This is a genomic window from Desulfonauticus sp. (genome assembly GCF_055126295.1).
On record NZ_JBSRHE010000002.1, the window covers coordinates 56424 to 113724 of the forward strand.

The 57301-nt window shown below is 34.6% G+C and carries 63 protein-coding genes and 1 tRNA gene (2 of these 64 only partly in view); 26 read left to right on the plus strand and 38 right to left on the minus strand.

Going from position 1 to position 57301, the window contains the following annotated elements; all coding sequences use genetic code 11:
* The 7 genes in view from flgN to flgF are tightly spaced (at most 26 nt apart) and all read right to left on the minus strand, a layout consistent with a single transcriptional unit that may run on beyond the window.
* Positions 1-32 carry the beginning of a flagellar export chaperone FlgN gene (gene flgN / locus ACTCIM_RS01410; RefSeq protein WP_472313434.1) on the minus strand. 427 nt of this gene lie to the left of the window's left edge, so the window shows 32 of its 459 coding nt (coding positions 1-32); its start codon is at positions 30-32; the stop codon falls past the left edge of the window.
* Between the two features lie 23 nt (positions 33-55).
* A complete protein-coding gene (locus tag ACTCIM_RS01415; RefSeq protein WP_472313437.1) occupies positions 56-940 on the minus strand; it encodes a peptidoglycan DD-metalloendopeptidase family protein in 885 nt (294 codons plus the stop codon).
* A 1-nt stretch (position 941) separates the two neighbouring features.
* On the minus strand, positions 942-2036 hold the full coding sequence (locus ACTCIM_RS01420; protein ID WP_472313440.1) for a flagellar basal body P-ring protein FlgI: 1095 nt from the start codon (positions 2034-2036) through the stop codon (positions 942-944).
* A 9-nt stretch (positions 2037-2045) separates the two neighbouring features.
* The gene (locus ACTCIM_RS01425) at positions 2046-2774 is read right to left on the minus strand and encodes a flagellar basal body L-ring protein FlgH (protein ID WP_029968948.1); all 729 of its coding nucleotides are present in this window, start codon (positions 2772-2774) and stop codon (positions 2046-2048) included.
* A 12-nt stretch (positions 2775-2786) separates the two neighbouring features.
* Positions 2787-3725: a flagellar basal body P-ring formation chaperone FlgA gene (gene flgA / locus ACTCIM_RS01430; protein WP_464279913.1), complete on the minus strand. Its 939-nt coding sequence runs from the start codon at positions 3723-3725 to the stop codon at positions 2787-2789.
* A complete protein-coding gene (gene flgG, locus ACTCIM_RS01435; protein ID WP_029968953.1) occupies positions 3725-4504 on the minus strand; it encodes a flagellar basal-body rod protein FlgG in 780 nt (259 codons plus the stop codon). The genes flgA and flgG overlap by 1 nt, the downstream gene beginning before the upstream one ends.
* Positions 4505-4530: 26 nt before the next feature.
* Entirely contained in the window at positions 4531-5307 is a 777-nt protein-coding gene (flgF, locus tag ACTCIM_RS01440) for a flagellar basal-body rod protein FlgF (RefSeq protein WP_029968955.1), read from the minus strand.
* A gap of 154 nt (positions 5308-5461) precedes the next feature.
* On the opposite strand from flgF, the gene ACTCIM_RS01445 reads away from it, so the two are divergent.
* From ACTCIM_RS01445 to ACTCIM_RS01515, 15 genes are all read left to right on the plus strand, one after another.
* Positions 5462-5537, plus strand: a tRNA-Gly gene (locus ACTCIM_RS01445).
* A gap of 71 nt (positions 5538-5608) precedes the next feature.
* Positions 5609-6064: a hypothetical protein gene (locus tag ACTCIM_RS01450; protein ID WP_472313443.1), complete on the plus strand. Its 456-nt coding sequence runs from the start codon at positions 5609-5611 to the stop codon at positions 6062-6064.
* Positions 6065-6080: 16 nt separating this feature from the next.
* Complete coding sequence (gene nusA / locus ACTCIM_RS01455) at positions 6081-7316, plus strand: transcription termination factor NusA (RefSeq protein ID WP_464279916.1); 1236 nt, start codon at positions 6081-6083, stop codon at positions 7314-7316.
* Between the two features lie 4 nt (positions 7317-7320).
* Positions 7321-7545, plus strand: coding sequence for a YlxR family protein (locus tag ACTCIM_RS01460; RefSeq protein ID WP_464279917.1), 225 nt, complete (start codon positions 7321-7323; stop codon positions 7543-7545).
* Positions 7538-10324 (plus strand): translation initiation factor IF-2, encoded by a 2787-nt coding sequence (gene infB / locus ACTCIM_RS01465; protein ID WP_472313446.1) that lies wholly within the window; start codon positions 7538-7540, stop codon positions 10322-10324. The genes ACTCIM_RS01460 and infB overlap by 8 nt, the downstream gene beginning before the upstream one ends.
* Before the next feature lies 1 nt (position 10325).
* On the plus strand, positions 10326-10613 hold the full coding sequence (locus ACTCIM_RS01470) for a DUF503 family protein (protein ID WP_029965426.1): 288 nt from the start codon (positions 10326-10328) through the stop codon (positions 10611-10613).
* A 2-nt stretch (positions 10614-10615) separates the two neighbouring features.
* On the plus strand, positions 10616-10933 hold the full coding sequence (rbfA, locus tag ACTCIM_RS01475; protein WP_464279919.1) for a 30S ribosome-binding factor RbfA: 318 nt from the start codon (positions 10616-10618) through the stop codon (positions 10931-10933).
* Positions 10923-11879, plus strand: coding sequence for a DHH family phosphoesterase (locus ACTCIM_RS01480; RefSeq protein WP_464279920.1), 957 nt, complete (start codon positions 10923-10925; stop codon positions 11877-11879). Before rbfA ends, ACTCIM_RS01480 begins: the two co-directional genes overlap by 11 nt.
* Positions 11876-12769, plus strand: coding sequence for a tRNA pseudouridine(55) synthase TruB (truB, locus tag ACTCIM_RS01485; RefSeq protein WP_472313448.1), 894 nt, complete (start codon positions 11876-11878; stop codon positions 12767-12769). The genes ACTCIM_RS01480 and truB overlap by 4 nt, the downstream gene beginning before the upstream one ends.
* Positions 12770-12793: 24 nt before the next feature.
* On the plus strand, positions 12794-13063 hold the full coding sequence (gene rpsO / locus ACTCIM_RS01490) for a 30S ribosomal protein S15 (protein WP_464279921.1): 270 nt from the start codon (positions 12794-12796) through the stop codon (positions 13061-13063).
* Between the two features lie 63 nt (positions 13064-13126).
* Entirely contained in the window at positions 13127-15307 is a 2181-nt protein-coding gene (gene pnp / locus ACTCIM_RS01495; RefSeq protein ID WP_472313451.1) for a polyribonucleotide nucleotidyltransferase, read from the plus strand.
* 13 nt (positions 15308-15320) lie between these two features.
* Complete coding sequence (locus tag ACTCIM_RS01500) at positions 15321-15557, plus strand: FmdB family zinc ribbon protein (RefSeq protein WP_029965434.1); 237 nt, start codon at positions 15321-15323, stop codon at positions 15555-15557.
* Positions 15558-15778: 221 nt separating this feature from the next.
* A complete protein-coding gene (locus ACTCIM_RS01505) occupies positions 15779-16438 on the plus strand; it encodes a DUF2703 domain-containing protein (protein WP_472313454.1) in 660 nt (219 codons plus the stop codon).
* A 276-nt stretch (positions 16439-16714) separates the two neighbouring features.
* A complete protein-coding gene (hcp, locus tag ACTCIM_RS01510; RefSeq protein ID WP_472313457.1) occupies positions 16715-18340 on the plus strand; it encodes a hydroxylamine reductase in 1626 nt (541 codons plus the stop codon).
* Between the two features lie 151 nt (positions 18341-18491).
* A complete protein-coding gene (locus ACTCIM_RS01515; RefSeq protein WP_472313458.1) occupies positions 18492-20204 on the plus strand; it encodes a YgiQ family radical SAM protein in 1713 nt (570 codons plus the stop codon).
* Between the two features lie 22 nt (positions 20205-20226).
* Here the strand turns inward: ACTCIM_RS01515 and ACTCIM_RS01520 are convergent, their stop codons facing one another.
* Genes ACTCIM_RS01520 through ACTCIM_RS01545 form a run of 6 tightly spaced genes read right to left on the minus strand, consistent with a single transcriptional unit; the run spans position 20227 to position 27446 of the window.
* On the minus strand, positions 20227-21099 hold the full coding sequence (locus ACTCIM_RS01520; protein ID WP_464279927.1) for an NAD(P)-dependent oxidoreductase: 873 nt from the start codon (positions 21097-21099) through the stop codon (positions 20227-20229).
* A gap of 19 nt (positions 21100-21118) precedes the next feature.
* Entirely contained in the window at positions 21119-23488 is a 2370-nt protein-coding gene (locus ACTCIM_RS01525; RefSeq protein WP_029970100.1) for a DNA internalization-related competence protein ComEC/Rec2, read from the minus strand.
* Complete coding sequence (locus tag ACTCIM_RS01530) at positions 23485-25605, minus strand: DNA translocase FtsK (protein ID WP_472313460.1); 2121 nt, start codon at positions 25603-25605, stop codon at positions 23485-23487. The genes ACTCIM_RS01525 and ACTCIM_RS01530 overlap by 4 nt, the downstream gene beginning before the upstream one ends.
* A 12-nt stretch (positions 25606-25617) precedes the next feature.
* On the minus strand, positions 25618-26175 hold the full coding sequence (gene efp, locus ACTCIM_RS01535; protein WP_029969977.1) for an elongation factor P: 558 nt from the start codon (positions 26173-26175) through the stop codon (positions 25618-25620).
* A gap of 24 nt (positions 26176-26199) precedes the next feature.
* Positions 26200-26643, minus strand: a complete 444-nt coding sequence (locus ACTCIM_RS01540; RefSeq protein WP_464279930.1) for a type II 3-dehydroquinate dehydratase — start codon at positions 26641-26643, stop codon at positions 26200-26202.
* A 5-nt stretch (positions 26644-26648) separates the two neighbouring features.
* Positions 26649-27446 (minus strand): hypothetical protein, encoded by a 798-nt coding sequence (locus ACTCIM_RS01545; RefSeq protein WP_029969932.1) that lies wholly within the window; start codon positions 27444-27446, stop codon positions 26649-26651.
* A gap of 90 nt (positions 27447-27536) precedes the next feature.
* Here ACTCIM_RS01545 and yihA point away from each other — a divergent pair, with 90 nt between their 5' ends.
* The gene (yihA, locus tag ACTCIM_RS01550; protein WP_029969930.1) at positions 27537-28118 is read left to right on the plus strand and encodes a ribosome biogenesis GTP-binding protein YihA/YsxC; all 582 of its coding nucleotides are present in this window, start codon (positions 27537-27539) and stop codon (positions 28116-28118) included.
* Here yihA and ACTCIM_RS01555 read toward each other — a convergent pair whose 3' ends face one another.
* Genes ACTCIM_RS01555 through ACTCIM_RS01565 form a run of 3 tightly spaced genes read right to left on the minus strand, consistent with a single transcriptional unit; the run spans position 28119 to position 30489 of the window.
* On the minus strand, positions 28119-29189 hold the full coding sequence (locus tag ACTCIM_RS01555) for an LptF/LptG family permease (protein ID WP_472313461.1): 1071 nt from the start codon (positions 29187-29189) through the stop codon (positions 28119-28121).
* Positions 29186-30310, minus strand: coding sequence for an LptF/LptG family permease (locus tag ACTCIM_RS01560; protein WP_029969924.1), 1125 nt, complete (start codon positions 30308-30310; stop codon positions 29186-29188). The genes ACTCIM_RS01555 and ACTCIM_RS01560 overlap by 4 nt, the downstream gene beginning before the upstream one ends.
* Positions 30310-30489, minus strand: coding sequence for a hypothetical protein (locus ACTCIM_RS01565; RefSeq protein WP_029969917.1), 180 nt, complete (start codon positions 30487-30489; stop codon positions 30310-30312). Before ACTCIM_RS01565 ends, ACTCIM_RS01560 begins: the two co-directional genes overlap by 1 nt.
* A 105-nt stretch (positions 30490-30594) precedes the next feature.
* Here ACTCIM_RS01565 and ACTCIM_RS01570 point away from each other — a divergent pair, with 105 nt between their 5' ends.
* From ACTCIM_RS01570 to ACTCIM_RS01605, 8 genes are all read left to right on the plus strand, one after another.
* On the plus strand, positions 30595-31389 hold the full coding sequence (locus ACTCIM_RS01570; protein WP_472313463.1) for an amino acid ABC transporter substrate-binding protein: 795 nt from the start codon (positions 30595-30597) through the stop codon (positions 31387-31389).
* Positions 31383-32405 carry an ABC transporter permease subunit gene (locus ACTCIM_RS01575; protein ID WP_029969913.1) on the plus strand — a complete coding sequence of 341 codons (1023 nt, stop codon included), beginning with the start codon at positions 31383-31385 and terminating at the stop codon, positions 32403-32405. Before ACTCIM_RS01570 ends, ACTCIM_RS01575 begins: the two co-directional genes overlap by 7 nt.
* Positions 32392-33171, plus strand: a complete 780-nt coding sequence (locus ACTCIM_RS01580) for an amino acid ABC transporter ATP-binding protein (RefSeq protein ID WP_464279940.1) — start codon at positions 32392-32394, stop codon at positions 33169-33171. The genes ACTCIM_RS01575 and ACTCIM_RS01580 overlap by 14 nt, the downstream gene beginning before the upstream one ends.
* Positions 33172-33175: 4 nt before the next feature.
* Entirely contained in the window at positions 33176-33979 is an 804-nt protein-coding gene (locus ACTCIM_RS01585; RefSeq protein WP_464279941.1) for an undecaprenyl-diphosphate phosphatase, read from the plus strand.
* Between the two features lie 88 nt (positions 33980-34067).
* Positions 34068-35075 (plus strand): metallophosphoesterase, encoded by a 1008-nt coding sequence (locus tag ACTCIM_RS01590; protein ID WP_472313466.1) that lies wholly within the window; start codon positions 34068-34070, stop codon positions 35073-35075.
* Positions 35068-35934, plus strand: a complete 867-nt coding sequence (locus ACTCIM_RS01595; protein WP_472313468.1) for a DMT family transporter — start codon at positions 35068-35070, stop codon at positions 35932-35934. The genes ACTCIM_RS01590 and ACTCIM_RS01595 overlap by 8 nt, the downstream gene beginning before the upstream one ends.
* 37 nt (positions 35935-35971) lie before the next feature.
* Positions 35972-36514, plus strand: a complete 543-nt coding sequence (gene pyrR / locus ACTCIM_RS01600; protein ID WP_472313470.1) for a bifunctional pyr operon transcriptional regulator/uracil phosphoribosyltransferase PyrR — start codon at positions 35972-35974, stop codon at positions 36512-36514.
* Positions 36508-37203: an MgtC/SapB family protein gene (locus ACTCIM_RS01605; RefSeq protein WP_472313472.1), complete on the plus strand. Its 696-nt coding sequence runs from the start codon at positions 36508-36510 to the stop codon at positions 37201-37203. The genes pyrR and ACTCIM_RS01605 overlap by 7 nt, the downstream gene beginning before the upstream one ends.
* Before the next feature lie 38 nt (positions 37204-37241).
* Here the strand turns inward: ACTCIM_RS01605 and dapA are convergent, their stop codons facing one another.
* The 18 genes from dapA to ACTCIM_RS01695 form a co-directional block, all read right to left on the minus strand.
* Entirely contained in the window at positions 37242-38120 is an 879-nt protein-coding gene (dapA, locus tag ACTCIM_RS01610) for a 4-hydroxy-tetrahydrodipicolinate synthase (RefSeq protein ID WP_029968970.1), read from the minus strand.
* 14 nt (positions 38121-38134) lie between these two features.
* On the minus strand, positions 38135-38962 hold the full coding sequence (dapF, locus tag ACTCIM_RS01615) for a diaminopimelate epimerase (RefSeq protein ID WP_029968968.1): 828 nt from the start codon (positions 38960-38962) through the stop codon (positions 38135-38137).
* Complete coding sequence (locus tag ACTCIM_RS01620; protein WP_420705149.1) at positions 38959-39816, minus strand: UshA-like (seleno)protein family 2; 858 nt, start codon at positions 39814-39816, stop codon at positions 38959-38961. Before ACTCIM_RS01620 ends, dapF begins: the two co-directional genes overlap by 4 nt.
* Position 39817: 1 nt before the next feature.
* A complete protein-coding gene (locus ACTCIM_RS01625; RefSeq protein ID WP_464279947.1) occupies positions 39818-40093 on the minus strand; it encodes an HU family DNA-binding protein in 276 nt (91 codons plus the stop codon).
* Positions 40094-40149: 56 nt separating this feature from the next.
* Entirely contained in the window at positions 40150-40962 is an 813-nt protein-coding gene (locus ACTCIM_RS01630; protein ID WP_464279948.1) for a MinD/ParA family protein, read from the minus strand.
* A 2-nt stretch (positions 40963-40964) separates the two neighbouring features.
* Entirely contained in the window at positions 40965-41777 is an 813-nt protein-coding gene (locus ACTCIM_RS01635; RefSeq protein WP_464279949.1) for a GGDEF domain-containing protein, read from the minus strand.
* A protein-coding gene (prfB, locus tag ACTCIM_RS01640; RefSeq protein WP_472313475.1) for a peptide chain release factor 2 occupies positions 41770-42883 on the minus strand; the annotation gives its coding sequence in 2 pieces (ribosomal slippage) (positions 41770-42807 and positions 42809-42883; 1113 coding nt in all). The genes ACTCIM_RS01635 and prfB overlap by 8 nt, the downstream gene beginning before the upstream one ends.
* Complete coding sequence (lnt, locus tag ACTCIM_RS01645) at positions 42876-44417, minus strand: apolipoprotein N-acyltransferase (protein WP_464279950.1); 1542 nt, start codon at positions 44415-44417, stop codon at positions 42876-42878. Before lnt ends, prfB begins: the two co-directional genes overlap by 8 nt.
* Entirely contained in the window at positions 44377-45198 is an 822-nt protein-coding gene (locus ACTCIM_RS01650; RefSeq protein WP_464279951.1) for a hemolysin family protein, read from the minus strand. The genes lnt and ACTCIM_RS01650 overlap by 41 nt, the downstream gene beginning before the upstream one ends.
* Positions 45199-45215: 17 nt before the next feature.
* Positions 45216-46262: a PilZ domain-containing protein gene (locus ACTCIM_RS01655; RefSeq protein WP_472313478.1), complete on the minus strand. Its 1047-nt coding sequence runs from the start codon at positions 46260-46262 to the stop codon at positions 45216-45218.
* A complete protein-coding gene (locus ACTCIM_RS01660) occupies positions 46249-46890 on the minus strand; it encodes a hypothetical protein (protein WP_472313480.1) in 642 nt (213 codons plus the stop codon). The genes ACTCIM_RS01655 and ACTCIM_RS01660 overlap by 14 nt, the downstream gene beginning before the upstream one ends.
* Positions 46887-47789 carry an MlaD family protein gene (locus ACTCIM_RS01665; RefSeq protein ID WP_472313483.1) on the minus strand — a complete coding sequence of 301 codons (903 nt, stop codon included), beginning with the start codon at positions 47787-47789 and terminating at the stop codon, positions 46887-46889. The genes ACTCIM_RS01660 and ACTCIM_RS01665 overlap by 4 nt, the downstream gene beginning before the upstream one ends.
* 87 nt (positions 47790-47876) lie before the next feature.
* Positions 47877-48377, minus strand: a complete 501-nt coding sequence (locus ACTCIM_RS01670; RefSeq protein WP_472313486.1) for a hypothetical protein — start codon at positions 48375-48377, stop codon at positions 47877-47879.
* Positions 48374-49153, minus strand: a complete 780-nt coding sequence (locus ACTCIM_RS01675) for an MlaE family ABC transporter permease (protein ID WP_472313488.1) — start codon at positions 49151-49153, stop codon at positions 48374-48376. Before ACTCIM_RS01675 ends, ACTCIM_RS01670 begins: the two co-directional genes overlap by 4 nt.
* A complete protein-coding gene (mnmG, locus tag ACTCIM_RS01680; protein WP_472313490.1) occupies positions 49154-51037 on the minus strand; it encodes a tRNA uridine-5-carboxymethylaminomethyl(34) synthesis enzyme MnmG in 1884 nt (627 codons plus the stop codon). It lies immediately after the preceding gene.
* Between the two features lie 6 nt (positions 51038-51043).
* Positions 51044-52243: a M20 family metallo-hydrolase gene (locus ACTCIM_RS01685; RefSeq protein ID WP_029968893.1), complete on the minus strand. Its 1200-nt coding sequence runs from the start codon at positions 52241-52243 to the stop codon at positions 51044-51046.
* Positions 52244-52294: 51 nt separating this feature from the next.
* The gene (locus tag ACTCIM_RS01690; protein WP_029968895.1) at positions 52295-52582 is read right to left on the minus strand and encodes a PxxKW family cysteine-rich protein; all 288 of its coding nucleotides are present in this window, start codon (positions 52580-52582) and stop codon (positions 52295-52297) included.
* A gap of 25 nt (positions 52583-52607) precedes the next feature.
* Entirely contained in the window at positions 52608-52910 is a 303-nt protein-coding gene (locus tag ACTCIM_RS01695) for an IscA/HesB family protein (protein ID WP_464279959.1), read from the minus strand.
* Positions 52911-53079: 169 nt separating this feature from the next.
* On the opposite strand from ACTCIM_RS01695, the gene ACTCIM_RS01700 reads away from it, so the two are divergent.
* Both ACTCIM_RS01700 and ACTCIM_RS01705 read left to right on the plus strand, forming a co-directional pair.
* Complete coding sequence (locus ACTCIM_RS01700) at positions 53080-54498, plus strand: hypothetical protein (RefSeq protein WP_472313493.1); 1419 nt, start codon at positions 53080-53082, stop codon at positions 54496-54498.
* On the plus strand, positions 54489-54824 hold the full coding sequence (locus ACTCIM_RS01705; protein WP_472313496.1) for a hypothetical protein: 336 nt from the start codon (positions 54489-54491) through the stop codon (positions 54822-54824). Before ACTCIM_RS01700 ends, ACTCIM_RS01705 begins: the two co-directional genes overlap by 10 nt.
* Here ACTCIM_RS01705 and hisA read toward each other — a convergent pair.
* The 4 genes in view from hisA to tatC are tightly spaced (each overlapping or abutting the next) and all read right to left on the minus strand, a layout consistent with a single transcriptional unit that may run on beyond the window.
* Positions 54821-55558 (minus strand): 1-(5-phosphoribosyl)-5-[(5-phosphoribosylamino)methylideneamino]imidazole-4-carboxamide isomerase, encoded by a 738-nt coding sequence (gene hisA / locus ACTCIM_RS01710; RefSeq protein WP_472313498.1) that lies wholly within the window; start codon positions 55556-55558, stop codon positions 54821-54823. The genes ACTCIM_RS01705 and hisA overlap by 4 nt on opposite strands.
* Positions 55555-56175, minus strand: a complete 621-nt coding sequence (locus ACTCIM_RS01715; protein ID WP_464279961.1) for a hypothetical protein — start codon at positions 56173-56175, stop codon at positions 55555-55557. The genes hisA and ACTCIM_RS01715 overlap by 4 nt, the downstream gene beginning before the upstream one ends.
* Positions 56172-56756 (minus strand): imidazoleglycerol-phosphate dehydratase HisB, encoded by a 585-nt coding sequence (gene hisB, locus ACTCIM_RS01720; RefSeq protein WP_464279962.1) that lies wholly within the window; start codon positions 56754-56756, stop codon positions 56172-56174. Before hisB ends, ACTCIM_RS01715 begins: the two co-directional genes overlap by 4 nt.
* Positions 56756-57301, minus strand: the 3' portion of a protein-coding gene (gene tatC, locus ACTCIM_RS01725; protein ID WP_472313617.1) for a twin-arginine translocase subunit TatC. Its footprint extends 201 nt past the window's final position; only the last 546 of its 747 coding nucleotides appear in the window; the start codon falls outside the window, past its right edge; it ends in the stop codon at positions 56756-56758. Before tatC ends, hisB begins: the two co-directional genes overlap by 1 nt.

Below are 57301 nucleotides of genomic sequence, written 5' to 3' on the forward strand. Positions count from 1 at the left end.
TTGTTTAATCTTTGCAAAGTCTCTTTTAACATCTTTTTCCTCTTTTTTAATTATCTTAAGCAGTTAAAGAGTTATCTTCCTTGTTTTGCCAGGCCAGAGGATCTAAGGCCAGTTCACCTTTTCTAAGTTCAAAGTGTAGATGAGGACCAGTTGATCTGCCACTACTTCCAGATAAAGCAATTTTTTGGCCAAAACGCACAAACTGACCTTCTTCTACCAACAACTTGGAGTTATGAGCATAAAGAGAAATAAGTCCATTTTTATGCTTGAGGATAACGGTTTTGCCATAACCTGCCTTTTCTCCTGCAAAAATTACCTTTCCTGACCAGCAGGCTTTAACTTCAGTATTTTTTGGCACTGCAATATCTATCCCGCTATGCCAGGCCTTCTGACCGGTAAACGGATCAATTCGCCATCCAAAGGAAGAGCTTATTTCTCCCTTTACAGGCCAAACAAAGTTTTCCCCTAGTCTTTTATCAGGTGCAAGGCTCTGGGGAAAAGCAACAATGCCACCCTTAGGGCTTTGCTTTTGCTCAACTATCTTCCTGGCCAATCTATCCACTTGCTCATCTATATTTTGGGCTTCTTTATCTACTTCTGCAACGGAAGAATTTAAATGCTGTACTCGTTCCTTTAGTTGTTCAAAAATAAGCTCGCTTAAACCTATTCCTCCACTTTTGGCCATAATTTTACTCAACTCTATATCAAAAAGGCTTAAATACATATCCTCTTCTTTGCTATGTAAATAACCTTCTTTAGGTACAGTTTTGCGCATTTGTTCCCAGATTTTTTGCAAAAAAATAGCTTCAAAATCCTGGGCTACTTCTTTTAATTTTTTTAGTTCTCTTTGTTTTTGCTGCTTATGAGCAATATTTACACTCTTTTCTGTAGCCTTTTCTAAGGCTATTTTACCTAATTTAAGAAAATAATCTGTTTTCATTTTAAATTATCTCTAACTTAGCGTGTAAAGCTCCTGCAGCTTTCAGGGTCCTTAATATAGAGATTAAATCTCTAGGTGTAGCACCCATGGCATTTAAGCCTTTTACCAGTTCTTGAATAGTAGCTCCCTTTAAGAGAACAAGATTCTTTTTTTCTTCTTTTACTCCCAGTTGAGTTCTAGGCACTACAGTTGTTTCTCCCTGAGAAAAACTTTCTGGCTGAGAAACCTGGGGCAATTCCTGCACCACTATGTGTAAATTGCCATGGGAAATGGCTACTGGAGAAATGGTTACATGCTCTCCTAACACCACTGTGCCAGTTTTTTCATCCACTACAACCTTAGCTGGAGTATCTGGATTTATTTCTAAATTTTCTAAGGTAGCTAAAAAGGGTATTAAGTTGTTTTTAAACCTTTCAGGAATCTTTACTTTTACAGTGGAAATATTGGGAGCAGAAGCCAAGGGAGCATTAAAACTACTATTTATTCGGTTTAAAATTTGATTGGTGGTAGAAAAATCAAAGGTTGCTAAATTTAAGGTAATCTCTTCTTGCTTGGAAAAATCAAAGGGGATACCTCGTTCCACAATAGCACCACCAGGAATTCTAGCCACAGTGGCAATATTTTTGGCAGCAGTAGCTGCCTCTCCTCCAGCAGAAAAACCTCCCACTGCCAGGGCCCCCTGAGCCAGGGCATAAATCTTGCCATCTATACCTCTTAAAGGAGTTTGCAATAACACCCCACCCAGTAAACTACTGGCATCTCCAATGGAAGAAACTGTTACGTCCAGTTTACTACCAGGTCTGGCAGAAACAGGCATTTGAGCTGTAACCATCACTGCAGCTACGTTTTTTACCTTAAGGGAGTTTCTATCCACTCTTACTCCCATGTTTTCCAGCATATTGACCAGAGATTGAATGGTAAATTGGGTATTACTCTTATCTCCTGTACCAGAAAGTCCCACCACCAGACCATAACCAATAAGCTGGTTGGTGCGCACGCCTGAGACCTGGGCAATATCCTTTATCCTTACTCCCAGCACCCAGGAACTAGAAGAGAAAAGGAAAACAGAGACAAACACCAATATTCTTTGCCACATACTAAACTCCTAAAAAGGCCAGATATTATCCAACAACCTGGTCAACCAACCTGGTTTTTGCTTGTCTGCCAAAATCCCTTCACCATATATTTCGATTTTGGCATCAGCCAGATAATTGGAAGAAATGGAATTATCAGCAGCAATATCTTTTGTTCTGGCCAAACCTCGAACCACAATAATTTGGGTTTCTCCATTCACCCTGATTTCTCTGGCTCCTTCAATCTGCAACAGACCATTGGATAACACTTTAACCACTCTAGCAGCAATACTGGCAGTAATATCTGATTCGCGTTTGGTTTCTCCAGAACCATCAAAGGTAGAAGCTGAACTGGCTTTTACTAAAGGAGTAGAGCCCACTGCTGCTCTTGGGCCCAGATTGGGACCAAATCCCAGAACAGAGCCTACAGGAACTGCTCGCATGTTTTGTTGGCCAAAAAAATTCGTTACTCCCAGGTTTAAAGTAGACTCTTTGTCTGCTTTGGTAGAAGCTTTATTCTTAGCTGAAACAGTTTCCACAATATTGACCACCACAATATCTCCAACCTGTCTGGCCCTGCTATCAGCAAAAAGCAAATTAACTTCCCCTTCTTTAAACAAACTGCCAGGGTTTTCTTCTGGCTGGGCTACCTCTTCCTGGGGCAAGGGAGATAAGGCAGGAACAGGAGCAACCTTTTTTTGACTGGGAGCACAAGCTCCCAAGATAAAACAAAAAACTAAAATAAGAGCTAATCTTTTCATTGTCTCTTCTCCCTAAAATACCCTGATTTCTCCAGAATTAATGACCTTGCCTATTATTTTGCGTTGACTATCCATATTTTTCACCACAATCTTTTCCCCTAAAAAACCATCTTCTAAAGCTATGCCTATTCCTTTTAAAAGCACACTATTACCCTGGTAAACAATAGTTACCTTGTCTCCTTTACTTACAACTGGAATGGGCTCTAACTTATCCAGGGTAAGTACTTCTCCCACTCCTAAACTTACTCGCAGCCGATAATTAAAATTTTTACCATTCCAGATATCTTTAGAAATATAAGCCAAGTTTTTTAATTTATAAGTAATTACAGCAGGATTCAAAGGTTCACCTCGATTCAAAGGAGCACCCAAAACCGGAACACTTTTCCACACATCAACAAAAACACTGCCACTATAACTTCCCCTTTTTTGGTTAAAAGCATCTCTTACTTCTGCTACCACTCCATTTCTACCCACCTTGGGTCGGCCGACAATTTTTATTTTTAAATGCTCTTTTTTATTTAAAAATATAGCTGAAGAAAACATGAAATCCCTGAAATTTACTTTTTCTCCTTTAGCAACAAAGATGGGCAATAACTCTTTCTGAACTAAATGAAAAATATCCTGAGGAGATAGAACCTTATCTGCTTTTTTCAAAACAAGACGAGAAGGATATATAAGCTTACTAGCAAGAGAGCCTATATGGAAAGCAAAAGCTTTATTTACTTCCTCTTTATTAAGATAATAAACCCTATTATCTTTAACTTTAAAAATAATCTTATCCTTTAATTTTAACCATAAGCTATCAAGTTTATTATTTTTATACACCAAATCTTGAAAATAAAACACTCCACTGGGAGTAGCTGCATATTCTTTAACCTTAAAAAATTCCTCTCCCTGACTATAGCTAACTAGACCCAAGCAAAAAACTAAAGTAAAAAAAATCCTTCTCATTATCTCTTCATTTGATTGGCAATCTGGAGCATCTGGTCAGAAGTAGTAATGGCCTTTGAATTTATTTCAAAAGCTCTCTGGCCAACAATCATGTTGACCATTTCTTCTACCAGCTCCACATTGGACATTTCTAAAAAACCCTGGGCAATGGTGCCCACATTATTTTCTCCTGGAGTACCTTCTGTGGCTTCCCCTGAAGCCTCAGTGGGTAAAAACAAATTGCGCCCCATACTTTTTAATCCACTGGGGTTAATAAAGGTATATAGGGGAATATCTGCAGAAGCCAGTTCATTGCCTTCTTTATCCAGGGCAGCAATATGTCCGGTTTCTGTAACCACTATATTTTGAGTCTCTGCAGGCACAGTAAATTCAGGCTGCAATACATAGCCATTGGCTGTAACCACTCTACCTTCACTATCCAGTTTAAAAGCTCCAGCCCGGGTATAAGCTGGCTCACCATTTACCATTACCTGAAAAAAACCATCTCCTTCTATGGCCAAATCCAAGGGATTACCGGTATTTTGATAATCACCTTGAGAAAAGAGCTTGTGCACACTCACAGGTCTGACTCCCATTCCAATCTGCATACCCACAGGAATTCTAGAACCCTGGTTTTCCACTCCAGCAATTTTTAGATTCTGGTACATTAAATCTTCAAACTCTGCTCTACTTTTCTTAAAACCAATGGTGTTTACATTGGCTAAGTTATTGGCAGTAACATCAATATTTAGCTGCTGGGCAATCATTCCTGTGGCTGCTGTCCATAGGGATCTCATCATATTACTTTCTCCTCTTTAATAAAAACTTATCTTGTTGTTCCCACATCTCTTATGGCCTTTTGATCCTCTTCCTGAGAGGTAGTCATGGCCTTTTGTAAAGATTCAAAGGTCCTTAAGGTATCTATCATGCTCACCATTTCCTCTACTACCTGTACATTGGAATCCTCTAAATAACCCTGCTTGACCAAAGCATTTTCCAGAGGGACTTCTTGAGCTTTGTTTCCTTCAATATATAAAAGATTCTCTCCTTCTTTTTTTAAACTTCTTAAATCTGTCACGGTAACTACAGCTAAATTACCTATGATATCTCCATCCACGCTTATTTGTCCCTTTTCATTAATGACAATTTGACCGGTTTCAGGAAGTTCAATAGGTCCACCTTCTCCCAAAACAGGATATCCTTGAGCAGTAACCAGATTGCCACTTACAGGGTCTCTGGCAAAACTACCATTGCGAGTATACCTTATGCCTCCTGGAGTCTGGACTTTAAAAAAACCTTCTCCTTCAATAGCTACATCTAAAGAATTGCCAGTAAGCTTTAAAGCTCCTTGATTAAAGTCCACATAATTTCCAGTAAGACGAGTTTCTGACACGAGATTGGCCTCAGGCCAGGGCACTACTGGCTTTAAGGAAGTATTGGGGTCCACATAATCAGAGGCAAAACGGGTAAAAACATCTGCAAAAGCGGTTTTTTCCCTTTTAAAACCTACTGTGTTTACATTGGCCAAATTATTGGCAATTATATTCAAACGAAATTCCTGGCTTAAGGCTCCAAAAAGGGCAGAATACATTCCCTTCTGCATTTTTTACCTCCTTGTTGGTTCAACTAGCAAATAATAGACCAATACCTTTAAAATTAATCTTAAAAACAAAAATAAAATCCAAAAAATATACAAAAATAGGCTGTTTTTCTCTTGACAAGACCCAGACTATACTGATTATAAATAGTTGCTTCGAGCGGGTGTAACTCAGTTGGTAGAGTGCAAGCTTCCCAAGCTTGGAGTCGCGGGTTCGAATCCCGTCACCCGCTCCACTCCACCCAAAAAAGGTAAAAGATGGAGTGGACCCCTTTTCGGGTCCACTTTTTTTTTAAGGAACAAAAAAATGAATATTGAAGAAAAATTAAAAGAAATCATTCAACAACAATGCCTTATAAACCAGGTTGAATTATGGGGACTAGAGATATCTCTACCCAAAGGAAAAAAAGGTATTATTAGAGTTTATGCAGATAAAAAAGAAGGTATTAACATAGATGAACTGGCTAAACTAAGCAGAGACATTGAAGTTGTCCTGGATATAGAAGAAATGATTCCCAATTCTTATGTTTTGGAAGTATCTTCTCCAGGATTAAATAGAAAATTTTTTAAACCAGAACAACTAACTCAATATCTTGGACAAGAAATAAAAGTTAAATTAAAAACTCCATTAAATAAAAGAAAAGTAATCAAAGGCAACTTAAAGGAAGTAAAAGAAAATATTTTTACAATTGATACAGGTAAAGAAAATATAGAAATAGATTTTTTTGAAACAGAAAAGATAAATCTAGAATATAAGTTCTAGAGATAGGAGTAAAAATATGAGTACTGAATTAAAAAAAGTAATTGAACAAATATCTAAAGACAAAGGTATAGATAAAGATTTACTAATTGATACTTTAGAAGAAGCTGTAAGAGTTTCTGCTTATAAAAAATATGGTGATGATATAGACATAGAAGTTAGTTTTAATGAAGAAACCAATGAAATAGAAGTATACCAATTTAAAGTAGTTGTAGAAGAGGTCAATAATCCTCAGTTAGAGATTTCCTTAGAAGAAGCTAAAATTCATGATGGAAACATTCAAGTTGGCGACGAACTTGGTTTCAAGTTGAAAATAGAAGATCTAGGAAGAATAGCAGCTCAATCCGCAAAACAAATCATCATCCAAAAGATGAGAGATGCCGAGCAAGAAATCATTTATGAAGAATACAAAGACAGAGTTGGAGAGATTATAAATGGTATTATTCAACGCAGAGACAAACAAGGACTAATTATTAATTTAGGTCGTACAGAGGCTTTGCTTCCCAAAAATGAAATGATCCCAACAGAGCGGTACCAGCGCAACGATCGTATTCAGGCATATATCATAGAAGTAAAAAAAGAAGGAAGAGGACCTCAAATCATTGTTTCCCGTTCTCATCCTGATTATGTAAAGGCATTATTCTTCAGGGAAGTACCAGAAGTGGCAGACGGGACAGTAAAAATTATGGCTGTAGCCAGAGACCCGGGCAAGCGAGCAAAAGTAGCAGTTATGACTCAAGACTCAGATGTTGATCCAGTAGGAGCTTGCGTAGGGGTAAAGGGCTCTCGAATTCACAACATAGTTTCTGAACTAAAGGGAGAAAAAATCGATATAGTTATCTGGAGTCCTGACATTGCCACCTATGCAGCCAATGCCCTGGCTCCAGCCAGAATATCTAAAATCTTTGTAGATGAAGAAGAAAAGATTTTGGAAATCATTGTTCCAGACGATCAACTCACACCTGCTATTGGACAAAGAGGACAAAATGTAAAACTTGCTTCCAGGCTCCTGGGATGGAAAATAGATGTCTATACTGAAACTAGATATAGTCAATTAAATGAAGATAAGCGCATCTTAGAACAATTAGCTAGTGTAGCAGAAGTTCCAATGCAAAACTTTTTAGACGCAGGATTTGAAAGTCTAGAGGATGTGTCTAATGCTAGTGAAGAAGAACTCTTACAGGTAGAAGGAGTCTCTGAAGAAAAAATAGCTGATATTAAAGCAGCAATAAATCTTTTGAGTAGTAATAAGTAGAGGAATGAAAAAAGGTCATATTCCCATAAGAACTTGTATTATATGTAAAAAAAAAGCACCTAAGTTTAAACTTATTCGCTATGTAAAAATAAATGATACATTGGTAATAGATGAAAACCAGATAAAGCCGGGTCGCGGATTTTATATTTGTAGTGAAGAATGTAAACAAAAATTAGCAAAATATAAAGGCTGGCCAAAGAAGTGTAAGGGGGTAAAAAATAATGGCTAAAAAACGTGTACGAGAATTGGCTCAAGAATTAGGAGTAACTACTAAAGAAGTAATCCAAGCAGCAAAAGAAATAGATTTGCACATAAAAAGTCATATGACTGGACTGACAGAAGAACAGGTAGAAAGCCTAACCAGGATTATTTCTTCTCAAAAGGAAAGTAAAAAAGAAGTAGAAGAAAGAAAGGCGAAAGACGGTGTAATTATTAGAAGACGTAAACGTACTAGAGTCAAAAAAACAAGCACAGAACCAACAAAAGAAGATAAGGAAAAAGAACAAAAAGAAGAAAAAAAAGATACACCAGAAACCAAGCCAACCCCCAAAGCTAAGATAATATCCACTCCTTCCCCGGAAAAAGTAAGCCAGCCAGAAGCAAAGGAAAAAACAGATAAAGAAATAAAAGCTAAAGAAACAGAAGAAACAAGAGAAAAAGAGCAAATTAAAAAGGAAATAGAAGAGAAAAAAGAATCTCCTAAACAGAAAGAGGAAAAACCTAAAGAATCCAAGCCAGTAAGAAAGCCAAGAAAAAGAAGAAAACCCTCCTTTCAAAAAGAAAAGGTACAGGTAAAAATCATATCTAAGCCAGAAGAAAAGGAGAAAACAGAACCCACCCAAGTAGATAAGACAACTCCGCCTGTAAAAACTCAAGAAGAAACTCAAAGCAAACAGGAAGAAAAATCTGCTCTTGCCCCTCAAAAACAAACGCCTAAAGTACAGTCAGAGCCTCAAGTGCTATCCAAAGCTGAAGAAAAAAAGAAAAAAGGGAAAAAGGCCTTTTGGAAAGAAAAAGAGGAAGAAGAAAAACTTTTTGAAACCAAAAAAAAGAAAAAAGGGAAAAAAGCGCTTAGAGAAAAAAGTACCAAAAGAGTTGTAGATTTTTCCGACTATTACGAAGAAGAAAAAGAAGAAGTCTTGGAGCCAATTATAGAAGAAGCTCCTCAAAAAACTAAGCCTTCCAAGGGTAAGAAGAAAAAAGGAAAAGAAGAGAAAAAAAGCACCACTCCCACTCAACTCTTAAAGAGTACAAAACGCAAAATAAAAATAGAAGAAGGCATTAGAGTCGCAGATTTAGCCCAAAAAATGGGAGTAAAGGCCCAGGAAATTATAAAGCTTCTTTTCTCTTTGGGAATTATGGCTACTATCAACCAGTCTATTGATATAGAAAGTGCTTCTTTAGTAGCTGCTGAATTTGGGTTTGAAGTGGAGAAATCTGGCTTTAGTGAAGAAGAATATCTCCAAACAGCTCAGGAAGATAAACCAGAAGACCTTAAACCCCGTCCACCAGTGGTAACCATTATGGGACATGTAGACCATGGAAAAACCTCTCTGCTTGATGCCATTAGGTCCTCTAATATTACAGCCAAAGAAGCTGGAGGAATTACCCAGCACATTGGAGCCTATTATGTAAAGACTAGCAAAGGAGATGTAGTCTTCCTGGATACTCCAGGTCACGAAGCTTTTACTGCTATGCGGGCCAGAGGAGCTCAGGTAACCGATATTGTCATCCTGGTTGTGGCTGCTGATGATGGAGTTATGGACCAGACCAGAGAAGCTATAAACCACGCTAAAGCAGCTAATGTACCTATTATTGTGGCTATAAACAAAATTGATAAAGAAGGGGCCAATCCAGAAAAGGTCAAAAGAGAACTGGCAGAACATGGCCTTATCCCTGAAGATTGGGGAGGAGATACTATTTTTACTGAAGTCTCAGCCAAAAAGAAAATCGGCCTGGATGATCTTCTGGAAATGCTCTTATTGCAGGCAGAAGTTCTGGAACTAAAAGCCAATCCCAATAAACCTGCTAGAGGTTATATCATTGAAGCCAAGCTGGACAAAGGTAAAGGACCTGTAGGCACCCTACTTATTCAAGAAGGTACTCTAAAACAAGGTGATGCCTTTGTATGTGGGCTTCAGGCTGGTAAAGTTAGGGCTATGCTCAATGACCAGGGTAAAAAGATAAAAGAAGCTGGCCCCTCCATGCCTGTAGAAATTCAAGGTTTCGACGGCCTACCCAATGCAGGAGATGAGTTCATCGTTGTAGAAAATGAAAAGGTAGCCAGAAAAATAGCTGAAAACAGACAGATAAAACAAAGGGAAAAAGAACTGGCTAAAAAGAATAAAATTTCCCTGGAAAACTTCCTCCAGGGCAAGCTAGAAGGGGAAGCCAAAACCCTTAACCTGGTAGTTAAGGCCGATGTACAAGGTTCTCTCGAAGCTGTAAGTGAATCTTTACGCAAATTGTCTACAGAAGAAGTAAAAATAGAAATTATTCACGGTGGAACAGGAGCTATCACTGAAAGTGACGTAATGCTTGCTGCTGCTTCTTCAGCCATTATTATTGGTTTCAATGTTAGACCTACAGCTAAAGTAAAACAAGTTGCTGAAAGAGAAAATGTAGAGATTCGTTTCTATGATGTTATCTATCACTTAACTAATGAAATAAAAGACGCAATGTCTGGTATGCTTGCTCCTGTTGTAAAAGAAGAATACCTCGGGCAAGCAGAAGTATTACAGACTTTTAACGTTCCAAAAGTTGGTAGAGTTGCTGGATGTATGGTTATAGACGGAAAACTTATGCGTAATGCAAAAATAAGACTACTTAGAGAAGGAGTTGTAATCTATACAGGTAAGCTTAGCTCTTTAAAACGTTTTAAAGATGATGTAAAAGAAGTTCAAAAAGGGTATGAATGTGGAGTTGGGTTGGAAAACTACAATGATATTAAAGTTGGAGACATAATAGAAGCTTTTGAAGAAGTTGAAGAAAAAGCAACTCTAGGTTAAAATGATTGTAGGTATTTTAAAGGTAACCTTTAGACTCCATGGGATATTTTCTCTAAAAGAAAAAAGAAAAATATCCTCTAGTTTAAAACAAAAATTAAGGAACAAATATAACATAGCCATTGCAGAAGTAGAAAATCAAGACAGCACTGATTTCTTGACCATAGGTGTCTCTACTCTATCCAATGAGATGAGACAAACTGAAAGCATATTGTCTAAAGTAAAAGACTCTATCGAAGCTATGACTTCAGAAGAAATAGTAGAAATAAATACAGACTTTTTTGGATATTAAATATGGAAAAAAAATCTTATAAAAAAGAAAAATTAGCAGAAGCTATAAAAGAGAATTTATCTCTTATCTTACTAGAAGAATCCAATAATGAACTTTTTTTAGCTCTAACTATTACAGGAGTAAAATTAAGTAAAGACCTAAGAAAAGCAATTATTTTATATACTCATTTAGAAGGGAATAAAGAAAATATTCTGGTATCACTGAATAAAGCCAAGGGATTTTTTAGAACCAACCTGGCTAAAAGACTAAAGACAAAATATATTCCAGAACTTATATTTGAATGGGATAGTTTTATGGAGCAGATGATTTATGAAGGATAAAATTAAAGAAGTTCTGCTCAAAGAAGATAATTTTTTAATCACTGCCCATCTCAATCCAGACGGAGATGCAATTGGGTCCATGTGTGCCGTGGGTTTTTTACTACAAAAATTAAATAAAAATTTTGTATTTTACAATCAATCTCCTTTTCCTCAAAAGTTTAGCTGGTTATCTCTGCCCTCTCCCTGGTCTCAGGAATTACCCTCCAATAAACCCAACTGGTTAATTATTTTAGACAGCGGAGATAGTTTACGCATAGGAGAAGACCTTCAACCCTGGTTAAAAGATATTCCCAGCATAAACATAGACCATCACTTAAGCAATCCTCTTTTTGGAACTTTAAATTGGGTCAATCCTCAAGCTTCTTCTGTAGGGGAAATGATAGCTGAACTCTGTGCGGACTTGAATATAAAACTTGAAGACAAGCTAGCAGAAGCTCTTTATTTAGCCATCTTAAGTGATACTGGTTCTTTTTCTTATGGCAACACTACTTCCAGGGCTCACTACTGGGCAGGAGAAATGATTGCCAACGGTCTGGATGTAGGTAAAATAAATGCTCTCTTGAATCAAAATCTAACTTTAAATAAATTAAAATTAATGGCCAGGGTACTGGGCTCCACTGAGTTAAAGGAAAAAGGACAAATTGCTCTAATTAAAATAACTCAAAAAATGTTTACTGAAACCAGCACCTCTATAGAAGATTGTGAAGGATTTATTAACTATATTCGTAACTTACAAGGAGTAAAAATAGCTGCAAGTTTAAGAGAAGAAAAAGACCAGACCATAAAATTTAGCCTTCGCTCCTATGGAGATATAAATGTCCAAAAAATTGCCCAGGAATTAAAAGGTGGGGGGCATAAGAATGCAGCTGGTGGCACTCTGCCTGGGCCTTTAGAAAAGGCAGAAGAAATTTTATTAACTACTATAAAAAAGAATTTAACTATATGAAAAACATAGACGGTTTGCTGTTATTAAATAAACCCAGAGGAATAACTTCTACTGCGTGTTTGAATAAACTAAAAAGAAAGTTTAAGTTAAAAAAAATAGGTCATGGTGGGACATTAGATCCTCTGGCTACTGGACTTTTGCTGGTATTTCTGGGTAAAGCTACTAAGCTTTCTCCCTTTTTGATGCAAAGGGAAAAGGTGTACAGGGGAGTTTTAGAACTGGGTAAAACAAGTGCCAGTTATGATGCAGATTCAGAAGTAATAGAAAAAAAAGACTGGTCTTATCTAAGCGCAGAAGAAGTAAAAAAAGAAGTACTTAACTGGCTCAACCTTGAAGAACAAGAAGTGCCACCCATTTCTGCTGCCAAACACAAAGGAAAACCTCTTTACTTTCGCGTAAGAAAAGGCGAAGATATCCCTGTAAAGAGGAAAAAAATAAAGATCTTTGAAGTAAAGGTATTAAAAACAGAGTTGCCCTTTGTCCACTTTTGGGTTCGGTGTAGTGCAGGCACCTATATCCGTTCCCTGGCCCACAGCCTGGGGAAACGATTGGGGTGCGGAGCTATACTTACAGAGCTTACCAGGGAAGAATGCACGCCCTTTAAATTGGAGCAAGCTTACTCCCTGGAGCAAGTCTTAGAAGAGGGACTGGAAGGAAAAGTGCTGAGCTTTAAAGAAGCCTTAGCCAACTGGCCTCATCTTACAGTTAATCCCTATTTAGAGGAAAAAATAAAAAACGGGGCCATACTAAGCCCTCTAGAACTTCCTCTTCAACCCAAAGAGGGCCTGAAGGTTCTCATCTCTAATCAAAAAGAAGAGCCTCTGGCTCTCCTGGAGTGTCAGGACGAGTTAAACCCAAGGTGGAAAATTTTAAGGGGACTCTGGAGCTAAAAAATAAAAAGGAGGTATATTGCTGTGGTAATGACACCAGAAGAAAAGGCAAAAATCATTGAAGAATTCAAAAGGCATGATGGAGACACAGGTTCTCCAGAGGTTCAAATTGCTCTCTTAACTGCCAGAATCAAGCACCTAACAGAGCATTTTAAAGTCCACAAAAAAGATGTTCATTCTCGTATGGGCTTATTAAAACTGGTAGGAAGAAGAAGAGGTCTTTTAAATTATCTCAAGAAAAAAGACATTGAACGCTACAGAGCAATTTTAGAAAAATTAAACTTAAGAAAATAGTTTAAAAGGGGCTTCAAAAGCCCCTTTTAATTCTCAATTTACAAAAGAGAGGAACGAGTATTTATGTTACAAGTTAAGACAAGTGCACCTTACGGGGAGCAAGAAATAACCTTAGAATATGGCCGATTGGCTTTACAAGCCAACGGAGCAATCTGGGCTCAATGGGGAGAAACTGTAGTTTTAGTTACTGCTACAGCCCAACCCATTGAAATACAACCAGACTTTATGCCTCTTACGGTCAACTATCAAGAAATGTCCTATGCTGCAGGAAGAATCCCTGGTGGCTATTTTCGAAGAGAAATAGGACGTCCCAGTGAAAGAGAGACTTTAGTCTCCAGATTAATAGATCGTCCCATAAGACCACTTTTCCCCAAAGGACTAAATCACGAAGTACAGGTCATTGCCACTGTACTCTCTGCTGATGCCATCCACGACCCTGATATTCTGGCCATGACTGGAGCTTCTGCAGCTCTTACCATTTCTAATATTCCCTTTTTAGGTCCCATTGCAGGAGTAAGAGTGGGATATATAGAGGGTAATTTTATCTTAAATCCCACTACCGAACAAATCACCCAAAGTGAGTTAAACCTGGTTTTAGCCTGCACTCAAGAAGGCGTGGTAATGGTAGAAGGTGGGGCCAGGTTTGTTCCTGAAGACTTGTTAGCTGAAGCCATAGCCTGGGGACAGGAACAGGCTAAGCCTATTATCGAAGCTCAAGAAGAACTCAGACAAAAATGTGGACAGGAAAAATTAGTTTTTACTCTCCCAGAAATCCCTGAAGATCTTAAAGCTGAAGTTCGTAATTTAATTTATGAAGATTTAAAACACGCCTTGAGTATTGGAGAAAAATTAAAGAGAAAAACAGCTAAAAAAGAAGTACACCAAAAGGTTCAAGAACAATTAGCTGAAAAATATAAAGAAAATCCTGAATTCTCTTCTCAGCTAAAAGAAATATTAGAAGAGCTAGAAAAAGAAATAGTCCGCCAAAAAATAGTTCAACAAAATATTCGCATAGACGGACGAGACTTAACAACAGTAAGACCTATTGAGATTGAGGTGGGTCTTTTGCCCAGAACTCACGGATCTGCTATTTTTGCCCGGGGAGAAACCAAAGTCTTAAGTATTGCCACTCTGGGAAGTTCTTCTGACGAACAAAGAGTGGAAACCCTGGCTGGAGATAGCAGCAAGCGCTTCATGCTCCACTACAATTTTCCACCCTACTGTGTGGGAGAAGTAAAACCTTTGCGTGGACCTTCTAGAAGAGAAATAGGCCACGGGGCATTAGCAGAAAGGGCTCTAGAACCTGTTTTGCCTTCAGAAGAAGAGTTTCCCTTTACTTTGCGTATTGTTTCAGAAGTAATGGAAAGCAATGGTTCCTCTTCCATGGCCACTGTTTGCGGTGGTTCTTTGGCTCTCATGGATGCTGGAGTACCCATAAAGGAGCACGTGGCTGGCATTGCCATGGGCCTCATAAAAGAGAGTGATAATTATTATGTTCTAACTGATATTTTAGGAGACGAAGACCATCTGGGTGATATGGATTTTAAAGTAGCTGGTACCAAAGACGGTATTACAGCCATTCAAATGGATATAAAAATAACTGGTATCCCCAGTGAAGTCATGAAAAAAGCTCTTTTTCAAGCTAGAGAAGCTAGATTACACATCCTGGAAAAGATGAACCAGGTGCTTTCTGCTCCCAGAACCGAAGTGTCTCCTTATGCACCCAAGGTAACCACTTTAGAAGTAGCTCCAGATAGAATTAGAGATATCATCGGTCCCATGGGTAAAACCATAAAGGCTATTACTGCCAGTACTGGTTCTACTGTGGATATAGAAGAAAGTGGCAAAATCACTATCTTTGCTCCCAATAAGGAAGCTCTGGACAAAACTGTAGAAATGATTCTCTACTTCAATCAGAAACCAGAATTGGGTAAAAACTACTCTGGATTAGTCAAAAAGATTTTAGATTTTGGCGCAGTAGTGGAGATTTTACCTGGTGTTGATGGACTTTTACACATCTCTCAGCTAGCTGAACATAAGGTGAACAAGGTTGAAGATATTGTTAAAGTAGGAGATACGGTAAAGGTAAAAGTTGTAGAAATAGATGACCATGGCAAGATAAGATTAAGTAAAGTTGCTGTGCTTAGGGAAGAAAACGGGGAAGAAATAGATTTAAAAGACTATTCCCAGCCTAAGCCCAGATCAAGAAATAACTCCCGTCATCCGCACCAGCGGAGGAGATAAGAGGAGGAAGAAAATGCCCATTTTTGAATTCCAATGTGTAAAATGTGGACACATCCAGGAGTTTTTACTCAAAAATCAAAACGATACAGTGGAATTAAAATGTGAAAAATGTGGAGGCGAAGAACTAACCAGAGTACTTAGTCAAGTCTCCTACTCTGTAACCACTTCTTCTGGCCAAAAGGCCTCGATGACCAGCAAGAATTGCGGTGGCAACAGTTGTACAACCATGAGCTTCCCTGGCCCAAGTTAATCTTGGGCCTTTTTCTATTAATCTTCTAGAGTTATATTTAGTTAAAAATTTAAAGATAGCTTGTTTTAAACAAACTATACTTTACATATAATAATCATATAGTGCTATTCAGTTTGTAGAATCTTTAGCTAGTGCTATTTTCCTAAAACATATTTAATAACCTTTTTTACTATTCTCGATCTAGGAGGATAAAGTTAATAAAAATCTATAGGGAAGATCAAATGAGCAAGCCCCAAAAGGAGCAAAATGCCAGCAAAGTTCAAAAAGACTTTACTGAGACTAAGTCAGGACAAACAAGTTGTTGTTGCCAGACTTCATCCTGTGCTGAAGCTTCTAAAGACATATCCCTATCCACGCCTGCTAAGCTGGGAGTTAAGGCCAGAGAAAGTCTGGGCAACAAAAAGACCTTGAACATAGAACTTCTGGCTATTGACTTAAATACCTGTCAGCGCTGCGCCCCAACCAGCGCAAACTTAAAAACAGCTGTGCGTCTTCTCACTCCTGTGGCAGAAGCACTCGGAATTCAGCTAAACCTCCAGGAGATTGTGGTACAAACTCCAGAACAAGCCAAAAAACTGGCTTTACTTTCTTCTCCCACCATAAGGATAAATGGTCAGGATATTGCCCAGGATATTCGAGAATCTGAATGCGAATCATGCGCAGAGCTGACCCAAAACAAAATTCCAATTAACTGTCGTGAGTGGCATTATCAAGGACGAGTTTATTTTGCCGCTCCCCTGCCCCTGTTACTGGAAGCAATCATGAAGGCCATGCTAAACATAGACAAACCACCAATGGTTCCTTTGCCCCTTGCAAAATTACCAGAAAATCTCCAAAAGTATTTTAAAAATAAAAAACAATCCTCCTCAAAGTGCTGTTAAGCCCTCATCCTTTCTTGCCAATCTACCCAAAAGCTCAAGATAATTTGCTCTCTTTTACGAACTCCTTATAAAATACAACCAGCAGTCCTTCCAGCTTAAATCCCTCTCTTGCCCTTAAGAAAGAGGCAAAATAAAGCAACTATCCTTTTATTTAGAAAATTAATCATTCTCACACCCTGAAAAATTCAAAAAATAACCTTTTTTTGACTTAAATCAAAGAAATAGATTATGAATAACACTAAACCTAGACTCAACAAAAACAACAAGGAGGAAACTATGTTTTGTTATCAATGTGAACAGACTGCCCAGGGTAAAGGTTGTACCAAGATTGGCGTATGTGGAAAACAACCTGATACCGCAGCTCTGCAAGACCTTTTAATATACGCTCTTAAAGGCTTAAGTGAAGTCAGTCTCAAGGCTAAAGAACTGGGGATAGACACCAGCAAAAACGACAAATTCCTATTTGAAGCCATTTTTGCCACTCTCACCAATGTAAACTTTGACTCTCAGGATATTTCCAGGTTTATTCAGGAAACAGTAAGATTAAGAGAAGAATTAAAAAAGGAAATCCTGGCCAGGGAAAAGGTAGAATTTTCTGAATTAGCCAATTTCCAACCTGCTACCAGCTTGGAAGAACTGGTAAAACAAGGAGAAGAGCATTCTCTTTTAGCTGAAAAAGATCCCAATGAAGACATTGAATCCCTGAAACAAACCCTTACCTATGGCCTTAAGGGCGTAGCAGCTTATGCAGATCATGCCTATTTACTGGGGCAAAAAGACCCAAGTATTGCTGACTTTTGTTACCAGGCCCTGTTAGCCACAACCACTAAAGATAAAACCCTGGAAGAATGGGTAAATCTGGTCCTGGAATGTGGTAAAGTAAACTTAAAGGCCATGGAATTCCTAGATGCTGGCAATACTTCCACCTTTGGACATCCAGTGCCTACAAAGGTGCCTCTGGGGCACAAAAAAGGCAAAGCCATTTTGGTCTCTGGGCATGACCTTTTGGACCTCAAACTTTTGTTAGAACAGACCAAGGATAAAGGGATTTACATCTATACTCACGGTGAGATGCTGCCTGCCCATGGCTATCCTGAACTCAAAAAATACCCCCACTTTTATGGCCACTACGGAACTGCCTGGCAAAATCAACAAAAGGAATTTGCGGCTTTTCCCGGGGCTATCTTAATGACCACCAATTGTATTCAAAAACCCCAAAAGACCTATCAGGAAAACATTTTTACCACTGGAGTAGTAGGCTGGCCAGGAGTGGAACATATTGGAGAAGATAAGGACTTTACTCCAGTAATCGAAAAAGCCCTTGCTTTGCCAGGGTTTGCTGAAGATGAAGAAAAAGGTGAAGTTATGGTAGGCTTTGCCCGAAATAGTGTCTTATCTGTTGCAGACAAGGTTATTGAAGGGATAAAAGCTGGTAAAATCAGACACTTCTTCCTGGTAGCTGGGTGTGATGGAGCCAAGCCCGGCAGAAACTACTACACCGAATTCGTGGAAAAAGTGCCTCAGGATTGTATTGTTCTTACCTTAGCCTGTGGTAAGTTCCGTTTCTTTGACAAACAACTGGGAGATATTGACGGCATTCCCAGACTTTTGGATATTGGCCAATGTAATGATGCCTACTCTGCTCTCCAGATTGCTCTGGCTCTGGCCAAAGCCTTTAACTGTGATGTCAATGACTTACCTCTTTCCTTAGTGCTTTCCTGGTATGAACAAAAGGCCGTGGCTATTTTACTTACCTTACTGGCTTTGGGTATTAAAAACATCAAAATAGGTCCTAGTTTGCCTGCTTTTATTACTCCTAACGTCTTAAACTTCCTGGTAGAAAACTATAATATCAAACCCATCTCCACTCCAGACGAAGATCTAAAAGAAATCTTAGGCTAAGACCCTTAAAGGGGAGCTTTAGCTCCCCTTTTTTAATTCTCTAAAAAAAGCCTATCTCTTCTCACAATAAAAAAACAAAGAATCTTTTTAAAAACTTTACAACCGTTCTTAACCCTCTTATTGACTACCTAAACAAAATAGCAAACCAGTTATGTTTATTCCTATTAGCAAAGAAGAACTCAAAAAGTTAAACTGGCCCCAGCCAGATATAATCCTGGTTACAGGAGATGCTTATATTGACTCCTCCTTTATTGGAGTAGCCCTTTTGGGTAAATTTCTTATCAAACACGGTTATAAAGTAGCCCTTATTCCTCAACCAGACTGGAAGTCAGGTAAAGACATCACCAGATTAGGAGAACCCAGGTTGTTCTGGGGGGTTACTGCCGGGTCAGTAGACTCCATGGTAGCCAATTATACTGCCATTGGTAAAAAACGCAAAACTGATGACTATACACCTGGTGGTATAAACAATAAAAGGCCAGATAGGGCTTCTATAGTTTATACCAATCTCATCCGTCGATACTTTAAAAATACCAAGCCTATTGTCCTGGGAGGAATAGAAGCCAGTTTACGCCGCATTGCCCATTATGATTTTTGGTCAGATTCCCTGAGACGCTCTATTTTATTTGACGCCAAGGCTGATTATTTACTCTATGGCATGGCTGAATACTCCTTACTGGAACTAACAAGGGCCCTGGAACAAAAGCAGGAAGTTACCTCTATTCGAGGACTTTGTTATATTGCCAAAGAAAAACCAGCCTCTGGAATTGAACTGCCCAGTTATGAGGAAGTAAAAGCAGACAAAGAAAAATTTACTCAAATGTTTTTGACCTTTTATCAAAACCAGGACCCAGTTAAAGGACAAAGGCTAATTCAAAAACACCAGGACCGGTACTTAGTGCACAACCCTCCTTACCCTGCCCTCACCCAGGAACAGATGGATGAGATTTATAGCCTTTCCTTTGAAAACAAGGCCCATCCCCTACATCAAAAACAAGGAAAAATTAAAGCCCTGGAGACCATCCAGTTCTCCATAACCACCCACCGTGGCTGTTATGGTGAGTGTCATTTTTGTGCTATTTCCATGCACCAGGGAAAAATAATTCAAAGTAGAAGTGAAAAATCCATTTTAGCAGAAGTAAAATCCCTTATTAAGCATCCAGATTTTAAAGGTATTATCCAAGACCTGGGTGGACCCACTGCCAATATGTATGGATTTGAATGTAACAAAAAACTAAAAAAAGGCAGTTGCTCGAACAAGCGTTGCCTTTTTCCCCAACCGTGCCCCAACTTACCTCTAGACCACACTCCTCAAATCAATCTTCTTAGAAAAGTTCGAAAAATCCCTGGAGTAAAAAAAGTCTTTGTTAATAGTGGACTGCGCTATGACCTTATTTTAGCAGATAAAAGGGCTGGTGAAACTTATCTTCAAGACCTGGTAAGCTGGCACGTCTCTGGCCAGCTAAAAATAGCACCTGAACACGTGGCAAAAGAAGTATTAGAAATCATGGGCAAGCCTGATAATCAAAACCTGTTAGAATTTAAGCGCAAATTTGATGAATTAAGTAAAAAAAAGGGAAAAAAGCAATTTTTGACCTATTATTTCATTGCTGCCCATCCTGGCTGTACAGAAAAACATATGTATTTATTAAAAAAATTTGCCCTAGACCAATTAAAAATCAATCCCAGACAGATTCAAATATTTACTCCAACCCCTTCTACCTTTTCTACCCTTATGTATTTTACAGAAAAAAATCCCTTTACTGGCCAGAAAATAAAGGTAGCCAAAACCTTCAAAGACAAGCAAAAACAAAAAGATATTGTTCTAAAAAGGACCAAAAAAAGGGAGACCCAAAAAATATAAATTGGGACTCCCTTTTTTTTAGTTAGCTTATCATTTTTTGCAATACCTTATACACAGCAGCAAAGTCTTCATCACCCCAACCATTTTCTTCACCTATCCTGAAAAACTGCAAGGCTGTAGTTGCTTCTGGGATAACCGCTCCTGTTTCCTGGGCAGTTTGAAAAACAAAACGCAAGTCTTTACTCATGTGTTTTAAAGGAAATTGTGGAGTAAAATTTTCTTCTAAAAATAAATCCTTTTTCAGTTGAAACAAAAGACAATTCAAGGCTCCAGAATAGAGTACTTCCAGCATGGTTTCTTTGCTTAAACCACCTTTCTGGCCAAAGTGAATCATTTCTGCCATTCCAGCCATCATCACACCCAAAAGCAGATTAATGGCCATTTTCATCATAGAACCCTGTCCCACAGGACCGCAGTAAACCACCTTTTTACCCATTGCCAGCAACACATCTTCTACACCTTTTACTTCTTCTTCTTTTCCTCCAGCCAGAATAACCAGCTGTCCATCTTCAGCAGGCTTTTTTGAACCAGAAACAGGAGCATCAATAAATTTAACGCCTGTAGGTTCCAATTTTTGGGCTAATTCTTTGGTATAAGTGGGAGAAACAGAGCTCATGTTAATCAAGTATTTCTGGTCAGTTAAAGCAGAAAACAATCCCTCTTTGCCAAAGATAACCTGATCAATGGCTTCTGGGCCAGTTAACATGGTTATGATAACTTCACTCTCCTGCGCTACTTCCAGAGGAGTCTTTACTGCTTTTGCCCCTGCTTGAGTTAAGCCTATGGTTTTGGCAAAAGTTCTGTTATATACAGTTAGCTCAAAGCCTTTTTTTAAAATATTTAAAGACATGGGAATACCCATAATACCCAGGCCAATAAAACCAACTTTTTTCATTTGTCCCTCCTTATTATACTCAATTTTTTACCCAAAAACCTTTATTTTTACTAACTATCTTTTCCTGAGTAGTTAGGTAAAATTTTTCTTTATCCTTCCAGTAAATATCTATCTCTCCTAACAGGGCTGTATTTAACAAAGGGATATTCCTTTGTTGAAAATAATTTACTACTTTACCAGAAGGTAACCTATAAGGATTTAAAAATCCAGAGCTTACAATTACTAACTGGGGATTAACTTGAGTATAAAATTTCTCATTAAAACTATTTTTACTGCCGTGATGAGGTAAAATCAAAACCTGAGCTCTAAGATCTAAGTTAGAAGACACCAGATCATTTAAGCCTGCTTTTTCTATGTCTCCACAGATAAGCACTCTCTTTACACCTCTATCTACCAGCCTTAATACCAGAGAGTCATTATTAGAATTATTGCCCTTAATTTTAGGATGTAACACTTCCAGATAACTATCCTTACTTAAATTAATCCTATCTCCTCTCTTTACTATTCCTACTTTATCCCTATTTTTACTTAATATCTTCTCTAAAATCAACCTATCTCTTAAACCCAGAGGAAAGTCTCCATTAAAATAAAATCTTTTAAATTTAAATCTATCTAAAATATAATAAAGACCTCTTAAATGATCTATGTCTGGATGAGTTAAAAAAATCATATCTAAACCAGGATATTTTTTATAGGTTAAAATTTTACTTAAAACCAGTTTACCCAAATCATAATCAAAATTAAAACTTCCACCTCCATCAATAAGAATTCTATTTTTATCTATATTCAAAAAAAGAGATTGTCCTTGCCCTATATCTAGAACAGAAACCATATTGCCTTTATCTTCATAAATAATTTGAATAAAAAATAAAACCAAAGAAAAAATTAAAAAATAAATTACCTTTTTATTTTTAAGAATAACAAAAAGAAATAGCAGATAAAAGCTTAATATAATCCATCCGTCTGGCCTAGGAACAAGTACAGTTATAGTTGTAAGTATTCTTTCTAAAGAAGACAAAATAGAAAATAAAAAATCTAAAGATGTAGACATAATTTTTAGAAAAAATAAAGCTATACTTTGATATTTCAAAAACAAAAGAAATAGTAATCCAGAAGGCAAGGTTATAAAAGATAAAATGGGGATCCAAATAATGTTTATAAAAGATAAAGTATAAACTTGATTAAAATAATATACTTGTAAAGGTAGTAAAATAAGGTTTATTATTAGAGTTGAGAAAAAAATAAATAAGATAGAACTAAAAAATTTGTTCTTCACTTTCAAGCTCTTTAAAAGATATACTGAGAAATAGACTCCTAAAACTGCTAAAAAAGAAAATTGAAAAGATATATCAAAAACACTTGCAGGTAAAAAAAGAACCAACAAAAAAAGAGCTATAAAAAAACCATCTATAAACAATCTCTCTTTATTCAACAAGTAAAGTATTCCCCAGCTTAAAAACATAATTTCTGAACGTAATAGGGATAAAGGAGCTCTAGTTAACAACAGATAAAAAAGAGATAGAAAAAAAGAAATAAAGATAGACATCTTTTTACGGGGTACAATCAGAGCACCATAGGGGAATATAAAATATAAGCCATAAACCAGGAAAAAACCTAAAGCAAAAACAATGCTTAAATGTAAACCTGAAAGCGCCAAAGTATGGCCAAGGCCTGTTTCTCTAAAAAAGTTTAAAAATTTATAGGTAAAAAGAGATTTATCATTTAAAAGTAAGGCCAAGATTACAGCTTTTGTTTCTTCTCTAGCGCTTATTTCATTCAAATAACTAAGAACATTGGCTTTTAAAAAATATATTTTCTGATATAAATACCTTTTAAACTTATAAATCAAATTACTTTTTTTATAATCTAAAATTCTTAAGCTCTTAGCGTAAGAACGATAAAAAATATTTTTACTAGTCCAAAAAAAGGAATAACCAAAAACCCCTTTATCTTTTAAGCCTGCAACAGGTTTTACCTTTAATTTTTCTTCTATTTTATCTCCAGGCAAAATATCTTTATCTTTTCCTTTATTATCTTCTAAAGTAATCATCAATTTATTTTTTATTTTTATATTATTAAAATAAACCTCATCTAAAAGTATTCTCTTTTTATTTTCTGGTAAAAACTCTATACTACTAACTATTCCTTTAACTTCAATCTTTTTTTTAAAAAAATCTAAAGCAAAGGGATAATAACTAACTGGAATAGTAAGATAAAAATAAGCTATCCCCAAACAATAAAAAAAGGCATAAAAGTATTTTTTAGGTTCAAAGAAAAAGAAAAGAAATAAAAAGATAAAAAGACTATAGACAGGAAATCTGGGAAAAATAAAACCACTTAGAAAAAAGAGAAATGTTTTTTGCCAGGTAAAAAGCTTTAGCTGGGTCAATGCTTTTTAATTAAAACTTCTCGAGGTTTACTTCCTTCTGGAGGACCAATAATGCCATCTCTTTCCATTTGCTCTATAAATAAAGCAGCTTTATTAAAACCAATGCGAAAACGCCTTTGAATTAAGGAGATGGAAACCTTACCTGTTTCTATGGCAAATTCTACAGCTTCTTGATATTTGGGATCATTTACAATATCTTCATTTACTTCACTTTGAGTTTTTTCTTCTTTTTCTTCTTTCCATTGTTTAAAATCAAGCTCAAAGGAGCCAGGATAAGACTCTTTCCAAAACTCCACGACTTGAGCAATTTCTTCTTCACTGACAAAAGCACCATGGACCCTTTTCAAGCTTCCTCCACTAGCCTTAAACAACATATCTCCTTTACCCAAAAGATATTCTGCTCCATTGGCATCCAAAATAGTCCTGGAGTCATGTTTGGAACTCACCTGAAAGGCTATTCTAGCTGGAAAATTGGCTTTAATAATACCTGTAACCACATCCACTGAAGGTCTCTGGGTAGCTAAAATCAAATGTATCCCAGCAGCCCTTGCCAGTTGGGCCAATCTAACAATACTGGTTTCCACTTCTTTAGCCCCAGTAAGCATCAAATCAGCCATTTCATCAATAATTATAACCAAGTAAAAAAGGGATTCCCACTCTTCTTGATTATCTTCACTTTTCTTTAAATTACTTATTTTTTGATTATAGGCCTCAATATTGCGCACTCCCAACTGGGCCATAAGCTCATACCGTCTTTCCATTTCTGCTACTGCCCACTCTAAGGCTACCTTGGCCATACCAGGCTCTGTGACCACAGGATGGACCAGATGGGGAAGGTCATTGTAGACTGAAAGTTCTATTCTTTTGGGATCAATTAATAAAAGGCGCAAAGAAGAAGGAGTATGAGCAAAAAGTAAACTTAAAAGAAAGCTATTTAAACATACACTTTTACCCGCACCAGTAGCTCCTGCCACTAATAAATGAGGCATTTTGGCCAGGTCTACCACTACAGCATTTCCCTGAATATCTTTACCCAGGGCCAGAGGGAGAGTATGCTTTTTATTTTGAAAACCAGGAGTATCCAAAACTTCCTTTAAAAAAACCATTTCCCTTTCTGGATTAGGAATTTCTATGCCCACAGTATCCTTACCTGGAAGAGGAGCAATAATGCGCACGCGAGAAGATTTTAAACTTAAAGCCAAATCATCACTCAAGTTGGCGATCTTACTAATCTTGATGCCAGGAGCTGGTTTAAATTCCACCATACTCACCACTGGGCCTGGCACTACCCTTTCTACCTTTCCTTCTATAGAAAAATTAGCTAAACAATCTGTGACTTTTAAGCCTATTTCTTCTAATATTTCTTTACTTACTTTAACCTTATTCTTCACAACTTCATTTAGTATATCTAAAGGAGGAAACTTAGCATCACCAGAATGAACATAATTAATATTATTTTTGCTATCTTTTTTAACACCGGACTCTTTAACTTCTTTTTTTCCTTCTTTTACAGGACTAATATCTTTATCTACGTTCTTTTTTTTGTTATTTCTCTTTATATTTTTAGATATCCTTTCTTTTCTCTTTATAAAGTTATATTTTAGTTTATAAATCAAACTATACCATGATATATTAAATACTATTTGTATACTACAAATTGTTAGTATAGACAAAATTACTATACTACCCCAGAATTTAAAATATTTTATACATAAAAGATATAAATTATTTCCTAAAAAACCACCACCACTTATACTATGAAAAGAAACAAAAGAAAAATAAGGAAAAGAAATCCAGATATGCAAAAGGATTAAAAGTAGAAAGAAAAAAGTCCATCTATACCAGGGAAAAGTAATACTTTTAATAATTAAAAAAGAAACAAAAAACCCACTTAAAGCCCACAAAAAAGCGCCCAAACCAAAAAGATCAAAAAAAAGGCCAGCCAGGTAAGCTCCTACCAGGCCAGCCTTATTAATTACTTTTCCACTAGCGATACCAGAAGAATTAAAAGATGGATCCAAGGGCGAATAAGTTAGCAAGCTAAGCAAATAAAAAAAAAGAAAACCCCACAAAAACAATAGCAATATTTCTTTTTTTAACTTGCCCTCCCCAGTCAAAAAAATACTCCTTTATTCTCGGCCGATATATTCTTTAGTTCTGGTGTCAATTTTGATTTTATCTCCTTCGTTAATAAACAGAGGCACCTGAACTACCAGGCCAGTTTCCAAAGTAGCTGGCTTGGTAGCGCCAGAAACAGTATCTCCTTTTACTCCTGGCTCTGTTTCCACCACTTCCAAAACTACAGAAGCAGGTAAATCCAAGTCAATAGGCTGATTTCTATATACCAAAACCTTTACTTCTTCACCTTCTTTTAAAAACTGCCCCTTATCAGCAAAGGACTCTGCAGCCACATTTATCTGTTCGTAAGTGGTCATATCCATAAACACATAACTATCGCCTTCTTTGTAAAGATACTGATAGGACCTGGTTTCCAAATCTGGACGATCAAATTTTTCTCCAGCGCGAAAGGTCTCATCTACAATACTACCTGTAAGTAAATTTTTTAATTTGGTCCGGACAAAAGCACCACCTTTACCTGGTTTCACATGCAAGAAATCCAATACTTCATAGGGAACTCCCTCAATTTCTATTTTTAATCCCCGTCTAAAATCAGTTGTAGAAAGCATTTTACCTCCTTCAGCAATTATTTTTTAACTCTCAACTTGAGAAAGATAGTGATAAAGAGCTTTTACGCCTAAAACATAACTATAGATTCCAAATCCAGAAATAACTCCAAGAGCTTTGGCCGATAAATAACTTTTATGTCTAAACTCTTCTCTGGCATAGACATTACTCAAATGTACTTCCACATAAGGTATTTTTATCCAGGATAGACAATCAGCTATGGCTATACTCGTATGCGTATACGCTCCTGCATTAATAACAATGCCAGAGACCTTTTTCTCCCATGCTTCTTCTAAATAATTAATCAATTCACCCTCTGAATTGGACTGCTTAAGGGTTAAATTCAACCGAGGACTAACCTCCTGAGCAACCAAAGAGGGAAGAGCATCCAGTCCCTTTTCTCCATAAATATGGGGCTCTCTTTGACCTATATACTTTAAGTTAGGTCCATTTAAAATAAGAATATCCATAAAAACTACTTGGCTTCAGCAGGTACTTTTAATTCTTCCAGATAACGAGGCTCCACCACCACTTCTGGCTTTAAACTATTTTCCGAAGCTGCAAGAGGCTGGCTTATAGCCTTAACTTCTACCTTTGGCAAGAAGATGATATCATCCACCTCTACCTCTTCTTTAACCTCATAAATTTCCCCTTGCGCTAACAAACCATACCCCTTGGTAAACTTATCTTCGGTCAAGGCCTGAGTAATTTTTCCCATGCCAGTAAGACGAATAATCCCCTCTTCTTTAGAAAATTTACCAATGGCAAAATACCTATTTTCCACTTCACCAGGATTATAATCTTCAAAAACAGCAATATAACAAAAATCATGTGTGCCAATGGCATAAGTGTTTTGTTTTAAACTAATTACCTTACCAGCCACAGCATAGCTCGGAGTTAAAGTTAGAGTAACTTCAAATTCTTGTTCCAAATCCTTGGTATAAGGATTTTGTTTGGGATTGATTTCTCCTTTATTGACCAAGAACTGAGCGCTTTTTATCCCTCGAGCACTAGGTCTAACAATCATACTCATTTTTAATATTTCCCTATTAATTTGCTGCATGGCTTCCTTTAAAGCAGCATTCCAAAAGGCACTTTTGCCCTTCTCCTTATACTCATCAGAAGAAAGCTTGACTTTCACCTTAATTGTTTTAACCTCAGTAGTTAGCTGGTTTTGAGGATTAAAAATCAAAACTGGCTTAACTACTTGTTTTTTTTGAGCACAAGCAACCAAAAACAAAGCAGCCATAATTATTAACCATTTTTGCTTCATAAAAAACTCCTTTTGGGATTTAAATCTAAACCTTAAAACTGTTAAATGTTTTTATACACATTTTAAAAAAAAATTTCTAGAGATTTTATGATGAAAAGAACATTAAAATTAGAAAAAACTATTTACACCTTAGAACAGCTTACAATACCACCTATTTCGCAGGTAGCCATAGCAGGAAGATCCAATGTAGGCAAGTCATCTTTATTAAATTGCCTGGCAGGACAAAAAAAATTAGCTAAAATCAGCTCTTCTCCTGGTAAAACTAGAAGTCTCAATTTTTATCTGGTTGAACCAGACAACTTTTATTTAGTTGACCTTCCTGGATACGGTTATGCCAAGTGCTCCAAGCAAGAAAGAGAAAAATGGGCGCAACTAATCAATTCTTATTTGAGCAATAACGCCTATTTAAAGGCAATGGCCGTGCTTCTTGATTCCCGGCTTAAACCTCAAAGTTTAGACCTAGAGCTTATTTCTTTCCTGGAAAACAACCAGATACCTCTAATACCGGTACTTACCAAGGTAGATAAATGCAAACAAAAAGAAATTAGTGCAAGCCTGAAGAATTGGCAAGTCCTGTTAAATAAGTCTGCCCAAGATATAATCCTGTTTTCCAGTAAGACGGGAAAAGGTAAAAACAAACTCTGGCAGGCTATAGTTAACAAAGCCAAGTAGCTATTCTTTGAGTATTTTAAATAAATAGGGTAAAATTAAAAACATAAAAATTATATTGGCTAACCATCCACCCAAAAAAGGAAAAAGAATACCCTTTTTAGCTAAAGTACTTCCAATAACAAACAGAGCATAATAAGAAAATATAAGTCCCAGTCCCAACAAGAGAGATTTATATACATTTTTTAAATAGTAGACGATTATTACTCCCAATATACTTAAAATAATAATAGAAAAAGAATAAGCATACTTACCATACCAGGTAGCAAGTAATTCTTCCACACTAATACCATTTTTCCTAAATACCTCTATAATCTTTGTAAGCTGAGTAAAAGAAAGGGCCTCTTGAGGTAAGTCCGAACTAAGTGTAGCTAAGGATTTAAAGTCTATTTGAGCCTTTAAATTTACTTGCTTCACCTGTTCTTTAGAAAAGGAATGGGGAGCAAATATCCAGGCCTTATCAATTATTATCCTTTCTTTATTATAGACAAAGCTATCTCCAGTAATGTATCTTAATATCTTATTACTGGAAAAATCAACCTCATACACTTTTATAGAGGTTCCTTTATTAGTAGATAAGTTAAACCTTTCAAAATGGATAACCTTATCTTTATCTATAAGCCATTTATTATAAATATCATTTTTAATAAGTTCCTTATTTCTCACATATTTTTTCCACATTTCAGCTGATTTAAACATACCATAACTACCAGCTTCTTGAATAACTGCAAAGTGTAAAAAAGAAATAAATACAGAAATAGACAACATAAAAAAAATTAATCTTCTAAAATAAATACCACCAGACAATATCGCTATAATCTCATTTCTACTATATAAAATAGAAAATAATATAATTATAGAAATAAAAAATATACCTGGCATTATTTGAGATAAAATCATAGGTATTTTAAAAATAAAATAGAGTAAAATAGTTGTTAAAGAAACTTTAGAAGATATAAACTCGTCTACTCTATCTAAAAAGTCAAACAACAAATATACCAATATCCCAGATAAAGATATATTTAAAAAAATAAACCCAAGTTCTCTTAGTAAATATTTAGATAGTGTTCTCATCTTTTTAACAACTTATTTTTAATAACTCCATAAAGAGTTACTTCTTTACTAAGCAAATAAAAGTTAATTCCACCGAGAACTAAAAAAATCAAGTTAGGCATCCACATAGAAATATAAGGAGACATTTTTCCTGTTTCTCCAAGGGAATAAAATAGAGAATAAAGAGAATAATAAATTAAAAAGGAAAGTAAACAAATAATTATTCCATATTGTTGTTTCATACCAGAAAGACTTAAAGAAAGAGGAAGCACAAAAAAGGACAAAATCAAACAGGAAAACGGTAAAGCCAATCTCCTACTAAGCTCCATTTTGGCAATTCTACTTAATTCTGAATCAGAATTAATAACTTCTTTTAACTCACTTAAATACATCTCTTTAGGCTTCTTATCTTCTAATTTAAACCCACCCAAAATATTTTTTAGATCCAGAATTACATCGTATCTTTTATAGTTGAGGATATTACTATTCTTATTGGAAAAGATATAAATATTTCCATCTAACAATTCAAAAACCATACGATTATTATCTTTATCATAATAAATATATCCTTTATCAGCCACAATCACTCTATTTTGCTCTTTTCTATTTTCTTCAATAAAGATTCCTTGCATAATTTTTGTTTTTAAATCTACACTTTTTGGATAAATAACTATACCAGGGAAAGATGAAGAAAATATGCCTGGCCTCAGTGAGAATTCTGTCTTTGACTGTATAATTTCTATACACTTTTCTCTAAAATTGTCTATACCTTTAGGCAATAAAACTATTGCCATGTATAAAGATATAAAAAAGCAGATTACAGAAAATAAAAAAGGAAAGTAAGTAAAATTTGTATAGTTCAAAGAGCAAGAACGTAAAGCAATCATCTCTCTATCTGAAGTCATCCTTAAAAAAACTAAAAATATACTTAGCATGCAGGATATGGGGATAAGAATAATTAAAAAGGAAGGAGATAAATAAAAAAATGCCAGGGCAATATCTTTTATCTGTACATTTTGTCCTAAAAATAGCTCTTTAAAATGAAGTAACCTTCCTATTAAAATAAAAATGAGAAAAGAAAAAAGACAAATAAAAAAAACAACAAAAATTTCTCTGGCCAGATAACGATTTAAAATACGCATTATTTATTATTCTTTTCTTCCTTAAAAAATCTCAAGACAAATTCCATTTCTTGGGGACTCAAATTAAAACGCATCCCCACCTCTTCTAAAAGTTTAGTTAAATCTTTTTTCTCCTGTAGTTCACCATCAATCCATCTTATGGCTTGCTCTACCCTCTTTTGATCCATGATAGTACTCATTTTTTACTCCTATTTGTTCTTGCAAGTTTTTTGAGCTTAGAATAAAGATAGGCCTTTACTAAGGTTAATACCGTTAAAATTCAACCCAAAAAAGGAGGTTAGTAAGTGAAACGTTTAATGGCAAGTATTTTATTTCTGATGGCTTTTTTTTCAATTATCTCCACTTGTTTTGCCGAAGATAACTCTTGGGAGCGAGTAAAAAGCAAAGGAGAACTGGTAATAGGATTGGATGATGCTTTTCCTCCCATGGGTTTTCGTCAGGCTGATGGTACACTCACTGGTTTTGATATTGAAGCAGCAGAAGAAGTAGGAAAAAGATTGGGAATAAAAATCAAGTGGCAACCCACTGCCTGGGACGGAGTTATTCACTCTCTTTATGCCAAAAAATTCGATTGTATCTGGAATGGCATGACTATCACCAAGGAAAGGGCTCAAAAAGTTAACTTTACCAAGCCCTACATCATGGACGGGCAGGTAGTGGTTGTACGCTTAAATGAAAAAAATATAAAAAGTTTCAATGACCTCAAAGGAAAAGTTATTGGAGTTCAAAAGGGTTCTTCTGCCTTAGAGGCAGTTAAAAAACTTCCTGTTCAACCCAAAGAAGTGCGTGAATATGACAATAACCCCAAGGCCTTTTTAGATTTAGATGCAGGACGCCTGGACGCTATGGTAGTGGATAATGTTTCTGGACGCTATTATATTTCTGTAAGACCTGGTAAATATAGAATTTTACCTGGGTTTATCACTAAAGAACCCTTTGGGGTTGCATTTAGAAAGGAAGATAAAAAACTCCTGGAAGTAATTCAAAAGGAAATTGATAAAATGGTTGCTGATGGTACCATGGCTAAAATTTCCAAAAAATGGTTTGGCGAAGACATCACTAATCCAGCAAAATGGTAAACAACATTAGTTTTTCAATTTTAAAAAAGACCAGAAGGATTTTCCTTCTGGTCTTAGTGTTTTTAAGCCTGGTTAGCTCTCTTAGAGCAGAAACCAATTATCTAAAATTAGGAGAGCAAGAACTAAGCTTGGGAAATCTAGAGCAAGCCAAACAGTACTTTCTCCAGGTAAAACCTCCCCTTACAGATGAAGACTTAGATTTTCTAAGGGCCAGACTTATTTTAGCCAAACTCTATTTTAATGAACACGAATTTACATTAGCCAAAAAACAATGTGAACAAATCCTTAGGTACTATCCTCAAAACCTGGAAGCACAAAATTTACTAAAAGCCATAAAAAATGAAGAAAAAAGCTTTTTTCAACGCTTTTTAGATAACAGCAAAAAGTATCTTCCTGCCTTGTTAAAAGGCACTGTTATGACGCTTACTCTGGTTCTTTTTACCATGTTGGTCTCTCCTTTGGGGGGGCTGGTTATTGCTCTAGGTAGAATAAGCCGTTTCTTACCCCTTTCTCTTTTTTGCTGGTTTATTATCTGGATGTTCAGGGGTACTCCTTTACTCTTACAACTCTTTTTTATTTACTACGGCCTGCCTGCCCTAGGTATTACCTTAAAACCTCTAACTGCAGCTTTTTGGGGCTTAGGCCTAAATTATTCTGCCTATCTAGCAGAAATTATTAGAGCAGGTATTCAAAGTATAGATGCAGGCCAGATGGAAGCAGCAAAAGCCCTGGGGATGACCTATGGACAGGCCATGCGGAGAATAATTATTCCTCAAACCTATAAACGCATCATGCCACCTATTGGTAATGAATTTATAGCTCTTATTAAAGATACAGCTTTGGTTTCCACCATTGCCATGGTAGAACTAATGCGTTCAGCAGATCAGCTTTTTAATACTTACTTTGATGTCACTGTATTAATCTTGGCAGGAATCATTTATCTCTTATTAACAACTGTATTTACCCTTACTTTTGAAAAAATAGAGCGCAAAGTTGGAGCTTATGAACAAAGATAATCAGGTATTAGTAGAGTTAAAAAACATAACCAAACGTTTTGGAGAAGTTGTTGCTATAGATAAAGTTAATCTAAAGGTCCATAAAGGAGAAAAGGTAGCAATTATTGGACCTTCTGGCTCTGGGAAATCAACTCTACTGAGAACCATAAATTTTTTAGAAAAAATAGATGAAGGTCAAATTTTCTTTGAAGGTAAAGAAGTAGGCTATGTTTTTAAAAGAAATAAAAGAGTTTTAGATAAGCCTAAAAAAATATGTGCCCTACGCTCTGAGATAGGCATGGTTTTTCAACATTTTCACCTCTTCCCTCATTTGACAGTTATAGAAAATGTTATGGAAGGACCTAGAACAGTTTTGAAAAAAAACAAACAGGAAGCAAAAAGCATTGCTTTGGATATGCTTAAAAAAGTGGGTCTTCTAGATAAAAAAAATGTCTATCCAGCCTGTCTTTCAGGTGGTCAAAAGCAAAGAGTAGCCATAGCCAGGGCCCTGGCTATGAAACCCAAATTAATGCTTTTTGACGAACCTACTTCTGCCCTGGATCCAGAACTGGTAGGAGAAGTCTTTGAAGCCATAAAAAAACTAGCCCAAGAAGGCATGACCATGATTATAGTCACCCACCAGATGGGGTTTGCCAGAGAAATGGCAGATAGAGTTATTTTTATGGAACATGGTCGTTTTTTACTGGAAGCCAAGTCCAAAGAGTTTTTTTCCTCTTCTTTAGAAAATCCTCGAATAAAAAGTTTTTTACAAAAAATACTGGATTAAAAAGATGAATCCTTATTTGCAAGCTACTATTTTAGGTATAGTTGAAGGTTTAACCGAGTTTCTACCCATTTCATCCACTGGGCACTTGATTTTAAGTGGGCATTTACTTCAATTTACAGGAGAAAAGGCCAATACCTTTGATATAGTTATCCAGCTTGGAGCTATTTTAGCTGTGGTAGTTTTATATAAGGACTTTTTTTTAAATCTTTTTTTTGACTTCACTCCCAACAAAAAAGAGTTTAAAGGCATTAGAGGAATATATCTTCTCTTTTTAACTACTCTTCCAGCCAGTATTTTAGGGTTATTAACCCACTCTTATATAAAGAAGTACCTTTTTACTCCCTTTACTGTCTCTTTATCTCTTTTAGTTGGAGCCATTTTTATTCTCGTGGTAGAAAACAAAAAACAAAACAATACTACCTATTTTAAACTAGATCAAATTAACCCTAAATTAGCTCTGGGCATTGGTCTATTTCAATGTCTGGCCCTTTGGCCAGGTTTTTCTCGTTCAGCTGCTACCATTATTGGCGGAATGCTCCTGGGCTTAGAACGTAAGTTAGCAGCTAAATACTCTTTTCTGGCAGCAGTGCCCATTATGTTTGCAGCTACAGGCTATGACCTTTTAAAAAATTTTCAACTTTTCAATCCTCAAGACCTAACAATTCTTGGCCTGGGTTTTATCATCTCTTTTTTCTCTGCCCTTGTAGCTATTAAAACCTTTATTTACCTTTTAGGCAAAATAACCCTAAAGCCTTTTGCTATTTATAGAATTATTTTAGCCTTAATAGTTTTATTTTACTATATTTAATATGTTAAAATTTATAATTATTTTTACTTTAATTTACTCCGCTTTAAATTTAACACCATTTTTAATATTATCTCGTAACTTAACTTTTTTGAAAAAAAAGATATCTACATTTATTATAACCCTGCTAATATCCTTACCTTTTATCACCAAGATAATAGAAAATAAATTAACCCCCCAGCTTAAACATCTTTTTTGGCTACTTTCTTATCTCTGGCTGGGATTTATATTTTATTTATTTTTGTCTTCGATAATCTTACTCTTCACAATTTATGTTTTAAAAAACAAGAAAATAAAAAAATATCTAAGCTATACAGTTATATTTTTTAGTCTCTCTATTACTTTTTTAGGATATCTAAACGCTCAAAAGGTAGTATATACTAAATACGACTTTACTTCCAATAAATTAAGAAAAAATTATAAACTTGTCTTTATCTCTGATGTTCATTTAGGGATTATTCCTTCTTATAATATACTTGAATTTATAAATAAAAACATAAATAAAATTAATCCAGACTTAGTAATTTTAGGTGGAGACATATTTAATGATCACCTAAGTATAGCTGAAAAAAAATTGGCTGCATTTACCTCCAATTGTAAAGCTCCAATTATAGCAATAATGGGAAATCATGAACACTATGTTGGTTTTGAAAAAAGCATGGAAATTCTCAAAAAATATAAGGTAAAAGTTCTTCTTAATAGCAATTATAAGTTAGAGGATATTAATTTGTTAGGTGTAGATGATCCTGCAGGGCACAGTGCAGGAGCAAAAATGGATTTTTTTAGGAATCTAAAAAAAATCCTTCCTCTGGTTAATCCTCAAAAATACAATATTCTACTTACTCATAGACCATGGTATTTTAAAGAATTTAGCGCTAAACATAAACTGGATCTTCAGTTGGCAGGACATACCCATAAAGGACAAATTTATCCTTTTTACCATCTGGTAAAACTGGTATATCCTTATATCTATGGCCATTACCAACAAAACGCCTCTAATTTGATTGTAAGCAGTGGTTTAGGGACCTGGGGCCCACCCTTAAAAATTTTTTCACCTGCAGAAGTGGTTATCATCAACCTAACTCCTGGCAATGCTTAGTACCTATTTAAAATTAATTTTAACCACCCTTTTTTGGGGAGGCACCTTTATTGCGGGCAGATATTTAGGCCAAAACCTAGACCCCTATTTATCTGCTTTTTTTAGATTTTTTTTAGCTACTACCTTTTTATTTTTAATTTTACCTAAAAGAAAACCCCATTTCTCACTTTCCACCTGGCTAGAAGTATTTTTTTTGGGTCTAACAGGCATATTTTTGTATAATATATTCTTTTTTAACGGTTTAAAATACATTGAAGCAGGAAGAGCTGCCCTTATTATTGGCCTAACTCCAGCTTTAATTACCATTTTTTCTTATTTTTTCTTTAAAGAAAAAGTCTTCCTTAAAAATATCTTAGGGATAGTTATCACTTTCATAGGGGAAATTTTAGTTTTAAGCAAAGGAGAGATAAAAGACCTGCTTTATTTTAAAATAGGTACAGGAGAAATATTGATTTTGCTCTGTGTCTTAAGTTGGACAGCTTACTCCTTGATTGGTAAAAACACTCTAAAAAAACATGAGCCACTTATCTTAACCAGTTATGCTTCTTTGATAGGGACAATTTTACTTTTTCCCTTTGCCTGGCAAAAACAGTTGCTCCAAAATATAAAATTTCTTACTTTAAAACAAGGTTTTAGCCTACTTTACCTGGCTGTTTTGGGCACTGGGTTGGGTTTTGTCTGGTATTATCAGGGAATAAAGAAAATAGGTGTTTTTAGAGCCGGCATATTTATCAACTTGGTCCCGGTATTTTCCCTTCTTTTAGCCTATATTTTCTTAAATGAAACTCTATCTTCCAGTACTTATCTAGGAGCAATTCTGGTGATAACAGGCATCTTTTTGACTAACTTAAAAAGATAAAATATATTAAATAAAAATTTAATCTAGGGGAAAAATTATGTCCACACCCAAAATCATCTTAACAGACAAAGAAATAACCAAAATAATAGAACGTTTGGCTTATGAAGTTTTGGAAAAAGTGGAAAATATTCATAATATAGTCATTATTGGCATCCAGAGAAGAGGAGTAGACATTGCCAGGAGAATAAAAGAAATTTTACAGGAAAAGACAAAAATTTCTATTCCCTTAGGCTCCTTGGATATAAATCTTTATAGAGATGACTGGACTCGCTTAGAAGCAGCGCCCTTTGTTAATGCCAGTAACATTCCAGTAAGTTTGGAACAACGGGAAGTAATCTTAGTCGATGATGTACTTTTTACTGGTAGAACAGTAAGATCTGCTTTAGAAGCTTTGCTGGATTTTGGCAGGCCAAACAAAATAAAATTACTAGTACTTATTGATCGAGGACATCGAGAGCTGCCTATTCATGCTGATTTTGTAGGAAAAACCATTAATACCTCTTTGAAAGAAACTGTATCTGTATTAACTAAAGAACAAGATGGTAAAGACTTAGTAATTTTAGAGGAAAAACAATGTTAAACACCTATAATTGGGTTATAGAATTATTGCTCTCCTTTATCTATGGAGGTTTAATTGGATTTGAAAGAGAGTACAGAGGAGAGCAAGCAGGCTTTAGAACTAATATTTTAGTCTGTATTGGTTCTTGTTTATTAATGAATCTGTCTTTAGAACTACCTACTATTTTTTCTCATTTAAATGTCAATTCTGTAATTCGTATGGATCCAGGTAGAATTGCTTCTTATACCATAGCTAGTATGGGTTTCTTAGGTGGTGGAGCAATTATTAAAGGAAAAAATATCATTAAAGGCCTAACCACTGCTGCAGGGTTGTGGCTGGTAACTGCCATTGGCCTAAGCATAGGAGCAGGTTTTTACTTACCAGCAACCATAACTACCCTTTTAAGTCTCTTTGTCTTATATTTTTTAAGACAAATTAGAAAAACTATTCCCAAAAGATATTCTGCCTTATTAAAAATTCAATGTAATTGCCGTTACGAAAGCTTTGAGCTTATCAAGGAAATATTAGAAAATTACCCTTTTGAAGTAGAATTTATCAACTATTCTTATTTAAAAGATAAAAATATAATGAATTATAAAATATTTATCTCATCCCATAAAAAAATAAAACCCAAAAATCTAATAGACGAACTCTTAAGCATTCCTTCTTTAACTTATATCTCCTGGACTGAAGGGGTAACTGTACGCTAATAAAGGCCTTCTTTAATAGAAGGCCTTATATTCTGGCCTTAAATCAACCCTTTTGCTTTTAATATCTGAGTAAGCTTTTCTTTATTTGGAGTTTGCATTTCCACTAGAGGTAAACGTAATTCTAAATTAATTCGTCCCATCAAACTCAAGGCTGTTTTTACTGGTATGGGATTGGTTTCCATAAACATGGCTCTAGCAATAGATAAAAGATTAATCTGAATCTCTTTTGCTTTTTCTAAGTTACCCTTAAAAAACTCAGTACAAAGTTCATGAGTCAGTTTGGGCACAATATTGGAAATAACAGAAATAACTCCTCTTCCACCAACAGAAAGTAAAGGTAATATGGTAAAATCATCTCCTGACAAAAGAATAAAATCCTTTCCACAAAGCTCGTAAATCTCAGCTACCTGTCTCAAATTACCACTGGCTTCTTTAATCCCAATTACTGCATCGACTTCTGTATATAATCTTTTAGCTAACTCTGGAGTCACATTTAATCCAGTTCTAGAAGGTACATTATAAACTATTATCGGAATAGACACTTCCCTAGCAATGGTTTTATAGTGAGCAACTAAACCATCAGGAGTTGGCTTGTTGTAATAAGGTGTGATAAGTAATACGGCATCAGCGCCTGCACTTTTGGCAAATTGAGTAAGTTCAATAGCCTCTTTAGTGGAGTTTGATCCAGCTCCAGCAATAACAGGTACTCTACCTTTCACTTGCTCTACACAAATTTTAATAACTCGTTTATGCTCTTCATGGCTAAGGGTAGCAGATTCTCCTGTAGTACCGCAGGGAACTACTCCATCTATACCTTCTTCTATTTGCCATTCAATATGTTTCCTATAAGCCTCTTCATCTATTTGACCATTTTTAAAGGGAGTAACCAGTGCAGTAATTGCTCCTTGAATATTCATTATTTCCTCCTTATTTAGCTAGTCAAAATTTGCTTATTTAAATACCCTTTATAAACCAAAACTGCCTTTCCCTGTAAAAATAAATTTTCCCCTTCTATAGAAATGATCAACTTTTCCTGACCACTGGTAGTTAATTCCACTGTAGAATCCACCAAACCCAGGTTAAAAGCCACATAAGCTGTAGCTGCTGCTCCAGTCCCACAGGCATAAGTTTCAGCTTCCACGCCCCTTTCATAAGTTCTAAGTAAAATCTTTTTTCTATCCACTACCTGGGCAAAGTTTACATTAGTACCTGCAGGTTGGAAATGAGAATGAAAACGAATTGTACGTCCCAAATTAGCTACTTCGGTAGTTTGCACATCTTCTCTAAAAACTACACAGTGCGGCACTCCAGTATTTACAAAATGAACTTCCAAATTTTTATTTTCTAAATCTAAGAGAATATTTAATTGTAAATCCTTAGGCGGAGTCAACTGGACCTTAACTTCATCTTCACCAATTACCTGGGCTTTAATTAAACCTGCGTCAGTTAAAAATATATGTTCTTTGGGAGCTAAACCTAACTTTACTGCCAGCCAGGCTGCACACCTAGAACCATTGCCGCACATCTCTGCTCTGGAGCCATCAGCATTAAAAAAGTGCCATTTATAACTGGCCCCAGAGTCCTCTTCTGGTTCTAAAAAAATAAGACCGTCCGCTCCTATCCCAAACCCTCGAGCACAAAGTTTTTTAGCCCATGCTTCCATCTCCTGCTCTGCCACTTTTACCTGGCGCAAATCAAATAAAACAAAATCATTGCCACTTCCGTGCATCTTATAAAAGACAAGATTTTCTTCTATCATCTAAACTCCTTTTCAATAAAATTGCTTACTTCAGGATCAGGATAAATTTTATTTCCTAGCCAGTGAGTTTTCCAAAAAAAATTCTCCTTGTAAAGCCACTTATTTTGTTGTTTATATTTTTTGTAATCAGTAATATCAATTTGGAATACAGCCTTACCCTTTGAATAAGGACGAACCCACAGGGTGCGCCCTTGGTTTACTACTTTACCTTCTATAGCTCGTCCTGGCCCACTACCCAAAAAAACAGGGATATTAGGTTTATAATATTGTAAATAATAATCTTCCCAATATTCACCCCAAGAAGAAATAGCTATTAGTGGCAAAAAAGGATATTTATTTACAATTTTCTTTACAACCTGTTCTACTTGTTCAGAGAAGTAAGCTAAATCTTTTTTACCTTCAATAAAAGGTAAAACTAAGATTACCAATTTATTATCTAAAAGATAAAAATCTATCTCATTATCCACAGTTTTCCAAAAAGAAGGTATGCTTATTCCTTTAGCTAAAAACAGCTGTTTTTCTTTTTTACTTAATACTCCAAAGTTATACTGAAACTTAGAATAAATATTTACAAGGTGATTAAGATTGCTGTTAGAAGAATCTAGAGGATCTATAAATTCAAAAGGACCAAACAAAAAAAGGCTATTTTCTTTTGCAATTTGCTTGAAAAAGGTTTTTCTCCTGGCCAGACCGCCAAAACTTCTTCCTCCTCAGGAAGGACAGGGTTTTATTTCTCCATAACTATTGGCCGTATAATAAATAGTTAGAGAAGAAGAAAAAAGATTTTTCTCTCCTCCCAAAAATAAAATTAAAAAAAATAGGAAAAAAACCCCCTTTTTAAAGCAGGTAAGCATCTTAGCTATTTAAATAGTCTTTTAAGTCCTTTCCTACTTTAAAAAAGGGAAGTTTTTTAGGTTTTACTTCTACTTTTTCTCCTGTCTTGGGGTTTCTTCCTACATAACCTTCGTACTCCTTAATTTTAAAACTACCAAACCCCCTAATTTCTACTCTCCGTCCTTCTTTAAGGGCTTCTTTCATAGAGTTAAAAAAAATATTAACGATATCACTGGCTTCTTCAGGAGACAGATCTTTTTCCTCTGCCAGCTTTTGAATAAGATCACTTTTATTCATCCACTCTCTCCTTTTTGAAAATTATTACCCTTTCTAACCTAAAAGTGAAAATAAAATCAAGTCTCTTTTCTTTTATTTAGACCTTCTACCAGGCTTAAACCTCTTTTTATGGAATTGCTACTTTCTATTAGACGCAGGAGTTTTTTCCCTATCTTTAAAATATCTAAAGCAGCCTGGCTATCAGGGTAAAGCTTTTGAAAAGGTTTTTGCTCTCTAATAGCTTTACTTACCTTTTCATCATAATGAATACACCCAAGATAAAATAAAGACACACCCAAAAAATTTTCACAAGCAGTATTTAAACGCTGAAAAGATAGTTTAGCCTCTTGCTCAGAATTGACCGAATTTACCACGATGAAAAAATTTTTAAGTCCATAATTATTTTTCAAGATTTTAATGACAGCATAACTATCCGTAAGGGAAGTGGGCTCAGGCGTAATCACTATTATACGTAAAGGAGTAGAAGAAGCAAAAGCCAAAGTACTAGCACCTATTCCTGCTCCCAAATCTAAGAGAATAAAATCATAGGTACTAAGTAAGGGTTGCAATTTTTCTTCTACCATAAACTGAATATCTTCTTCCAGATCCAAAATATCCAAAACACCAGAGGTAGAAGCAATGATATCCAACCTTTCTTCTACAGGAATTAAAATTTCTTCTGGTTTAGAATCTCCCAGCAGTACATCCTGAATATTTTTTCTTGGCTCTAATCCCAAAAGAATATTTAAGTTAGCCAATCCCAGGTCACAATCCAAAATCACTACCTTTTGCTCCAAACTTTGCAAAACATAGCCTAAATTTAAGGCAATATTGGTTTTACCTACGCCACCTTTTCCACTTAATATTGAAATCCCTATATTTTTACTCATAACTAGCTCTTATATAGAAAATTTTTTTCTTCTTCCCCAACTAAAGTAGAAGACAACTCTTGTTTTTTAATCCAAACAGAAATGTAAAATCTATCTTTACCTTCTCTTTTTGACTTATATAAATTATTATCTGCAATTTTAAATAATTCTTCTTTAGTGACTTTACCTCTTCCTAAATAAACTGCTCCTCCACAGGACAAGGTTATATTTATATATCTATCATTTACACATATTTTTTTAGCTCTAATATTATCTAAAACTCTTTTAGCTATAATACTTGTTTGCTTATATCCACTTCCTTTTAAAATAATAGCAAATTCTTCCCCACCAATTCTACAAGCATAATCATTTGACCTTATACTTTCCTTTAAAGCTAAAGCCACTTCTTTTAACGCTATATCTCCTACATCATGCCCATAATTATCATTAATTAATTTAAATTTATCAATATCAAATAAAAGTAAAGATAAAGGAAGTGAAAATTTTATTGCATCATCCAATTCTCTACTCAAAGTTTTCTCAAAAAACAAACGATTATAAAGAGTAGTAAGATAATCAGTATCTCTAGATTTAGATAAAGATTGTATTAATTCAAAAATACTTAGAGATAAACTATATTTATTTTTTGTTAACTTCAAGTACTTCCAATTATATTTATTAAAATTGGAATTTTTTAACAGGCTATCTACTTCCTCTATTTTATCCAATAAAGTATAAACTAGATACTTATCTGAGTTTAAATTATCTTCTCTTATTATTCTCTTCTCCAGAGAATAAATTTCTTGATATAATTTATCTAAATATTCTTTATGCATTTATATTAAAATGAATTAAATATTCTTTTATAAAATTATCTAAGTTACCATCTAAAACATCTTCAACATTTGTATGTTCATATCCTGTCCTATGGTCTTTTACCAGTTTATAAGGATGTAAAGTATAGGTTCTAATTTGATTCCCGAAAGATATTTGGCCCTTAGAATTATACTCTACTTGTTTTTTTTCTCTTTTCTTATCCAGCTCCAACTGTAAAAGCTTTGCCTTTAATATTTTTAAAGCAATTTCTTTATTTTTAAATTGAGACCTTTCATTCTGACATTGAACTACAATACCTGTAGGTTTGTGTACAACTCTAATTGCTGAACTGGTTTTATTCACATGTTGTCCTCCAGGCCCACCAGCCCTGAAAGCTTCTATTTCTAAATCCTCTTCTCTAAGGTCTATCTCTATCTCCTCACTTTCTTGCGGATAAACATCTACAGAAGCAAAAGAAGTATGCCTCCTTCCAGAAGAGTCAAAAGGAGAAATTCTGATTAAGCGATGCGTACCTTTTTCTCCCTTTAAAAAACCATAACTATAAAGACCTTTAATTAGTAAGGTAACACTTTTGATTCCAGCTTCATCACTGCCTAAATAATCTAAGTACTCCACTTGAAAGGAATGTCTTTCTGCCCACCGAAGATACATTCTAAGGAGCATACCTGCCCAATCCTGGGCGTCTATTCCTCCTGCTCCTGGATGAATTTCTAAAATGGCAGAAGACTTATCTTCCTCTTCTGCCAAGAGCAATTCCATTTCTAATAGGTCTAATTCTGCTTTTAGCGAATTTAACTGCTCTTCAATTTCCTTAAAGTTTTCTTCTGAAACCCCTTCTTCTTCAAATAACTCTATCCAGACTAAAACATCTTCTTTTTTATTCTGAATATCCCTGCACTTATGAACCAAATTCTCCAAACTTCTCTTTTGCTTTAAAATAGGAGTAAGCGTTTCGTGCTCCTCCCAAATAGAAGGAGAGCTTAGTTTTTTTTCTATAGATGCAAGTTCTTCCTCTTTTTTTTCTAACTCAAAGACGCCTCCATAAATTATTTAATCTAGCAATAATATCAGCAGATTTTGTTTTTATTTCATTTAAATCAAGCATTAAACCTTCTCCTCCCAAAAAATAAACAAAAGAAAACAATTAAAATAACAAAAGGTAAATTATAAAAGTAGTAAAAATATTTATTAAAAAAAGTCTTTTCTTTTATAAAAGGGACTTTTTCTGAAATAGCTCCACTGGTAAAAAGCCCAATCTTTTTAGTTATTTTTCCTTTTGGAGAAATAAAAGCACTTATGCCACTATTAGTACACCTAACTACAGCCCTGTTTTGTTCAACAGCTCTTAAAACACTTAAATAAAGATGTTGATAAGGTCCAGAAGTATTACCAAACCAGGCATCATTAGAAATATTAACAATAACTTCAGCTCCCTTTCCAATCCTTTCTTCTACAAGAGAAGAAAAAATAATCTCATAACAAATTAAAATACCCACTTGGGAATTTTGAAAAACAAGAGGAGCTGTTCTTTCTCCTGGTGCAAAGTCTCCCACACCGTCATAAAAAAAACTAAACCAGGATGATAAAAAAGTAAAGGGCAAGTACTCTCCAAAGGGTACAAGCTTTTGTTTTTCATAATAATCCAAAATAGTTCCCTTAGGGGATAAAAGATAAGCTCTGTTATATAAATAGTATTTTTTTAGATCTACAAATCTATACCCTGGAGCACCTACAACTAAAAACACATTTTCTTGTTTAACAAAACTCTTTACCCTGGATGATAACTCATTTACTTCTTGCAAATAAAAGGGTAAAGCTGTTTCTGGCCAGACAATTAAATCAATTTTTCTTAAATCATCATCTCTTGACAGCTTAACATATTTATCAATTGTTTCTAATTGATATTTTTTATCCCATTTTTTATCTTGTTCTATATTTCCTTGGACCATTTTTATATATTTTGTGTTTTTAAAATTATTTGGCAAATTAAACAAGTAAAAATTTACAAAAATAAAAGCTAAAAAACATAAACAAGCTATAAATTTATGATATATTTTATCACTTAAAGACAAAATAGATAAAAATATAATTAAAAAAGATATGCCTTTACTTCCTGTATATTTTATTATTTGAATAAAAAAAGGATAAGGAGAAAAGCATAAAGCTAATTCTGGCCAAGAAAACCCAGAAAATAAAAACTCCCTTATTATTTCTAAAGACATCCAGAATAAGGGAGCTATTAGACTTAAAAACAAAATATTTATTTCTTTAAAAAAAAATTTTAAGAATAAAAAGTAAAAGAAAGGATATAAGGCTAAGTATAAACCAAGAAAAAAAGGAAAAATTAAAGAAATTAAAAAAGGGATATTACCATAAACATAACAAGGATAATATATCCAGTATAATAAAGTAGAATAAGCAAAAGCTAAAGATAAGTATATTTCTTTATTACATATTTTTTTTTTTAAGGCGTAATAATTTAAAAACAAAAAAAATAAAATTATAAAAGGAGGAAAGTTAAAATAATTATTAGGATAGGCAAAGTAAAACAGGATAGAAAAAAGGACTGTCAATTTAAAAAGCAATAGCCAGTCCAATTTATTTTTCGGGTAAAAAATAAAGTTTAACCCAGTGAACATGTTTTAAATCTGCTTCTTCAATAATCATTTTAAAATTTTCTTCCACCACCTCTTCTCCCTTTTGGGGAACCCTACCTAATTTTTCACATAAATACCCACTTAATGTATCTACTTGTTCAGAAACTAACTTTATCCCCAACTCTTCCTCAATCTCTTCCAAATACACTCTTCCTGAGAGAAGATAACCACCATCCTCCAGGGTGACAATCTCTTTTGGACGAGGACGATCATACTCATCTTCTATTTCACCTACAATTTCTTCTAAAATGTCTTCCATAGTAACTAAACCAGAAGTACCTCCATATTCATCCAAAACAATTGCCATATGAATTTTTTTGGATTTAAGCTCCAATAATAATTCTCTTACTTTCTTAGTTTCAGGGACAAAGTAAGGTTTACGCATTATAGATTGTAATTTTTTATCCTCATCATCTAAATAATAACATTTTAATAAGTCTTTAGCGTGAATTATACCTATAATTTGATCTTTATTATCTTTAAAGACAGGAATCCTAGAATGTCCTTTTTCTATTATTAATTTAACAACATCATCTATATCACTTTCAACATCTGCGCAAACCATATCAGTTCTAGGAACCATAATTTCATCTACTTGAATCTCTGCAAGTTTTAACACATTCAAGAGCATCTGATATTCATCATTCTTTAAAATACCATTTTCTCTTGCTTCACTTAAAAGTTCTTGCAGAGAAGAATTATCTTTAGATGAGAAAAAATTTTTTATCCAATCCCAAAATTTAATCTCACCAGAGTCTTCCAATTTATCCTCCTATCCAGTTAAATTAATCCCTTTTCCCTATAAATCTCTAAATAAGTTTTAAAAAGCCAATTACCTAAATCTTCACTGCCTCGATTAATATCCAAATCTTTCCAGTTTAAAATATTCTTTTGCTGCTCTTTATCCCAAATTAAATTGCCCACTGCCACAAATTGTAACCCCCAATAATAGTATTCTTCCTTTCCTTCTGGATAATAGTTTTTCAGTCTACAAATAAAATAAAAAAAATCGTTCTTTAACTCCTTAGGATAATTTATTTTTAAATAAAAAAAGAGATATTCATTTTCTCGCTTAAAATCAACAGTATTATGTATCAGATCCTTTCTAATACCAAGTTTAACTCCACCACTAGAAATATCTTTCAATAAAAGCCCTTTCTCCTTTTCATTATAAATCCCAATAGGCTTAGACCAGGTAAGCGGATCTTTAGAAAATCCAGAGTACCTATCTAACTTAGCTGTCCAAATTTTGATTTCTTTGATATATTTAGAAGGTAAAGATATTCGTAAAAATTTTCTTTTCTGTCCTAAATCTAATTTAAAGGGGAACTTAACTTTAAGAATATACACTCCTCTATCTAAATAAAAATCTTCTACTTGAGTTGAAAAGTTATAATATATAGAAGAAAGCTTATCTTTTCCTATTTTAAAAAAACACTTTATTTTTCTTTTAAACCAAATATTACTTATTTTTAAATAACTAGGTAACTCTAAGTATAAATAATCATTATCAAAGTCAATTAATGTACAATAAAAAGTTGACTTTGTTTTTCCAACTCGAACATCAAAACGGCTCCGTTGTAAAAGAGCCATATTAAATACATCCTTTAAAATATCTTTATCAAAAACAGAGCCATAGTCATTTTCTCTCTTCTTTAGAAAATAATTAACAGTAAAATGAACTAAAATTAAGATAGGTATTATGAATAGAAAAAATAAAAAAAAGTAGTAAATATATTGGATTAGTTCTTCACTAACACCCGTAGCTGCAAAAGACTTTCTGAGCTGACTTAAGATAAAATTATTGGATAAACTATAAATTGTCATCAAACTCACAATGCTCTAGCGCGCTGGTAAGCACTTTAATATGTAAATCAGCTTCAGGAGTATCAAGTATGTGCTTGGCTAACTTCCAATCTTCGATCAAAAACAATACCCAACCGTATTGCTTATCCACAGCAAAAGCCAGGTTGAGAAAATTTTTCTTCACCTTCTTATTCTCTGCAACAGTAATAGCCTTTCTCGCATAAACAGAACGATAAAGAGGATTTTTTTCTTTTTTTAGTAAATTGAGTAAAGAACTAGTATCTTTCTGATGCAACAATTTAGAATATAAAGCATCCTTTTCAGACTTATTTTGAATAAAAGGATTAAACTCTACGGCTTTAGTATACAAGTAATTAATTTCTTTTCCCAAATATTTTTCTAACTTGTATAAATTAAAATAATTATTTCCAATCTCATCCAGTTTATCAAATCTAGCAAAAATATTATTAGATTTATAAAAGTAATATTTAGCTTTACACTTTTCTCCTTTTAAAAAATGTTTAATAAACTTAGCTTGGTAGTCATAACCCAGATCAATTCCCGGTTTAATCAGATAAGGGTCTTTTTTGCTCCCCAAGGAACAGGAAAGTAAAAAAATACTTAAAGTAAAAATAATAAATTTTCTCATGGATTTGGTACTTCCAAAGTTTTTGAAGATTTTTCAGGTTCTTTAAAAGGCCATTTGTCTTTAAGATTTTCTAAAAGATCATTACCCACCTTTAAAGTATATTCCGCTTCCATCTTTAATAAATATACATCCTGGGTAGCTTTTTTTAACTCCTTGCTTACATCTTGAATATTTTTTAGAATTGGATCTATATCTTTCTTCATGGACCTGAGATCATTGACAAATCCCTTAACATCCTTGGTAATATTTAAAAATTCTTTTTCTATAGGTTCTAAATCTTCAATACGAGAAGTAGCATTAGTTATAAATCTGGTTAAATTTAGAGTGAGCTCATCGGTATGAGTAAGTAATTTATCAATTTTTTCTACAGGTTTTTTATCTTCTGTTAAATAGTATAATAAACCTCTATTTTGTAACATCTTATCTGTAAGTTGTTCTAGATTAGTAATAGTTCTTTGCATGCTCCCTTTTTTATCTAAAAATTGATCTGTTATTTTTCTAATATTAGCTACAATCACTTTTAAATCTTCTACTACAGGTTGAGCTTCTATTAAAAGTTCCTTAAGCCCAGCAACTTTTGTTAATTTTACTACCGACCCGGGAGGAACAATAGGACTATTTTCACTTCCAGGAATAATCTTTAAATAAGGATTACCTATTAATCCTTCTTGATCTAAAATAATTTTTGTATCCTCTCTAAACCACTTCTTGTAGCGATCTAAAACCTTAATTTTTATTTTAACATAATCGATATTGTCCAGAAACAATTTATCTACTTCTCCAATTTTAAATCCAGATAATTTAATAGGCATCCCTCTTTCTATACTATCTCCTGACTTACTGATAACATAATAAGTAACTCTTTTAGAAAAAATATCTTTTTTAATGCCAAAATACACCAGAAAAGCAACCAAAAATATCAAAAACAAAAATAAAAAGAAACCAACTTTATATTCGTATTCCTTCATCTTTTTGTCGAAAAACATCTACAACTCTACCTGTTCAAAGTTAAATTTATAAAACTTTGGAGCCTCTTTTGCTGTAACCAAAATCCATAAAAATCTACTTATGTTAAGTTTTTTTAAAAATTTTATCACCAGTTCTATCTCTGATACTTGGGGATATTGAAAAAAAACAACCTCAGATTCCGTACAAAGAGCCCTTAAAAACATGGCTCGAAAAATTTCTTCTGAACCAAGTTTTTCCTTCCTTAACCACATTATTTTTTCCAGATCAAGCTCTTTAAGCCAAGGATAAAATTTTTCACAACACTGCCTTAAAGAAAGATTTCTCTTATACATCAAAGGCAAAAAAATATTTTCAACTATTTCCAGATTAGAAAGCAAAGGAAATTTAGCACTAACAACCCCAACACTACCACCACTTAAGGAAAAAAAGTTACTAACTATATCCTCTTTTTTCTCATCCTGTAACACTATTAAAGTATTTTTTTTATTCTTTAATAATCTATATAATTCATTAATCATAGCAAATTAAATAAAATATCTATAATAATAATTCCTAATAAAATAGACATCATACCATCTATTAAATTTATTGGTACTTCAGTAATTGAAGACTTTACAGTAATACCTTTTTGTATAGAAACTAAAGACAATAAAAAACTCAATAAAATCGATTTAGAAAAAACAATAACAAAGTCTTTTAAGCTGAGATAATCTATTATTAAATTTATATAATTTTCATAATTTATACCATATAAAAAGCCTAACATTAAATATCCACCAATTAAACTGACAAATATGAAAAAAAAATTCAAAAAAGGAAAGCTAATCAAAAAAGCTAAGACTCGTGGCAAATAAATATACTCCTTTATAGGTATACCCAAAATAGCTAAAGAATCCAGTTCTCCATTAAGTTTCATTAAAGAAATCTCAGATATTACAGCTGTTGAAGACCTTATTAAGATAATCAAGGACACAACAATAGGAGCAAGTTCATAAAAAACAGAAATTACTATAAATTCACCTATCCTATCATAGCTATTTAAATTTATAAGTATTTTTAAAATATAATTTACAACTATCCCCCCGAGAATAAGAGCAGAAACAAACATCGGGAAAATACTCTGCACAGCAGTAAAGTAAATTTGTCTGATAAAAACTCTAAAAATAGCTTTATTAAAAATTTTAAAATTAAAAATAGAAGTAAATATAGAAAATAGAATGTTTAAGGCGTGAAAATAGGTAAAAAATTTATTTAAGAATACTCTACCTAAAAAAAGAATAAATCTGTTAAACATTTATTTTGATATCTTTTTTAAATAAATTTCCAAACATTGTAAAGCTGCTGGAGTCACCCCCGAGATCCGACTTGCTTGCCCTAAATTTATAGGTCTAATTTTATCTAATTTTTCCATTACTTCTCTAGAAAGTCCTGGAACCTGGGTATAGTCTAGACCTTCTGGCAATTTTATCTTTTCTAAATTTTTAAAAGAACGCACCAATTCCTCTTGTCTTTGCAGGTAGCCTTCGTATTTAACTAAAATTTCCACTTCCTTGCGAATATCTTTAGCAAAATCCATAATTTTTGGCCAGAAAATTTTTAAATCTTCTATCTCTATCTGAGGTTGCCTTAAAATGTGTGCCAGGCTTACCTTTTTTTTGGGTAAAGAAGCACCAATCTCTTCTAACTGTAAACAAGTGGTCTTATCCGGTCTTATTTCTATAGCAAACAATCCATCCTTTAATTCTTCTAACTTACTTATTTTATCTGTGTATAGTTGCCACTGTTCATCTCCCACCAATCCCAGCTTACGGCCAACAGGAGTTAAGCGCTGGTCTGCATTATCTTCTCTTAAAAGAAGTCTATGTTCAGCCCTGGAAGTAAACATTCGATAAGGCTCCTCAGTACCTTTGGTAACTAAATCATCTATTAAAACAGCCATATAGGCCTGACTGCGCTCTAAAACAAAAGGTTCTAATTTTTCTAACTTACAAAAGACATTTAAGGCAGCCCAAAGTCCTTGAGCGGCAGCTTCTTCATAGCCAGAAGTTCCATTAATCTGACCCGCACAAAAAAGTCCTCTAACCTTTTTGCTTTCTAAAGTGGGCTTTAACTGAGTGGGATAGACAAAATCATATTCTATCCCATAACCAGGTCTCACAATTACAGCCCGTTCCAGTCCAGGAATGGTCTTTAACATCTCCTTTTGGATATCCAAAGGCAGGCTAGTGGAAATACCATTGGGATAAACTTCAGGACTATCCAAACCTTCAGGCTCTACAAAGATTTGATGCCTTTCTTTATCTGGAAACCTGGCAACCTTATCCTCTATAGAGGGACAATAACGAGCCCCTACACCTTTAATTATTCCCTGAAAAAGGGGAGAGCGCTCAAACCCTTTTTTTATAACTGCATGAGTGTTTAAGTTGGTATAGGTAATGTAGCAAGGAAGCTGGGGTAAATAAGGCCCCTTAGAAAAACAGCTAAAAGGCCTGATATCCTTATCCCCCTCCTGAACCTCCATTTGTTCAAAATCAATACTATCTTTTAATAATCTGGGAACAGTTCCTGTTTTTAATCGTCCCAGTTCAATTCCCAACCTTTTCAGAGATAAGGAAAGACCTTTACTGGCAGGATCGCCAAAACGCCCACCTGAATAATTTTTAAGTCCAACATGAATAAGACCCTGTAAAAAGGTTCCTGTGGTAAGAAGGACATTTCTAGCCAAAATAGTTTCTTCCAGTAAAGTGCGAACTCCTCTTACTTCATCTCCTTCAACCAAAATCTCTTCCACTACCCCTTCTCTTACCCAGAGATTTTTTTGGGAAAAGATATCCCTTTGTACCACATTTAAATATACTTTACGATCAATTTGGGTTCTAGTGGAGCGAACAGCAGGTCCTTTCCTGGTATTTAAAGTACGAAACTGAATGGCAGCCTTATCTGCCCATATTCCCATCATGCCGCCCAGGGCATCAATTTCTCTTACCATATGCCCCTTGGCCAAACCACCAATGGCAGGATTACAGGAAAGATGACCTATACGGTCAATATTTAAAGTCAACAAAAGGGTCTTAAGCCCAAGTTTACTGGCAGCCATAGCTGCTTCACATCCAGCATGACCTCCACCTACTACTATAAGGTCAAAAACTTCTGGAAAGGGTTCTTTGTAAGGAGACATATTTTATTACTTAAAAAGCATCTTAAACATTACTCTAGCATCATTTAGGGTATTAGTTATGGAAGAACGCTCATTGGGTTGATGGGCAAAACCAAGCAAAGTAGACCAAACAGCTGCCTCAAAGCCCTTTCTTCGCAAAAAGGCAGCTACAGTCCCTCCCCCAACTCCAATACACTTAGCTTTTTTCTTTAACACAGAAAAAATAGCCTTTTTTAAACAAGTTACAACTTCACTCTCTTCAGGAGTAATGGGAGCAGCTTGCTCTTGCATCACTATTTCATACTTAATATTGACCTTTCTCTTTTTTTCCACCTCTTGACCAATTTTTCTTATTTCTTCTAACACATCGTCTAGCTTATATTCAGGTAATACCCTGGAATCTAAATAAAAAATATCCTTACCAGGAATCGTATTTATATTTTCCACGTTAGCTTCTTTTTTGGTGGGGCTAAAAGTAGAGCAATCAGGATCAAACAAAGGATTCTTTAGAGGAAAAATACTTTTTAGCTCTTCTAAGCGCAAAATAAAATCTGCACTGGCTACCAAGGAGTTGATACCCTTATCTGGAACAGAAGCATGGCACTGTTTACCTTCCACAATAATTTTCAACCAAAACATGCTCTTTTCAGCAATTTCAATACTATCTCCTTCTGGAGTACCGTGATCAGGAACTAAGAATAAATCATCCGGCTGAAAAATATCCTGATTTAACAGGTATTGTAAACCATATTTACTACCTGTTTCTTCATCAGCAACAAATAAAAGGCCGAGAGAATAATCAGGAGTTATATCTAGTTCTCTCAATCGTTTTAAAACCAAAAGAGAAGAAACAATCCCCTGATGATTGTCTTCTACTCCTCTTCCATAAATATAGTCCCCATCTACAACAATCTCATAGGGATTACTCTTCCACAAAGATAAATCTCCTGGAGGAACCACATCCAGGTGAGAAAGAATCCAGAGGGTTTTAGAACTTTTTCCAGCATACCTGGCTACAACATTGGGACGCTTTCCACTTGCCACCCTTGTATCAGTAGCCCAATAAATTTGGGGATTAAGACCTAGCTTTTTTAAATAATCAACTAAAAAATAAGCCTTTTCTTCTTCTCCCTGACCACCATTTTCTGGACCCAAAGCAGTTCTTTGCACCAATTCCTGTTGAAGATAAATTACTTCATTTCTGTATTCTAAGATACCTTTATCCATATAGCTTTCCTGTAAAAAACAAAAGGCCCTCTAGAGGGCCTTTTTATTTTTTTATCTTCCCCTAGCAGCTCGCTTCGAAGCCTTTAAGGGGTTAACTTTTACTTGCCCGCTATTATCTACTACAGCCTTTACATGAGTAGCAAAATTACAAGCCTTATGGGCCCATTTAACAGCAGGTTCAGGATAACTCAGACAATACTTATTTCCGTCAAATTCCTTGATTCTTTCACAACCTTCGCATTGCTCTACAACAGGATAACATTGTCCACCTTTATAGGAACACCCTTTATCTGTCATAAAAGCACATTCAAAACCTGGTCTAACAGTAGTGCATTTCATATAAATTCCACCTCCTCAAAAATTATTAACAGGAAGTGCAAGAACTGCAACCTCCAGAAGAATTCATAGGTAAAGCGGATTTAACCACAAAACCCATTTCATTCATATCAACAGTAATTGGAGCTGCGCTATTAAATAAACTCTCTTCCACTAAAAAGGTAAAACCTTCTACCTCAAACACCCTATCATTTTCTCTTTGCTCATCCAGAGCAAGTGCCAATCTTGGCCCACCTCAGCCAGCAGCCATATAAACTCTGATAGGAGCCTTTTCTTGCTCTGCAAAATAACGCTCCAACTGAACCTTTGCCTTTTCAGTCAAATTAAACATATAAAAAACCTCCGAAAAAATTGAAGTCTTATTAACTAAGGTTTGTTTTAGTTTTTGTCAATTTTTAGCTTTAGACAAAATTGAGTTTAACTCTTTACTACTAAAATAAATTGAAATTATATGAAAACAATTACTTGAAATAAAGAAAAAAATTATTAAGGAAAGAGGCATGCAAGCAAAAAAGGTATTTTTCTCCCTTATTCTCTTCTTACTCTTCTTAAATTTTTGCTCTTTCCCTGTGGAGAGTAAAAAACTGCCCAGACTTTTCTTTACCAAAAAAATGGTCATTTCTCAAAAACACTTAATTAAATATAAGGTTAAAAAGGGAGAGTGGTTATATAAAATTTTAAGAGAACAAGGTATACCAGAAAGAAAAATACCACATGTAGTAAAAATTATTAAAAAAATAAATCCTCACATAAAAGACCTTTCAAACCTAAAAGAAAATGACATTTTGCTAATACCTAAAATATATGTAAAATCTAAAAATTATTCATATTTAAAAAAGTATAAGTATAAAAAGTCTTTTTATATTGTAAAAAAAGGAGATAATGTTGTAAATATTTTACGAGACAAAGTTGGTATTCCTAATAATTTGATATTTAACGAATACCTAACAATATTTAAGACTATCAACCCCAATATAGACCCAGACAAATTGGAAGTAGGAGATAAAATAAATCTACCCATACCTCTAAACTTAGCTAAAACATTAAAAACAAAAAGTGCAATTCCGGTCTCTCTTCAACCTCCCAAAACAAAAATAAAAAAAGTTAGTGTTGTAAAGTCTGATAAAAAGAATCTAGAGTTAATATTAAAAGAACTGGGATTCATTATAACTCCTGGTTTAAAGGCCTATTTTCCCAGAACAAATGGAGAATGGGTTTATATTGATTTAAAAGAAAACATTTTGCTTAACACCCCCTGGGGAGATAAAGTCCTTCTAACCCTCAAAAAAAACAAATCCCAAAACAATAATTTTCCCTATACTATTATCAGGCTTCCTTCTTTTAAAATTTCTCAAGCCCTGGATATACTTGCCCTGAAAAATCCAAAGCAAATAAAAATCTGGAAAAGCCAGGATAATTTTATTATAAATAACACGGATTATTCTTTGGAAATAAAAGCCAATAAGTTAGTTAAAATAAATGACAATTTGTATGCAATATTTATTTTAGAAGATAAAATACCAAGCAATATTAACCTGGTGCAATCTTTTTTAAAAAAATTTAATTTAAAAGCTATTTTTCTAAAAAAAGAAAATAAAAAAATAACCAAGATAAACACCAACAATTTTAACTCTAACTATTTATATACACCTTCAGTTAACTCTGAAAATATATTTTCTATTTTAGGGATTAAAGAAAAAAAATTATCTACTTCTATTTCTCTTGACGATTTAAAAAATAATAACATACTAACTAAAGAAAAAATAAGTCTAAATATTTTTCAACAAAAAAATTCATATATAAAACTATATGCTAATGTCTGGAAATCTTCAAATAATGTGTGCATTATAGAAGAAAATAATCCCTTTATCAGCACTTTTTTACTCTTAAATAGCTATAAGGTCTACCTATGGCTATAGACAAAATTTACAAAAAATACGGTTATATAGAAGATAATTCTGCTAACTTAAAAAAAATAAAAGAAATCCTGGAAAATTTTTCCATTGAAGAAATAGAAATAAACAAAAACAGATTAGACTTTTTCTCTTGGGATAATTTTTATTTTGATTTAGAAGATTTACTTAAGTCTCTCAGCCAACACTTAAGTCCTCAGGCTAAAGGTCAGATTGATTATATTGATTATGAAGAATGGAAAATGTTGCGTATCGAAATAAAAAACGGACAAATGAAACAATATCCTATTTATATTGATAAGGCCTTAGAAAATTGTATTCTAGAACACTAAGATATTTTTTGTTGCTCCAGCCAAGACAAAGCTTCTTTTAAGTCAAGAGTTTTTTCATAGATTGCCCGGCCAGTAATTACTCCTTCCAGTCCTTCTTTGCTTAAAGGATAAAGTTTCTTTATATCCTCTAAATTGTGAATGCCTCCTGCCACCAGCACAGGTATAGAAGAAATTTGCAAAACTTTCTTTAAAGCCGAAATATTGGCTCCTGATTGCATCCCATCCCTTAAAATGTCAGTATAAACTAAAAAAGAGGCTCCTTGCTCTATGAGTTCAGGGATTACTTGTTCCACTTTAAGCCCTGTATCTTTAACCCATCCTCTACTCTTAAGAGTTCCCTTTTCTGCATCCAAAGAAACTCCAATTTTACCAGGGAATTTAGCGGTCAGTCGGGCAAACTCTTCGGGATTTTCTAAAGCTAAGGTGCCAATTATAAGCCTTGTAACTCCAGCCTCAAAATAATAAGAGGCAATCTCTATATTGCGTATTCCCCCTCCCAATTGAAGAGGTATCTTTACCTTTTTAGCAATCTCTTGAATCAAAGAAAGGTTTTTAGGCTCTCCAGCAAAAGCTCCATCCAGATCTACCAGATGTAAATATTGAGCGCCTTGACTTTCCCAAAAAGAAGCAACTTCTACAGGATTATCAAAATAAACTGTTTCTTCCTTGGCCCTGCCCTGACGCAAGCGAACACAGCGTCCATCTTTAATATCAATAGCTGGAAAAATAATCATAATCCCATTTCCTCCAATCCCAATTCCATTCCTTCTCTTGCCAACTCCTCAGCCTTAATCCATTTACCTTTGCGGGTAATAAACTTTTTTAAATTAAGTAAATTTTCACTCAAAGAGAGCTGGCGCTCATCAAAATGATAGCGATAAACAATCTTTTTTTCTTTGATATTAAGTAAAAAGAGGTCAAATTCTACAGAAGCAGGCTCCTCTACTCCATATTCTCCCCCCACTCTCTCTTTATATTTATAAATATAAGGAATGAGCAAATAATCACAGGGAACGCATTTACCCACCTGCACCCAGAACTCAAACATGGACAAAGTCTTTTTGCTTTTAATAAGTTCTAAACAAGGTGAGACCAGTTTAAAAGAAATAAAGTTAACTTTTTTTTGAACCAATAAGGATTCTAAATTGCTATTAAGAGTATTTAACACCTTAGAATCAATATCTTTATCCACTGGGTAGTAACCAGCAAGCATTTCCCAGGACCCACTGGGCAGATGAAAAGGAGCAATAGCTAAAGAAAAATTTTTTTCTTCAAATTTATAAATAGGTTTAGAAGAAGTACATCCTAATAAAAAAAGAAAAAAGATTATAAATATTTTTTTTATTCTCAATCTAAGCTCCCTTTAGTACTGCTAATTTGATTTGACACTAAAGTTAAGGCTTCTCTCATAGCAAGTCCTAAAGATTTAAAAGCAGCCTCTAAAAGATGATGTCCATTGGAACCATAGTGAAAAATAAGGTGTAAATTAAACCTGGCGCTAAAACTAAGACTTTTAAAAAACTCTCTAAACACATCTTTTTCTTCCCCAAAAACCAGAGCAGGAACTTGGGAAAACCCCTTACAGACCAAAAAAGGTCTTCCAGAAATATCCACGATACTCTCTACCAAAGCTTCGTCCATAGGAACCTTGGCCTGACCTACCCTAAGTATCCCTTTTCTATCTTGCCAGGCCTTATCCAAACAACTTCCCAGAGATAAGCCAATATCTTCTATGGTGTGATGTGCATCCACTTCTAAATCACCCTGGGCTTCTACCTTTAAATCCCACGAAGCCCAAAAAGCCAGAAGTTCCAGCATGTGGTCCAAATAGCCAAGTCCGGTACTAACTCTTATCTCTCTTTGTCCATCAAGGTTTAAAAAAACCTTTACCCTGGTTTCCTTGGTATTACGCTCAAAACTTGCCTGACGCATTAGTTTTCTCCTGCTTTGCTAGGTAAGTCTTCTTTGGCTCGCTTTTCTTTTTTACCAAAAAAATAAGCAATCCATACTCCCAGTTCATATAAAATAATCAAAGGTCCTGCCATTAATGTTTGGGTCACCACATCTGGAGGAGTCAAGATAGCAGAAACTACAAAAGCAATTAAAATGGCATATTTCCTCTTCTTTCTAAGCCCACTACTGGTGACCATTCCCAATCTGGCCAAAAAGAAAATAAAAAGAGGTAGTTCAAAGATAAGACCAAAGGCAAAAAGCAATTTTACACAAAAACTAAAATACTCCCGCAAGGTAGGCATGGGACGGATGAGTTCAGTGGCAAAGCCCATAAAAAACTGAAATCCAAAAGGAAATACTATAAAATACCCAAAAAGAGCCCCTATGATAAAAAAGATACCAGAAAAAAAGGCTATAGGTAAAAGATACTTGCGCTCATTTTCATAAAGACCAGGAGCTATAAATTGCCATAGTTGATAAAAAATATAAGGAGAAACAGCAAAAATTCCTGTAACCAGAGAAAC

Excerpts from the sequence above, each read along its gene's own strand:
- mnmG (WP_472313490.1), bottom strand. The coding sequence starts at position 51,037 with ATGTCTCCTTACAAAGAACCCTTTCCAGAAGTTTTTGACCTTATAGTA.
- ACTCIM_RS01700 (WP_472313493.1), top strand. The coding sequence starts at position 53,080 with ATGCAAGCAAAAAAGGTATTTTTCTCCCTTATTCTCTTCTTACTCTTC.
- ACTCIM_RS01555 (WP_472313461.1), bottom strand. The coding sequence starts at position 29,189 with ATGAGAACACTATCTAAATATTTACTAAGAGAACTTGGGTTTATTTTT.
- ACTCIM_RS01505 (WP_472313454.1), top strand. The coding sequence starts at position 15,779 with ATGAGCAAGCCCCAAAAGGAGCAAAATGCCAGCAAAGTTCAAAAAGAC.
- hisB (WP_464279962.1), bottom strand. The coding sequence starts at position 56,756 with ATGCGTCAGGCAAGTTTTGAGCGTAATACCAAGGAAACCAGGGTAAAG.
- ACTCIM_RS01675 (WP_472313488.1), bottom strand. The coding sequence starts at position 49,153 with ATGTTTAACAGATTTATTCTTTTTTTAGGTAGAGTATTCTTAAATAAA.
- ACTCIM_RS01420 (WP_472313440.1), bottom strand. The coding sequence starts at position 2,036 with ATGTGGCAAAGAATATTGGTGTTTGTCTCTGTTTTCCTTTTCTCTTCT.
- hisA (WP_472313498.1), bottom strand. The coding sequence starts at position 55,558 with ATGATTATTTTTCCAGCTATTGATATTAAAGATGGACGCTGTGTTCGC.
- ACTCIM_RS01460 (WP_464279917.1), top strand. The coding sequence starts at position 7,321 with ATGAAAAAAGGTCATATTCCCATAAGAACTTGTATTATATGTAAAAAA.
- ACTCIM_RS01560 (WP_029969924.1), bottom strand. The coding sequence starts at position 30,310 with ATGCGTATTTTAAATCGTTATCTGGCCAGAGAAATTTTTGTTGTTTTT.
- ACTCIM_RS01425 (WP_029968948.1), bottom strand. The coding sequence starts at position 2,774 with ATGAAAAGATTAGCTCTTATTTTAGTTTTTTGTTTTATCTTGGGAGCT.
- hcp (WP_472313457.1), top strand. The coding sequence starts at position 16,715 with ATGTTTTGTTATCAATGTGAACAGACTGCCCAGGGTAAAGGTTGTACC.
- pnp (WP_472313451.1), top strand. The coding sequence starts at position 13,127 with ATGTTACAAGTTAAGACAAGTGCACCTTACGGGGAGCAAGAAATAACC.
- flgF (WP_029968955.1), bottom strand. The coding sequence starts at position 5,307 with ATGCAGAAGGGAATGTATTCTGCCCTTTTTGGAGCCTTAAGCCAGGAA.
- ACTCIM_RS01670 (WP_472313486.1), bottom strand. The coding sequence starts at position 48,377 with ATGATTAATGAATTATATAGATTATTAAAGAATAAAAAAAATACTTTA.
- ACTCIM_RS01520 (WP_464279927.1), bottom strand. The coding sequence starts at position 21,099 with ATGAAAAAAGTTGGTTTTATTGGCCTGGGTATTATGGGTATTCCCATG.
- ACTCIM_RS01470 (WP_029965426.1), top strand. The coding sequence starts at position 10,326 with ATGATTGTAGGTATTTTAAAGGTAACCTTTAGACTCCATGGGATATTT.
- dapA (WP_029968970.1), bottom strand. The coding sequence starts at position 38,120 with ATGAATATTCAAGGAGCAATTACTGCACTGGTTACTCCCTTTAAAAAT.
- yihA (WP_029969930.1), top strand. The coding sequence starts at position 27,537 with ATGAAAAGAACATTAAAATTAGAAAAAACTATTTACACCTTAGAACAG.
- ACTCIM_RS01685 (WP_029968893.1), bottom strand. The coding sequence starts at position 52,243 with ATGGATAAAGGTATCTTAGAATACAGAAATGAAGTAATTTATCTTCAA.
- ACTCIM_RS01630 (WP_464279948.1), bottom strand. The coding sequence starts at position 40,962 with ATGAGTAAAAATATAGGGATTTCAATATTAAGTGGAAAAGGTGGCGTA.
- nusA (WP_464279916.1), top strand. The coding sequence starts at position 6,081 with ATGAGTACTGAATTAAAAAAAGTAATTGAACAAATATCTAAAGACAAA.
- ACTCIM_RS01595 (WP_472313468.1), top strand. The coding sequence starts at position 35,068 with ATGCTTAGTACCTATTTAAAATTAATTTTAACCACCCTTTTTTGGGGA.
- ACTCIM_RS01540 (WP_464279930.1), bottom strand. The coding sequence starts at position 26,643 with ATGGATATTCTTATTTTAAATGGACCTAACTTAAAGTATATAGGTCAA.
- ACTCIM_RS01660 (WP_472313480.1), bottom strand. The coding sequence starts at position 46,890 with ATGAGAAAATTTATTATTTTTACTTTAAGTATTTTTTTACTTTCCTGT.
- ACTCIM_RS01480 (WP_464279920.1), top strand. The coding sequence starts at position 10,923 with ATGAAGGATAAAATTAAAGAAGTTCTGCTCAAAGAAGATAATTTTTTA.
- ACTCIM_RS01655 (WP_472313478.1), bottom strand. The coding sequence starts at position 46,262 with ATGACAATTTATAGTTTATCCAATAATTTTATCTTAAGTCAGCTCAGA.
- pyrR (WP_472313470.1), top strand. The coding sequence starts at position 35,972 with ATGTCCACACCCAAAATCATCTTAACAGACAAAGAAATAACCAAAATA.
- ACTCIM_RS01625 (WP_464279947.1), bottom strand. The coding sequence starts at position 40,093 with ATGAATAAAAGTGATCTTATTCAAAAGCTGGCAGAGGAAAAAGATCTG.
- ACTCIM_RS01515 (WP_472313458.1), top strand. The coding sequence starts at position 18,492 with ATGTTTATTCCTATTAGCAAAGAAGAACTCAAAAAGTTAAACTGGCCC.
- truB (WP_472313448.1), top strand. The coding sequence starts at position 11,876 with ATGAAAAACATAGACGGTTTGCTGTTATTAAATAAACCCAGAGGAATA.
- flgG (WP_029968953.1), bottom strand. The coding sequence starts at position 4,504 with ATGATGAGATCCCTATGGACAGCAGCCACAGGAATGATTGCCCAGCAG.
- ACTCIM_RS01450 (WP_472313443.1), top strand. The coding sequence starts at position 5,609 with ATGAATATTGAAGAAAAATTAAAAGAAATCATTCAACAACAATGCCTT.
- ACTCIM_RS01635 (WP_464279949.1), bottom strand. The coding sequence starts at position 41,777 with ATGCATAAAGAATATTTAGATAAATTATATCAAGAAATTTATTCTCTG.
- ACTCIM_RS01690 (WP_029968895.1), bottom strand. The coding sequence starts at position 52,582 with ATGAAATGCACTACTGTTAGACCAGGTTTTGAATGTGCTTTTATGACA.
- ACTCIM_RS01580 (WP_464279940.1), top strand. The coding sequence starts at position 32,392 with ATGAACAAAGATAATCAGGTATTAGTAGAGTTAAAAAACATAACCAAA.
- rbfA (WP_464279919.1), top strand. The coding sequence starts at position 10,616 with ATGGAAAAAAAATCTTATAAAAAAGAAAAATTAGCAGAAGCTATAAAA.
- dapF (WP_029968968.1), bottom strand. The coding sequence starts at position 38,962 with ATGATAGAAGAAAATCTTGTCTTTTATAAGATGCACGGAAGTGGCAAT.
- ACTCIM_RS01575 (WP_029969913.1), top strand. The coding sequence starts at position 31,383 with ATGGTAAACAACATTAGTTTTTCAATTTTAAAAAAGACCAGAAGGATT.
- ACTCIM_RS01545 (WP_029969932.1), bottom strand. The coding sequence starts at position 27,446 with ATGAAGCAAAAATGGTTAATAATTATGGCTGCTTTGTTTTTGGTTGCT.
- lnt (WP_464279950.1), bottom strand. The coding sequence starts at position 44,417 with ATGTTCACTGGGTTAAACTTTATTTTTTACCCGAAAAATAAATTGGAC.
- efp (WP_029969977.1), bottom strand. The coding sequence starts at position 26,175 with ATGCTTTCTACAACTGATTTTAGACGGGGATTAAAAATAGAAATTGAG.
- ACTCIM_RS01565 (WP_029969917.1), bottom strand. The coding sequence starts at position 30,489 with ATGAGTACTATCATGGATCAAAAGAGGGTAGAGCAAGCCATAAGATGG.
- ACTCIM_RS01605 (WP_472313472.1), top strand. The coding sequence starts at position 36,508 with ATGTTAAACACCTATAATTGGGTTATAGAATTATTGCTCTCCTTTATC.
- ACTCIM_RS01415 (WP_472313437.1), bottom strand. The coding sequence starts at position 940 with ATGAAAACAGATTATTTTCTTAAATTAGGTAAAATAGCCTTAGAAAAG.
- ACTCIM_RS01705 (WP_472313496.1), top strand. The coding sequence starts at position 54,489 with ATGGCTATAGACAAAATTTACAAAAAATACGGTTATATAGAAGATAAT.
- flgA (WP_464279913.1), bottom strand. The coding sequence starts at position 3,725 with ATGAGAAGGATTTTTTTTACTTTAGTTTTTTGCTTGGGTCTAGTTAGC.
- ACTCIM_RS01585 (WP_464279941.1), top strand. The coding sequence starts at position 33,176 with ATGAATCCTTATTTGCAAGCTACTATTTTAGGTATAGTTGAAGGTTTA.
- ACTCIM_RS01500 (WP_029965434.1), top strand. The coding sequence starts at position 15,321 with ATGCCCATTTTTGAATTCCAATGTGTAAAATGTGGACACATCCAGGAG.
- infB (WP_472313446.1), top strand. The coding sequence starts at position 7,538 with ATGGCTAAAAAACGTGTACGAGAATTGGCTCAAGAATTAGGAGTAACT.